This is a genomic window from Streptomyces sp. PA03-5A (assembly GCF_033792725.1).
GTDB lineage: Bacteria > Actinomycetota > Actinomycetes > Streptomycetales > Streptomycetaceae > Actinacidiphila.
Genome location: NZ_JARAVL010000035.1, coordinates 1 through 57671 on the forward strand (window position 1 = coordinate 1; position 57671 = coordinate 57671).

The window sequence follows — 57671 nt, forward strand, 5'->3', positions numbered from 1 at the left end:
TCAGGGACAAGATCATCGGACACTCCGCAGACCCTGCCGATGAAGATCATTGACTGCCAGCCGACACGCCGATCTCATTCTGAAACGATCAGTTAGTAGTCGGCTCCGGAAGTCCTTCGGGGGTTGACTCCGGGATTGGTCGGGTGCCTGGTGTCCAGCCAGATGTCCGGGGTGGCGAGCTGGAGGCCGCAGGCACAGTCCAGGGCGTCCTCGGGGGTGCCGGCGAAGGTGCCGGTGGGCAGGAGGGTGTCCTCGTACTTGTCGGTGCTGGCGAGGTAAAGGGCGAGGTCCCAGGTGGTGGCGGATCGGCCGTAGCGCAGGCGCGTCAGTTTGATGCCGCCGCCGACGGCGAGTTCGCCGTCCACATGTTCCTCAGATCCTTGTTCCGATGCTGCGCGCGTTTTCGCCGTCGTATCCGTTGACACCGGTCAGCCGGAGACCTAGGTTGCGCCATACCGACCGGTTGGTACCCCGAGTGTCCCGCCCATGTCTCTGCATCCCTGGAAGGACTGGCACATGAAGGCAGCACGATTCGCGTGGCGGCGACTTGAGCCTCTCCATGGCATGGTCTACTTCGTTCCCGAGGCCAGGAACCGGTACACAGAACTGGGACTCCAGGGCAGGGCAGGATATTTCGCCTCCCGTGGTGCGGCTCTCGGCCGCGCCTCGGCGGAGCTGGTCATCGCGACCTTCTACAACTTCTGCCCGGATGTCGTACGGGGGGCGCTACCGGCCGCCTGGGACGCGGTCACCCCCGAGCAGATGTTGGCCGCCCGGCTCGCCGGCGCGGGCGAGGCCTTGCGCCGGGCCAAGATCCATGAGCTTCCGGGGCTGGACGAAATCATCGGCCTTGCGCGGCGGGCAGCCGAGGCGGCGTGCGAACACCCGCAGGGACGCCCGCTGTTCGCCGCTCATGCCGCCCTGCCCTGGCCGGACGAGCCGATCCTGCAGTTGTGGCACGCCCAGACGCTGTTGCGGGAGTTCCGTGGCGACGGCCATATAGCGGCGCTACTCACCGAGGGTGTAGGGCCCCTGGAGGCCCTGGTGCTGCACGGTGCCAGCGGCCTGGTTCCCGCCGCCGCGCTCAAGCTCAGCCGCGCCTGGCCGGAGGAGCAGTGGGCCGCCACCGAGGAACGCCTACACGAGCGTGGTCTCCTCGACGGGGATGTCCTCAGCATCGAAGGCAGTGCCCTGCGTCAGCACATCGAGAACCGCACCGATGCCCTGGCCCTGCCCGCCTACGGCGTCCTGGGCGAAGAGGGCTGTGAGCGTCTGGCCGAACTCGCCGACACTTTCGGCCGTGCCGTCACCGACGCTGGCCTTCTCGACCGCTCCGGCTTCCTGGCTGCGCTGCGCGCTTCCGCCTGAGCAACACCTCCGTTCGCCCAAGTCCTCCCTCGCCCAGAAGCTCACGGCACGTGCCCGCACGGCCTGGACTCAGCCGGTCGCCGTGCACGTCCGCCACCGAGGCCAGTCCGCCTATGTGGACGGCAAACTGGCCTACGGCGACAGCATCGAACTGATGCGCCTGCGCCACGGCCGATCCGCCACCACCTGGGGCTTCGCCCTCTACCTCGCCAACACCGACAAGTACGAGGACACCCTCCTGCCCACCAGCAGCTTCGCCGACGGCCCCGAAGGTGCCCTGGACTACGCTTGCGGCCTCTACCTCGCCACCCCGGACAGCTGACCAAACCCCGGACACGACACCGGCTTTGGAGTCAACCCCCGAAGGACTTCCGGCGCCGACCACTTAGCGTCCCTGCCCAGGCACGACGGGCAACCCGTTGTGCAGACCTCAGCCGAGATTCACTCGCCGCGGTCTATGCCGATCTCGTACGCGATCTCCCAGCGGACGTCAGGCACCACAAGGTCGGCCGTCTCCACAGGCCGACCGTCGCCGTCGTAGTACGTGCGCCCGATCCGCATCAGCAGGTCTCCGACGCTAATCCCCAGCAGGTTGGCCGCTTCCTGCGTAGCCCGCCCCGGCCCCGGCACCTCGACGGCGGTGTCGACGGCGACGCCGATGGTCCGCATGCGCATCTCCCGCGCCGGCAAGGGGACCCATCTCCGGCTGCACAATGGGCGTGCCGTCCGTGATGGCCGTCGGCTCCCACGACGTCGACAGTTGCACCGGCTGGCCGTCAGCCATGAACTCGTCCGTCGTGCGCACGCAGTGATCCCCGGGCTGAATGGGGAGGCGCTGCGCGACGTCCTCTGGAGCGGCCGCACCAGCCACAGCAGGTTTCTCCTCAGCACCCCCGCCGTCTGGCCACCCTCCGCTGGCATGGCGCCGAAAGGCATACGTAGGTCGTGCCGAAACGGCCGCAACTGGAAACGGTGTCGAGGTGCCCACTGGCCATTTTACGGCTCGAGAGCAGGACGCGAAGGGACTGAAGGTTGTCCTGTTCCCCCGTTCTCCGCGGCCGACGGCCGTCGGCCGCGGAGAAACGGCTCGGTCCGTGGGTAAGTCCTCCTCGGATCAGTCCCGGCTGGCCCCTTCGGGCCACACGATCTGTACGGGGACGCCGACACGGCGCGCGTAGGCGACGACGTCAGCGGTGCCGCCGTATCCACGGGCTGGCTGCCCGTCCCACACGGCGATCAGCTGGTCGGCGAGCCCCACGACGATCTCGCTGCCCGCCTGGTGAGCCTGCGAGGTGGACTCGCGCATCCCGGTGTGGTGGACGTCGGCGGCGCGGGCCATCAGCTCGTCGTACACCGGGTAGTGCCAGTCGGGCAGGCTCTCGCGGTACTCGGCGGCAGGGATGACCACTTCGAGGCGGCCGCCGTGCTGGAGAACGGCCTGCGCGAACCAGGCGTCGGGGCCGTCTGCGATGCAGCTGATCCCCACCAGGTCCTCCGCCGCGGTGGCGTCGACCAGCTTGGCGAGTTCGGCACGGACTTGGGCCTCGACCGCCGGCGACAGCCCCCGATGGCCCGTGATGCCCAGGCGCATGCTGGCTTCCCCCTTACAGGTAGGTGTCGTGCAGCAGGGTGTCGAAGTCGCGCACGATACCGGGCGGTGTCTGCGAGGTATAGGAGCGGCGGAAGGCACGGGCGCGCTCGACGACGCGCCCGGACTTGAGCCGCACTCCGTCGTGGACGGCCCGGGTCGCCAGCGCGAACGCGGAGTCGACGCGGCCGGTGGACAGGTGGCCGGTGGCGACGTCGAGGGTCAGAAGTGCGCGCTGCTTCTCGTGGCCGGACGACAGGGCGGTGGTGATCTCCTGCGAGGACAGGACCCAGCGGGACCGGCCGAGGCGCGCCCCGCACACGACGCGGCAGGAAGCCACCTTCCGCTCGTCGAAGGAGAACACCCACGGCCACGGCGGCGGGTCCTCGCGCGGCACGCGCGCGGTGTGCTGCTCACAGGAGCGCAGGGCGCGCTCGGTGGCGCGATCCTCGCCGGCGGTGGCGTGGGCGACGGCCTCAATGGAGGCGAGCCAGGCGGCAGCGATGGCCGGAAGGTCGGGGCCAAGCTGGCGGCGCGCTCGGGCGATCAGGCGCAAGCCCTCGGCGGTGTTGCCCGCTTCCACCTCGAATTGGGCGAGGCTGCCGGTCTGGTAGGCGCCGAGCAGGGAGTCCCCGGCGGTGCGGGCGGCCTTGATGGCCGAGCCGTACCAGGTGCGGGCGGAGCCGTGGTCGGCCATGTCCCAGGCGAGCCAGCCGACCAGGGAGGCGGCTTCGGAGCCGACGGCGGCCATGCGGGCCTTGTGGGAGGCGTCCGGGGCCTGGGAGGCGACGCGCTGGATGAGGCGCAGGTGGGCTTGTGCGGCGTCGGCGAGGTCGCGTGAGCCGACGGTGGCGTCCAGGCGGCGGAAGGCGGTTGTGGCGACACGTAGGGCGGCTGCCTGGCCGCTGTCCCATTCGGGGCGGGCCGGGATGTGGGCTATGGCTGGCGTCGCTGCAACTGCGGCGACCCCGGCGAGGAATTCTCGGCGTTCCACCGTGCTGTTCCCGTTCCGGTCGTAGTCGGCGAGACCGACCAGGTTCGGAGGGATGCCGAGGTGGCTGGCCGCGCTCGCCAGGAGGCTCATGTTGTAGGTGCCGACGCCGCGGTCTTCGAGGCGTGACATGGCCGACTGAGACAGGCCGCAGGCCTCCCCGAGCTGGCGCTGGGTCAGGCCTAAAGCCTTGCGAGTCAGTTTGATGACGCGGCCGTAGTCGCCGCCTCGTGCGGCGTCCCGGACTTGCTTGTTGCCGGCCCCGTCCATGCGTTCCCCTCCCACGCTACGTACCGTCGCTCAGCATCTACCCGCCTCGTATGCGATGGGTGCATATCGGCATGCGCTGCCTGCATCGGAGATGGCGGCGGCCGTGACGGGCCGCTTTTCTACAGTCAGTGTCCGACACGACGTCAGGTCGGCGCTGACCTCTTGGAAAACCCGACCGGGGCGATGGTGCCCTTTGAAGGGGGAGCGGAGCCGTGATGACGACGCACGGGACCTCGCAGCGGTGGCAGATGTGGTTCACGCCGTTTCCCAAGACGGTGTACATCGCCCGCAGACAGGTGGGGCGGGTTCTCGCCGGCTGGGATGTCCCCGAGAGTGCGATGGACACCGCGGTGCTGATCGCCAGCGAGCTGGTCACCAACGCGATCCGGCACTGCGACACCCGGCACCTGGTGCACGTCCACGTATCGGACGATGGCGCCCAGTTGCTGCTGGAGGTGTCCGACCCTAGCCGCCAGCATCCCCGCCCTGTGATCGCGTCGAGCGATGCCGAGAGCGGGCGGGGGCTGATGCTCGTACGGGCGGCCGCAGCCGACTTTGGGGTCCGTGACCGCGATCCGGTCGGCAAGACCGTGTGGGCGACTATCGCCCGGCAGCCCGCCCTGTGAAGCCCCGGCCCGGCGGAGTCCCCCGTCGCACTGCCGGGCCGGTTCCCCTCCCGTTCCTCGCGTCGATGTCGAAGGTGGTTCTCTGCAGTGACCGTTGAGGCTGGCGAGCAGCTCCCGTTCCATGTGGCGTTCGAGCCGGAGCGCGGCCAGCTCGTCGTGATGGTGACGGTCGGCGTCCCGCCGAGGCAGCAGCTGGGACCGTCTCGGCGATGAGGCGTCCCGCGTGCCCCTTCAGCTGCGGGTGCGGGAGGCCGGCGGGTGGTGCGCGAACGTCGGCGGTGCCACGACAGGCACGACATCGCGACCGGCACACGGCGCAGCATCCGAGCGGTGAATCGGAGTGCCCGCAGCGACCACGCCACGGCGCCGACCCCATGGTTCCTCCCCGTTCGTCGGGGAGGACTCCCCCGCCCCGACAGGGGCGCACGGCTCGTACCAGGCGGGCCGTGATCCCGCCGCGCGCGCTGGCGAGCCTGCCCGGATCATCACCCGGCGCGCGTGGCGGGCCCATCTAATCCACGACCTTGGAAGACACCGTGTTCCTTGATGTTCTTCGGCTTCCGACCGGAGCCTTGCTGCCGTCCGTCCGGCCTGACCTGCGCGCCGCCGGTGGGTGTGCCACGGACGAATCCGGACTCGGTCGCCTATTCGGCGGCATCCGTGTGCTGCGGCGACGGCCCGGGCCGCTGTCACCTCAGCGGCGGCGCGCACGCTGGGGTGCGGGAGCGGGGTCCGGGAGGGGCGCGAGATTGCGTGCCGCCGGCCTCCGCGCCCGGAAGCCCGCTGGAGGCCCGCGACCCGGCATCTGGGGAGGGGCGGGAGCTTATGCGGCGTGACACGAGCCCGGGTCCGCTGCGGCGGGCGTGGACGGTGGAGGTCCGGCTCATGGGTGCGGGGGCGGTCATGACGTGCGAGGAATGCGGCCGGCTCGGTGACCTGCCGGGGGCGGAGCCGGTGCGTGGCGCTGTCGTGGCGCATCTGGTGGCGCATGTCCGTGCCGCGCCGCTCGCGTCGCACCTGCGGACGTGCCAGTGCGGCCAGAACGGCTGCCGCTGGCATCCGCGGCACCGTGGCTGTGACGGCCTGGTCCAGCTGGTGCTGGTGCGCTGCGCGGGAGGCCGCCGGTGGCGTCTGTCCGACACCTGCCACGCCTGCGCCACGGCCACACCGCACGCCGCAACCGTCCCCGAACCCCAAGCCACACCCACCACGGGCCACGACCCAGCCCAGAGCTCGGAACCGGCACCTTGCGTGTCCCCCATCGTCGTGGACTACAGCGACGGCCCCGCAGAGGTGTGGGCGTGGGATGACAGTGCAGCAGCCCCGTAAAGCACCGGCACCGGCACCGGATGTGGCAGCGGCAGACGGCCGGCCGCAGGTGCCGCCGTCGGGTGCGGCTGTGGCTGTGCCGGCGAGATGCCAGGCCGGTTCAGCCGCACGGCACCTGGTGCCTGCAGCGACGTTGGTGGTGGCCATGGACGATCTACTGGAAGGGAAGACGTCGTGAACGAGCAGGATCTGCGTCGGCAGTTGCTGGACCACCTCACGGCCGACGGCAGTGTGCGCTCGCCGCAGTGGCGGGAGGCTGTCGCGGTCACCGGGCGGCATGAGTTCCTGCGCGGGGGCTTCTTCCGCCAGGTGCCCGGTTCGGCCCCCACCGCCTGGGAGCCGGTCATGCCCGACGACGAAGGCTGGCTGCCCGGCTGCTACAGCGACACCTCGCTGGTCACCCAGATCGCCGGCACCATCGTGCCCGGCGACATCCACGGCCGGATCCTGCGCCAGCCCACCAGTTCCAGCACCCTGCCCAGCCTGGTCGTGCGCATGCTGGAAGACCTCGAGGTCGAAGACGGCATGCGGGTGCTGGAAATCGGCACCGGCACCGGCTACTCCACCGCGCTGCTGTGCCACCGCCTCGGCGACCAGCACGTCACCTCCATCGAAATCGACCCGCCGGTGGCGGTCAGGGCCGCGAATGCGCTCGCCACCCTCGGCCACGCCCCCGACCTGATCACCGGCGACGGACTGGCCGGACACAAGGACAGCGCCCCCTACGACCGGATCATCGCCACCTGCAGCGTGCTGGCCATCCCCGAGCAGTGGATCGCCCAGACCCGCCCCGGCGGCCAGATCCTGGCCACCCTGTCCGGCTGGATGCACTCCAGCGAACTGGCGCGCCTGACCGTCCACGACGACGGCACCGCAACCGGACAACCCCTGGGCGGGCAGGTCTCCTTCATGCTCGCCCGCCCCCGCCAGCCCCCACCCCTGGGGATGCTCCCCGATCTCGACGCCGGCACCGAACGCGACACCATCACCGGCCCCGACGCCTTGGACGACTGGGCGGCCCGGTTCGTCGCCCAGACCGCGGCACCCGCCGCGCAACGCCTCGATCTCGGCAACCTAGGCCAGCTGTTCCTCGACACCGCCACCGGAACCTGGGCCCTGCTCCGCCGCGACCAGCACGGATGGCGGGTCCGCCAAGGCGGCCCCGACCGCATCTGGGACGCCGTCGAAGACCGCCTCGCACGCTGGCGCCACGACGGCTCGCCCACCCTGGACCAGTTCCGCATCACCATCACACCCGACGGGCACCACGACATCTCCTGGCCCGGCAACCGGTGACCTGACAGAGGGCGGCCCGGTTCCGCCGCGCACGTGAGGGCGCACCTGGTAGGGCGGGGGGCTGGGCGCACCGTGCTCGTGGCGCATCGGCTGCCGGGCCCGGGAGCACGTCCGGCGCGCCGCCACGCGCCAGGACCTGGCAAGGGACGCGTCCGAAGCCGGACAAGGACGGGTTGGGGGTGTCCTTGGCATCCGCCTCCCGGCGCAGGCCCCCTCCACGGTGACAGAGCCATCGGCGCGCATCGCGGTCGGGCTCTACGGCTCGGACGGGGCACCCCTGGTGGCCGGTCGGGTGGTGGCAGGGATGACGGGGCGGCAGATGACATCGGGGCGTACACCACGCGGGAGGTCGGCATAGTCCCAGGCAGTGCGGTAGGCGTCGGCCAGGAGTTCGGTGCTGCGCCGGATCGCGTCGGTGACGGTGTGTCCGCCAGCGAGCAGTACGGCCAGGTGGTCGTGGAGGTCGTCATCGACGGGGATGGTGAGCCATCCGCCCGGTGGCGCAGCGCCTAGCAATGGGCATGGCTGGCGTGGCTCGTCCTGGCGCGCGCCGGACTGCGCGGTGGCGGCGAGGTCGCGGCGCACGGTGTCCTTGCTGATGCCGAGGTGTGCGCCAATGGCGCGGGCGCTCATCCCTTGGTCGGCGAGATGGCGCACAGTGGCGCGGCGCTGAGACAGCGATGGTTTCGCGGTCTGGGTCACGGTTGCCTCCCGGTAGTCGGTTTCTGTTGCTGTCGAATCCTTGCGGCTGGTCGGGGGCGGGTCATGCGCGTTGCCCCGGGGGCGGGCGGGTGTCGGGCGCCGACGGGCCAGGTGGCCGGGCCGGTTGCCGCTGTGGCCGGGTCGTGGGGGCGGGCTGGTGCGGTGAGGGAAGGCCAGCGCGGGCGGCGGTGCCGCGCTGCCGCAGGGCGTCCAGGCGGGCTTGGATGCGGGATTGGGTGTAGCGGTCGAGGGCGTCGGTGAGGTGGTCCCATTCCCGGCCGTCATCGCCGGTGGGGCGGGGGCCGAGGACGTCCGGGCCGGCGTGGTCGCGGCGCCGCCGGTAGTCCGCGATGGCCGTGATGAGACGGGTGTAGGCGTGCTGTTCGCCGGCGTGGTCACGGTCGGGGGCGGTGATGTTCTCGATCCAGGGTTCCGGAGCGGGCCCGCCGGTGAGAGCGGCGGTCAGAGCACGACGCGCCAACACGGCCGCCTGGACAGCCTGGAAGGCCTGGGCGGCATGGGCGGCGCGAGGGGGGTAGGGGGCGGTCAGGCCGTCACCGCCGCCCGGGGCAGGGGGCGGCTGGGTGAGGTGCGGGGGCTGGGTGGGAGCCGGACCGGCCGGTGGGCTGACTGGCGGTACGGGGGGTGGGGGCGGCACCACCGGGGCTGCGACCTTGGGCGCCGGCGTAGGAACCTTGGATGGCCGGGCCGGCACCTTGGGCAGCGGGGTGGGGACGGGAGCGGCGGGTGGTCTGACGGAACGGGTGCGGGGGTCGGGCAGCAGCGCCGGGGTCGACACCCCTGGGGGTTGGGTGCGGGCAGGAAGCCGGGCGGGGGGCCAGAGCGCGGATGCGGGCGGTCATGGCGTCCCAGGCCGCGCCCTCGGCTGGGTCGTCGGGGCGGGGGCCGAGACCGGGAACGGTGGTGATGGCGTGGCGGGTGCGCCACAGTTCGGTCAGGGCGCAGGTCAGCGCCCAGGCCGTGCGGCGTTCGGGTGAGTCGGCCGGTGGGGGCGGGCCCAGCGGCTCGGCCCAGGCGGGGGGCGAACCGGCCAGGGTGCGGCCACGCTGGGCCAGGGCCCAGGTCAGGATGCGGTGGCGTTCGGCCAGGTGGCGGCGCCAGTGGCCAGGGGTGCCGGGATGGTCCTGCGCAGTGCGGTCGGCGACCCAGTCAGGCACGTCGGCCGGGTGCCAGGGCCGCTGCGTGCGCCGGCCCGGCAGCCCCACGCGGCGGCGGAGTTCGGCATGGAAGGCGTCGCTGAGCGCATCGGCCCCGGCAAGAACGGTCCGGGCGTGCCGCAGCCGCTGATCGGTGTCGAAAACGCGGACGCTGTGGTGGCGACGTATCGCGGCCAGCGAGGACTGCGACAGGTGCGGGGTGCGCTCACGTTGCCAGTCCTCGCGCGCCGCCTCCCGCGAGGGCAGGGCGCAGCGCAGGGCGTCCTCGGCGGTCAGCGCGGCAACGGTGTTCGAAGCAGCCGGCGACAGGTGGGTGCCGGTGCGTTCGGCATCCCGGCAGACGGCGCGGACAGCAGCCAGGTGGGTGTCCAGTTCGGTGCGGGTCAGCGGACCGTAGGGGCGGTGCGGCCAGGCCGCATGGGTACGGCCGCTGCCGGTGGTGACCGGGACCGGCAGCATGCCGGCGGCGGCTTCGGCGGCCTGCAGTTCACTGTGAGCGGCCGCACGCAAAGATGCGGCCCTGGCCATGAGCGCGTGCAGCCGGTACGACGGCACCACGGCCAGCCCAGCCGCAGCCGAGGAGGCGGAAACGGCCACTGGGCCGCCGAAGTGGCGGCTGGGGCCTGCCCGGCCGGGCCCGTCACACCCGCCTGCCCGGCCCGCGCGGCACGCGCCAGGCGGAGCAGGCGCCCGGCGAGGCCTGCGCCGCCCGCGGAGTCTCCACCATCCTCCGTGGAGTCCCGGACGTCATCGGTGACGTCCGGCCCGTCGTTGGTGGTGTTCGGGCCGTCGTTGGTGGTGTTCGGGCCGTCGTCGGTGGTGCTCGGGCCGGGTGTGATGGCCTGCGCGAGCAGGCCGGGCAGGTCGGATCCGGCGCGTTCGGCATCCAGCAGCGCGCGGGTCAGGGCGGGGAAGGTGTCCGCGGCCAGGACCACGGCGGCCCGGTCCGCTCCCAGGGCCTGCTCCAGCACGGCCGTCAGGCGGGCGGTGGTGGCCATGGCGGCGGCGTCCGCGTACTGCGCTGCCAGCGTGGCCGGGTCGATGGCCCGCTGCTGCAGTTCGGCGGTGGTCTCGGTCGCGGACACCTGCGTGCCGCGCCGGGCAGCGATGGTCTCCAGCACCCCCGCAACGTCCTGGCCGTCATAATCCAGGGCCAGGTAGAGGCGGTTGGTGTGCCGGCCGCGGGTCAGCTGGACGTAGACACCCTCACGAGCCGAGGCGGGCGTGGCCAGGGCGTGGGAGGTGTCGACGGTCATGCCCTGGGCGCGGTGGATGGTGGAGGCGTAGCCGAGCTCGCAGTACGCGGCCAGGTAGCCGGCCGGCAGCCGCAGACGGCCGCGATGGATGGTGTGACGGACGATCAGGGCTCCGTCGGGCTCGACGGTCTGGACGGTCCAGGTGTCGCCGTTCTTCACGAAATCGCGGGCGCCGCGCACGATCCGGTGGCGTTCGTTGCGGCGCGTGACGATGATGTCGCCGGCATGCGCGCGCAGCCCCCCGCGCAGGACGGCTGCGGGGCCGGCCGTAACAGTGCCGCGGGAAAGATGCCATGCCTGCGCCCGGGCGTTGAGCGCGGAAACGGTGGCGGTGTCGGCGGCCGTCATCACCGTGCTGCGCCCGGCCACGGTGTCTTTGGCCCACGCGTCGAGCACGGCCTGCTGCATCACGCCGGGGGTGCCGGCGGTGATCCGGCCCCGCTCCCGGTACCAGGCGAACACCTGCTCCGGGCGGTCGTCGTCACGTAAGACCAGCGACGCGTCGGCCTCACCGTCGGTGCGGAAGCGGTGCAGGCGGTCCAGTTCGACCACTCCCCCGCACGAGGCGATCAGGCGCAGCGCGCCGCCGGACTCGACCGCGGCCAGTTGGCGGGGGTCGCCCAGCAGCCGTACCACCGCCCCGGCCGTGGCGGCATCGGCCAGGACCCGGTCCAGCATGCGGGTGCCGGCCGCACCGGCCTCGTCGACCACGATCACATCGCCCGGCCCCAGACCGAAATCCTCCCCCACCAGGTGGGCCTGGGCGGCCAGCTCACGCCCGCGCAGCCAGGAATGCAGGGTGTGCGCGGACCGCTCGAGGTCGGTGCCCAATACGGCGGCGGCGCAGGCGGAAGGCGCCAGCGGGACCAGCCGGCCGCCCGTCGCGTCCACCGCGCGAGCCAGCAGCCGCATCGCGCTGGTCTTCCCCGACCCGGCCGGCCCGATACCCGCCAGCAGCAGCCTGTCCGAGGTCGCGAAAGCCGCGGCCAGCTCACGCTGCCCGGCATCCAGCCCGCCACCGTGCTCCTCGGCCACCCGGGCGAAAATCTCCCGGCCGACCGGCGCCACCACACCCCTGCCGGCTGCGGCCACCAGCCGCTCTTCGGCCGCCAGCAGCGAGGCGGTGGTGTAGGTCCGCGACCCGATCCCTCGGTAGGCGCTCTCGCCGTCCGCGCGGGTCAGCTCAGGCAGCCCGGGGTGAAGATCGGGCGGAGTCAACTCCACACACTCCGCCCCGGCCAGCGCCCGGTCGGCGATCGCATCAGCGACACCAGGCGGCGCGGTCGCCCCCGCCAGCGTCCGCATGAGATACCGGCGGGCCTCCGCCAGCACATGCCGGCGACGGAACGTCGTGCGGTACGCGGACACTTCCGCGAGCACCACCGCCGCCGCCCCCGTCACATCCACCTCCACTACACCGTCACCACCCGCCCCTACGACCTCCGCCCCCGTACCGGGAGCTTGTTCACCGGCGGCGCCGGAAGCCCCTTCCGGGTCGGCAGCCATCCCGGCGGCTGCCCCACCGGCGCCGCGCGCAGTGGCTGCCCCACCGGCGCCGCGCGCAGTGGCTGCCTCACCGGCGGTGCGGGCGGCGGTCTGCGCCGCCCGCACAACGCCGTCCACCGTCGCCTGGTCCGTGGCCGCGATCGCCCGCCGCCGCCAGCCGGCCAGCAGATCGTCCAGCGACCGCGCTGTTCGCTTGGCCTGTTTCGTGGAGACCCGCGCCCGCTCCTGCAGCCCCTTGCGGGCAGCCAGACCGGGCTGCCGGCCATGACGGTGCCGGTAGTCCGCCTCCAGTTCCTCAACCACCTCCCGTATCGCTGTCCCGCGTTGTGAGAACAGCTGCCGCAGCCGCACGTCGATGCCCACGACCTGCATCACCGGGCGCTGCCCGGCCGTCACTTCCACCGGCTCGGTCCGCAACCCCAACCGCCCACAGAGCAGCTCCAGGGCCCGCTGATTGAACAGCTCCGACGCTGAAACGACCTCCCGGTACAACAGGCGGGCATCGAGGTTCTGCCACTTCCCGTCAGGGCCCAGAACGCGGGGGCTGATCACGACATGCTCGTGCAGCATCGGATCCCCAGCCCGGGACTCGTAGTGCAGATACACCGTCGCCAGCACACCGGGCCTCGCCCGCAGCTGTGCCTTCCCGCCGGTCCCTCTCCGCACCGCCAGCGCATGGTCCTCGATCCACGCGACCGTCTCGGTCCTGGCCTGCTGCAGTACCTCCAGCACGACCTGGCGCACCTGCTCGTCGCCCAGCGCGAACAGCAGCGACAGCTCCTCGCTGGAAAACGTCAGGTCATACCCGGTACGCGCCTGGCGCTGCTTTCCGGTGCGAGAGGCCAGGAACCGGGCGAGTTCCTTCCCGTCATCCGGCGCCCGCCGGTACTCGGCGCGGAACGCCTGCGCTGCAACCTGCATCTTCAGGTTCTTCGTTTCGGCCCCGGTCAGCGGCCGGCACAACTGCTCACTCTCGTGCTGCAGCACCTGCTCGATCTGACGGTCCAGCGGGGTCCCTTCGGCAAGCTCCGGTAGCGCAGGGCCCAGCTTCGCCGCATCCCACGCCCGCTTCTTCGACGCGCCGGCCCGTGTTTCGCGCGTCAGGATCGCCTCGGCGTCCGGGTGCATCCCCAGCCCGAACAACGCCCGCATCTGCGGCTCGCTCACCTCACCGGCAAGCCCCAGCACCGCCGCACCCCGCCCATGCCACCGCCCCACCGGCACCCCGGGCGTGCTCGAGGACACCGCCACCCCACCACCGCACGCCCCATCGCACTTGGCGATATTGCGCCGGTAATAGGGGTAGTTCCCCGTGGAAATGCCCTTCACCGTCATGCCCACCCCGCCACGGCATCACAGCAAACACCCCCCGCTACGGCCCAGCCCGCCAGCCTCCCCCACCCCGGAAAACAATCACGTATGGCGTGCCGCACGACGGGACCGGCCTCACCCGCCGCCACCCCGACCGCCACAGTGCTAGAGGTGCGAACGACACCCACCCGCACCAGCCGGGGATCACCCCGCCACCCCAACCGTCGGCATCCATCACCACACAAGCCACCCCGCCGGCAAGCCCCTTACAGCGGCCAGCCCCGCCCCCGGGCACCACGCCCGACACGAGCGCATGCCCCACAACCACAGCAGGACCAGGCGCCAAACGCGAGCGGCCCATCGGTGGACGAACCCAGAAGCTGACCGGCTCCGCGAGGTCTTCCGCGGTGATTACGCGAGTCAGCCACAACTGGTCGAAGTGGCACTCGGCAAGCAGGCCTTCGCCCTCCTGCGGCAGTTGGAAGCCGCCTGCCTCGCTGCTGACGAGTTCGCCGAGGCGGGCGACGAGTCTTTTGTCCAACACCCGGATTCCAAAGTCCTCTTGAGCTTCCCCGGTCTCGGGGTCCAGCTCGGCGCCCGGGTGCTGGCCGAGATCGGCGATGACCGCCAGCGCTTCGCAGACGCACGTGGCATGAAGGCCTATGCGGGCTCTGCCCCCGTCACCTGCGCGTCCGGGAAGAAACACCACGTCGGGCGGCGCATGGTCAAAAACGACCGGCTTAACCATGCCGGCTACCTGTGGGCCTTCTCCGCTCTGCGGTCCTCACCCGGCGCGGACGCCCACTACCGGCGTCGACGTGAGCGAGGAGACTGGCACGCGGCCGCCCAGAGACACCTGTTCAACCGCATGATCGGCCAACTCTACCGGTGCCTTCAGGCAGGCGAACTGTTCGACGAACACATCGCCTTCCCCCGCGAACTGACCTCAGCGGCTTGACGACTTGGGATCGTGAGATGTCTACCTCGACCAGCGCTGGCAGGAGGGCTGCACCAACGCGTGGAAACTGTGGGAGGAGCTCTGCGAGCAGGGCTATCCACGCGGCTACAACAGCGTCCGCGACTACGTCAGCCGGGTACTGCGCGGCAAGCCCCAGCCGGTTGGGCCTCGGCCCCCATCCCCCCGTGCCGTCACGCGTTGGATCCTCACGCACCCCGACGCCCTGACCGAAAATGACCGGCTCCAGCTCAAGGCCGCGCTGGCGAACTGCCCTGAGCTGACAACCCTCGTCGAGCACGTGCGCTCTTTCGCCCACATGGTCACCCACCTGCAAGGCGACTATCTCCCGCAGTGGATCGAATCGGCCAGAGCCACAACCGACCTGATCAGTCTCAGCCGGTTCGCCCACCACCTTGAACGCGGCCTCGACGCCGTCACCGCCGGCCTCACACAACCCTGGAACTCGGGTGTCGTGGAGGGACACGTCAACCGCATCATTCTGTGGAATCAGCGATGTCAAGCCGTGTGCTTGTGCATCACGTCGAGGTAGTGCCGATCGCGGTGCGGAACATGGTTGTCCCGACCAGGCAGGCTGAAGGCAGCGCAGACCTCGGCGGGCTGGGTGATGATGCTCGACTGCTCGTCGAACGTGAGGACGGGGTTGACCTCGTGGTGGCAGCCTGCTGTGTCGAGGGCCGTGATCAGTTCCTCGCGGAGCACGGTGGCCTCGAATGACTCGGAATCAGGCAGGACGAGCGGCGGGAGTTTGGCGGTCGAACCAGGCCAGAGGTTGACCCGGATTCCGCTGACGGCGCGCTGAGTGACCACCATCTGCAGCCCGTTCCAGGAGTAGGGGTAGCCGTCGATATCGGGCCCCTTCATGAGGTGGGCAGGGTGCGGGCGCCCCGGGCCGAGAAGGTCCTCAGCCTCGGCCAGGGACATTCCGCAGTTCAGGGGCCCGATCCGGCCGGTTCGGGCGAAGTCGACGAGCATGTTCAGCAAGGTCACGGCAGTGACTGTGACACTCTCCCGGGCCTTTGCGCACTCCGATATCAGCCCGGTGCGGAGCCTGTCCCGCCCTGTCGGACGTCGATGATCGGCAGAAGTCGGGCTGTCGCCGGGATGTCCAGTTCCCGTGGTGTCGGGCCGGCCGGCGTGGGTGTGTCGCTCAGGCGGTCGAGTAGCCGGTCCAGGGCTGCCTGGCCGTCCTCGACGGCCGCCTGCTCGTCGTTGGTCAGCGGGATGGAGATGGCCATTTTCTGCAAGTTGCTTTTGGCTTCCAGGAGTTGGGATCGCGTGGATTCCTTGGGGCTGTAGAAGTCGCAGCGTGCGCAAGCCATGCGGTGCTGGCACTGCTCGAAGAAGGTGTAGCTGCAGTAGCCGTGTCCGAGGTCGTAGTGCTGCCAGGGTTCACCGGCCGCCGCGGCGCCGGAGGCGACCGCGTCGCGGTCGACCAGGACCTCGATGGTGCGCACGTTGCGTTCGAAGTAGCCGGCTTCGGAGTAGGCCTTAGACAGAGTGGTCGGCGTGATCTTCGCGTAGTACTGGGTGGATTGCGGCGAACGGTGTCCGAGCCAGGCCTGCAGCTCGAACAGGGTCATGGGTTCTTTGGCGTTGTAGAGCTGGCTGGCGATGGTGGACCGGGCGCGGTGGCTGGTGATGTTGCCGCGGACGTCGGCGGCCGGGACTCCGGCCTTGCGGCAGAGCATCGGGATGACGGTGTTGTTGATATAGCTGGTGGAGACGCGGCGGGCCCGGACGGCGAACAGCGGGTCCACCAGCTCGCCGGTGCGGCGGTCGGTGAACTTCGGCTGGTCGGGGCGGATTCTTTGCCAGGCGTCGACGGCCTGGCCGAGGATCGGGTCGACCGGCTTGGTGAAGGCGGTGCCGGTCTTGTGGGTGGGGACGTCGAGCAGGCAAACCGCGTCGCGGGCCAGGACCTGCTGCGAGTCACCGGCGATCGGTGCCCCGTCGTGTTGCCAGCGGATGCAGCCCACCTTCAGCCGGGCGATCTCGTTGCTGCGTTGTCCGGAGAACAGCCAGGTCAGCGTGACCGCGCGGACCAGTTCGAAGGGGTAGAAGTGTCCGGAGCGGGTCTGGGGGAGGTCGGCGGGTTCCAGGTTCAGGCCCGCCCACAACAGCTTCGCCCAGACCTCGTCGGCGATCACCCTGGGGTCGGGTCCGAGGAGGGCGCTGATGCTGCGGGGAACGGACAACGCGCGCTGGGGGTCGAAGCGGCGGTGCAGCCACTCCCATTCCTGGCAGTCCCGGAAGAACGTCCGCAGCGCGGTGATCTGCCCGGCCTTGCTTGGCGCTTCCAGGGGCTTGCCGAGACGGTCGCCCAGCCCGATCGTGCGCTGCGCGTAGTCGCCGACCTTCATCCGGTCCAGCGCGGCGATCCATGAAGCGCAGGTCTGCCGGGTCCAGTCGGCCGGATCGGCGGCGTCGGGCTGTTCGGCGGCGATCCACCGGCCGACCTTGAGCAGGTTCGAGCGGACGCCACCGCGAACGCGCGGGGTCAGCGTCGAGGTGGCGTGCCAACGGTCGGCCCACTGTTCCCAGACCGGCGCGCCGCCGCTGGCCCGGGCCGAGTGGCGGCCGATGCCAGGCTGTGGAGGATCACAGAATCCGAGCTCGGCGACCGCCCGCTGCATTGCGTGCAGGGTGTTCAGCCGACTGCCCTCCAGCAGCCCGTCGTGGCGGACCCGGTCGAACAGTGCGGTGTCCAGATCCTCAAGATGGGGGCTGCGGTTGAGCAGGAACAGCTGGCTGGCCACCATCGGCAGCAGGGTGTCCTCGTCCCGGCCAAGCCGGTAGCCCCAGGTGCCCAGGACCGTGCGAAGTCGTGCGATCTCGCCGTTGACGCGGTTGCGTCCGAAGATCCGCCAGGCCAGGGTGAGCCGCTGGAAGCTGCCGAGTCTGTGGAACTCGTTGAAGGAACCGAGCAGGTAGGCGTGCGCCGCGAGATAGGGGCGGACCTCGTCGCCTGCCCAGGCGGGCGCGTGCTGGCGGAACTCGGCCTGAGTGCGGCCGAGCAGGTGGACCCATTCCTCCTGGGTCCAGCCCCAGAAGGTCCTGCCGGTCTCCGCGCACCGTGTCAGCAGTACCGCGACCACGTCGAGCATGGCTCGTCGGCGATGCGGTGTGGGTGGGGAGTCCAGTGCGGCGTTGACCGCCTCCAGCGGACCCAGCAGCCGCGCGATCATGCGCCAGCCCGGCGCGGACGGGTCGTGGTACTGCAGTCGCCGCAGGTTGCGCAGGCCCATGTCGGCCACGGCTCTGGCCTCGGCGGGTCGCACTGCCAGCGCGGCGGTGTCGCGGGGCAGGGAGATCGGCCAGGACCAGCGTCCGGCCCCGTTCTCGGCGGTAGCCGGCAGCGGTGCGGTCATCGTGACACCCCAGCCGTCGTGCCGTCCGCGGAGGTGAGCATCTGTATTCGCCAGGCGTGGATGTGCTCCATGCCGCGGGCCAGCTTGTCGGCCAGGTCCCGGCCGGACAGGTGGATGTACTGGAGCGTGGAATCGGTGTCGCGGTGGCCAGCGAAGGTCGCGATCGCGTGCAACTCCCAACCCATCCTGGCCAGATCGGTCAAACACAGGTGCCGGGTGGTGTGGGTCGAGAACCTCGGGACACCGGCTGCCAGGGCAATCCGGCGGACCACCTTCGACCAGGTCCACAGGGTCAGCGGCTGCCCGTGGTTGCGCCGGGACTCCGACAGGAACAGCGGCCCCCTGGCCCGGCTGATCGTGGCCCGGTGGGCGAGGTAGGCCGACATCAGCACGCCCGTCGATGCCGAGTAGGGCACCACCCGCTCCAGCCGGTTCTTCGTCGCCTCCGCCCGCACCCTCAGCGTCCGGTGGGCCGGATCGAGGTCGTCGGTCCGCAGCGAACACAGCTCCTCCCGCCGCAGCGCGGAATCGTAGGCCAGGGCCAGCATCACCCGGTTGCGGACCGGCTCCTCCCGCGTGACCTGCAGGATCCCCAGCCACTCCTGTTCGCTGGGGATCCACGGCAGTTTCGTGAGCCGCGGCACCAGTCCGCGCTGCTGCCCGCCCCGCTGGCGGCCAGGGGTGTTGCGGCCCCGGCCCACCGGGTTCGACTCGCGCAGGCCCTCCTCCATGAGGAAGTCGTAGAACAGGCGGACCGGCACCAGGCGTTGCTGGATTGTGGCGTTCGCCAGCCCCGATCCCGAGTCGATCGCCACCACGTTCGCGCCCCGACGGTGAGGCCGTGACGTCAACTCCCGCACGTAGACGGCAATGTGGGCGCGATTCGCGGTGACCGGATCGACGTCCTGCCGCTCGCACATCACCAGGTATTCGGCCAATCCGCGGGCGTAGGCGTCGATCGTCCTCGGCGCCCGACCGAGATCAGTTCAGATCTGCAGCCACACCGCCGCCTGCTCGTGCCGGCCCAGCACCGGCCACTTCTCCGTCAGCACCGTCGTGCCGCTCAACACATCTCCCGAGTCCGTGGTTGCACCGGGGAGACATGATCACCCCGGACAGATTCCACGTAACTTTTAAGATGCTCAAGCGCCAGATGTTTGGCCGCGCAGGGTTCGAACTCCTTCGCAAACGAGTCATATTGGCGTGACCAGGCGTCAGTACATCATATAAAGCAAACAAAAGCCGCAGATCCACTACAAGGCCACGAAGTGCGAGTCGGCGCGTCACTGCTCATCGAGGGATGCCTGCCGGGCAAGGAAGTCCTCGAACGCCGCCCTCTGCTTCGGATTCATGAAGCCTTGGCGGACATTGCGGGCCTTCTCCTGGAGCCAGTGAGCCTCATGGGGGTCCAGTAGCTCGGCGACCACCACGCCTTTGCGAGCAACCGCCGTACGCCCTCCTACGCGACGACGAAAGAGCGTGAACGCGCCGAATTCCTTTGGATGGGCCAGTTCCGGCTCCTCTGCCACAGCCTGGTTCTCGTCTCCAGTTCCACTCGTCGGGTACGCGGCGGGGGCCCAGTGCTCCCAGAGCGCCAGCGTGGCCGCGGGCACCAGCACCGCGCGTTCCGACTCTTCACGCCCCTCCCACATGAACGTGACAGAGACGGGCTCGCCGACCGCCTCGGCCAACCCGAGCACCCTCTCCATCTCATCGTTGATCGGGTAACCCGCCACTACATCAATCTGTATGCCCATGGCGCCTGAGGCTACTGGCCACTTCTGACATGCCAAGCCCACAGCTCCTGCGGCTCGTCGACCACGGCCCACCACGTGTACCGTCCGAAACCGGTAATTTCACCGACTGAGCGCATGCCCGAAGACCGCGACGGAGAGTAACCGCTCCACACAATTTGGGCCAGAGCCCGTTCTCGTGGACAAAGCCAGCAATGAGAGAACGCACGGCCTCCTCGGCGAACACCAATGTTGGGCCGTCCACGAACACCTTGACTATTGCCCCACCGGGGTGGACTGCCACGACACGGTCGAGGAGATCGACCTCCATGCCGTCTGGACCCTCGATCGCCTCCACGGCATCGAAGCCTTGATCGAACAGGGCAAGAGCCCCCGTCCGGTGCAGGGGATCCATCTCCGGCTTTCCCGCAGGAACGGAGGTATCTACGGTCACGACGTACACCACGCCGCTAGCGTGCCAGGCAGACGCGTGCTGCGCGGCAGAGCTCCGAGAACTGCACGTAGCCAGGCGCGCGTTATGTGTGGAGGGCGTCACTGATGAAACCGCACTTCGGCGGTGGCGTACGACTCCATCAGGTGCAAAACACCGGTCTCGTACGTGGCGGCTGCAGCGCCGAGCACGACCTCGAAGGCCCGTGTGGCGGCGGTCCGCACCTCGTTCAGCGGCTCGTCGGGCCCGAGATCAAAACTGAGCCCACGGCTTGACACAAAGGGGAGCCATGAGCGGATGCCGGTGATAGACAGCTACCGGCGCAGTTGGCCGAGTCGACTGTGGGCCAACCTCCGATACGACAGAGTGCGTCATCAGGCGCCGGCATGGACGTGTGCGGCCCACACCGAGGGCAGGTTCGGATACTTCGTCCTGAGCTGCCTGACCGTGCGATGGACCGCCGCCGACGCGCGCAACGCACCGGATCGATCCGCGATCAACTCGCCGTAGATCTGCTGACTGAAGGCTGGCGCCACGGCGTCGTCGACGCGCCAGAGTGTGCCGACTACCTGGGAAAAACCGGCTATCTGAAAAGCCGCCAACGGGTGGATCGCCTCGTCGGACAGGCGCGCGGTGGTGCGGGCCGTGTCGCAGGCCGACAGGAAAGCGAACTCCGCGTTCCGCAGGCGCAGCCCGGAAATGTCCAACACCCGAAACGGCGTGTGATCGTGGTCGTGCAGCGCGAGGTGGCTGTCCGAAGGGTTGTCCGGGTCGCTGTACCCGTGGCAGGCGAAGTGCGCCCAGCCACTGGCCGGCAATGCGTCGAGAACTGCGTCACGAGTCGCGTCCGCGCCGACCAGGAGCGTGGCGCCGGGTATGAGAGCGGCCAGGTGGTCGGCTTCGGCCTGTGCGCCGGGCAGGTCCGGGGCGTCCGGGGTGTGCGGCATCGCGACCACCAGCAGCCGCGGCTCGTTCCGGTCGTCGCGGCGGCCCGCGCGGGCGTGCCCCAGGGCGCGGATCGTCGGCGTCGTCGAGGAGATGACGCGGTCGAGGAGCACAGGTCCGCCGTCGCGGTGGTGGCCCGCCGCGTGCAGCGGGAGCAGGCTGAGCGATCCGACCGGGGCCCACCAGATCCTTGGCCACGGACCATCCACCGCCGGTTCCGCCGTCAGCCCCAGTTCGCTCAGCACAGGGCCCACGACGGTGTCCCACAGCCACTCGAGCGTGTCATGGATCGCCTGCTCGGCGATCAGCCGCCCTTCCGTGAACGCGGTGTGCAGAGCGCGTACGCGGTGGCTCACGGTCTCTTCGCTCAGACCGTCCAGCGCGCGTGACCGGACCCCGTCCGCAGTGATGATCAGCGCGTCACACCGGTGCCGGCTGACGTTGATGTACACGATCGGGCCCTCGTGCGCCTGCGCGGTGAGGTCGGTGAGCAGCGGCGGTTGTAGGAACCGCTTCATCCCGGGCAGCGCACGGATCCGGTCGGTCACCGTGTCGAGCTCGTCGGCGAGGGCCACGCGGTCGCTCGTGGTGTCGGTTTCGAACTCCGCGGTGAGCGTCCGGAAGCGCTCGGCCAGCTCGGGTGCCTGCTCGCGCAGACCGGAAAGATCGCTGCGGCTGTCGAGTGCCTGGGCAGCGAGCACGCAGCGCCCGGATTCAAGCAGGGTCACCGCGCTCACCTCGTCGCCGACGGCCAGCGCGCACGCAGCCGCGTCGGCGGCAACCCCGGCGAACCGGCCGAGCCAGTACTGGGCGTCCTCGCGGCCCAGGCGGCGCCCGGCAAGCCGGGGCAGCAGCCGGACCGCGGCGGCGTACCCCTCAGCGGCCACGTCGAACTGCCCCGCCTCGGCTGACAGACCGCCCCACCGGTCCGCCGCTTCCGCCCGACTCGCCGTCGGCGATCCGGCAGACGCCGCGGCCTCCCGATAGCAGCCGAGTGCCTCGGCCAGCGCGTCGCCGTCGCCGAGGTGCCGGAAGCCGAGCGCCAGGACGTCGGCGACGCGGGTCAGTGAACTCGCCCGCCAATAGGCGTCCTGCTCGGGCCTCCGCGCCGCACTCCGGGCCAGGCCGACCGCCTCGGCGAGCACCTGCGGATCCGGCGGCTCCCGTCGCGCGACGGCGGGTGCGACGGGGTCCGTGCACCAGTCGCCGAGCGCAGCGGCCAAACTCGAGGTGTACCGGGGCCAGTGCGGGCTGTCCTCCGCAGTCGCGGCCACGGACGCGCGCCGCGCGGCGATGGCGTCCCGCAACGCGTTCCGGTCGCCGAACTTCTCGTACGCCATCTCCAGCACACCGCCGAGATTGGCCAGCCGCACTGCCCGGTCCGGGTCGCCGTCCGCCGTCACATCCGTGGCCGCGCGGTGCGCGTCGATCGCCTCGTCGAGCACGCTCGCCTCGCCCGTCCTGGCGAAACAGTCGGACAGCATGGCGCCAAGGTTGGAGAGCCGCTGGGCCTGCCCGGGGACGAGGCTCGCGCCGAGGCGGACGGACTCCCGCGCGCGGTCGACCGCCTCTGACAGAACCTGCAGTTCGCCGGTCACCCGGAACCGGGTGTGCAGCACGGCGGCGAGGATCTCGAGTAAATACGGGTGGCGGTCCTGCCCTGCGGTGACCTCGGCGGCACGGCGAGCAACGTCGATCGCGTCTACGACGTGAGCCAGCTCTCCGGTTGCATGGAACAACGCGTGCAGGTTGACGGCGAGGTTGCCCATGAACTGGACCCGCCGCGGATTCCCCGCGGATGTGCACGCGACCGCCTCCCGCTCGATCATGACGGCCTCCGCGAGCGCGACGCGGTCCCCGAACGCTTCACCGCGGGTGGCCAGCGCCGCAGCGAAGTGGTCCAGCCGCACGCCGCGGCGTGGGTGCCCGGCGGGGGTTGCCGCCGCCACCGAGCGTCCCAGCTCGATCGCCCGCTCGAGCAGGGCCGAGTCCCGGGTCAGCTCGAACTCGGCGGCGTAGCGGCCGCACGCTTCGGCTTCGGTGTCGGCACGTTCCCAGTCGGGGGTCCCTTTCGGGCCCTCGCCGGTGAGCGCGGCCCAGTCTCGTTCCGTGGTCGTCAGCTCGACGAGGTTCTGCGAGTGCCGCGGATCGGTGACCGGGGTGTGGGCCACCAGCGTCTGCCGGACCCGAAGCAGTTCGGACAGATCATCCCGCGCTCCGCGAGCCTGGTAGCGGTCGTCGAGAAGGTACGCGAGGTTCTTCAACCGGTCGAGCACGTCGGACGACCCGGCCGGCGTGAGCTCCACCGCTCGCCGCGCGGCGTCGACAGCCTCCTCCACGACACCGGTCTCCCCGGTCTCATGGGACCAGTCGCGCAGGACCACGGCGAGGAAGTGCAGACTCCTCGCGGTCAGCACGTCATCGGGGGAGCACTCGACGGCGGCCCGCGCGTGCTCCACTGCTTCCGCCAGGGAGGCGAGGTCCTTCGTCACAGTGAACGCCGTCCGCAGCGCGACAATGAGGTTACCCAGGTAGAACGCCTTCTCCGTGGACGGTTCCTCGTCAACGGCCGTCCGGCTCCACTCCAGCGCGTCGGCCAGGGTTCCGCGGTCCTGGTTCTGCCGGAACGCGGTATGCAGCAGCATGCCGATGTTGTTGGCGTAGCTGGCCGAGTCCTCCGGGCTTTCGTATGCCAGGAAGTAAGCCTCCGTGACAACGCGGACGGCTTCCTGCAGGAACTCGAAGTCGCCGGTCTGGTGGTAGCGGGACTGCAGCAGGCCCCCGAGATTGGACAGGACCAAGCGGCGCTCGGCCACGTCCTCCGCGGCCAGCACGGCACGGCCGAGGTCGATCGCCTTCTCGACCGACGCGGGGTCCGCGCTGTGCCGGGCCACGTGGAACGCCTCCCAGAACCGCTCGGCCAGGCCGTTCACGGGCCCGCCTCCCACCCGTCAGTCCTCGTTGCCGTTCGAGGTGCCAGCCGGGCCGCCAGGCGCCTCATCCGGCTCGGCGACCGTGCGTTTCGGGGTATAGCCGCGTTCCCCGGCCTCCTGCAGCAGTGCCAACTCTTCAGGCGAAAGATCGGGTTCCGGCGGGGGCACGGGTTCGTGCGCCATTATCGCTCCTCCTCCGGCACGGTCACCGGCTCTCCGGGTTCGACGAACTCCAGCACGTCAAAGTCATCCGCCCGCAGCCGCAGGCCCGCCGTCCCACGCACGCGCGCGCCGAACGCCCCGTCGGCACCCATCACGCGCGCCGATTCGAGGTACAGCTCGGCCGGGTGGGGGTACGAGGAAGCGTACGACCGGTTCCCGTACCAGCCGCCCGCCCAGTTGCCGTCCTTGAGCCGCACGCGCACGAAGCATGGTTCGCGGTCGCGGAATGCGTGGTCCCAGGCGCTGGGCGTGCGCAGGAACCGAGCCTTGCGCCGCTGCCGATCCACCAGGGAAACGGTGACCGCCGCCATGGCCGGCACGACGAGGAACAGCACCACGGCGACGAAGCCGACCACTCGCGGCCGGTCCACGAAGCCGTCCCAGCCGCCGCCGGCGCCTCGAGCCAGGCGAACCAGCGCTGGCCCCGCCACCACTGCGTACAGGGCGTCCAGCGCGATCGACGCGACGATCGCCCGCAACACCCGCTCACCCAGATCACGCTCACCCGGCACCGGACCACGGCGGCGTTCCCGGACGAACTGATAGGTGACCCCGGGCAGCACCAGAAGGACGAGCAGAGCGAGTTGCACGACGGTCGCAGGCGCCTGCACTCACCACCCCCATGTCTCAGGACTCCGCTCGATCAGGCTACTGGCTTGCGTCTCCGCGGTCGGCGGAACACCCCTTTCCGCGGCTACTGCGAGGCAGCGGGCCAGCCTCGGCGACGGCGGTCCGCATGAGCCTGTTGCTCTGCGGGACGGGGCTCTGTCCTACGGCCGCGCGGACGTAGCCGACGACGGCTGGGGCCGATGGGGTTCGCCGTAGGGAGGACGCGGCCGTCATCGGGTGTCCACCTGCTCATGGTCGGGACGGCCCAGAGGGCGCCATGAGTAGAACGGCAGGCTGCGGTCGCAGGGCTCTTGCTTGACCCAGCAGATCAGTGGGGCGCGTTTGCCGACGGCTTCGACGCCGTCGTCGGGGACGGCCGACACTGGAAAAGTCGGGTACGTGGCAGCGCCGGGGATCACCGCCTGCCGTCACGTCGGAGGGCTACCTGAAGGCGTGGAACGCGACGATCCCCTGCCACCACACCCGCCGATGCCCCTGCGGCCATTCCGCGCCGCTTTCCAGTACACACTGGCCCGCATACCCGCCGTCGCGAACCGTGGCTGCGGGCGATCTACGACCGCGGGTACTGACCTGCCCGGACGCCTACGCGTGCCAGACCGGGCGGGGCTCGCGGGCGTGATGTGCGGGGGCATCATCCCGTCACGCGCAGCGGATTTACGCCCGCGGTCGAAGGCTCAGAGCCACCCCCGCCGCGCCGCCGCCAGCCCCGTCTGGAAACGGGTGGACGCGCCAAGTTCGGTCATCAGGCGGTGGATGCGCCGCTGCGTGGTCCGGGCGCTCCAGCCCTGCGTGCGGGCGATCGCCGCGTCCGTGAGCCCCGAAGCCAGCAGGCTGATCAGGGCCAGGGTCTCGGCATCCGGCTGCCCCGGCTGCCCCGTTTCCGCCGAAGTCGTGGGCGCCGCCTCCCCCAGCGGGATCGCCCGCTCCCACTGCGCCTCGAAGAGCGACTGCAGGGCCACCAGCATCGGCGACGGATGGATCAGGTACGCCGCGGACTGGCCGCCCGGCGCCAGGCTGAACGGGATGATCGCCGCCCGGCTGTCGCTGATCACCAGCTTCAACGGCAACTCCGGCCGCATCCGGGCCTGTTCCCCGGCCCGCATGCTCGGCATGATGTCGTCCTGCAGCCTGCCGGGCCAAGCCACCGCCTCACGGTCGTAGATCACCCGGTGGGTCACCCCGGTCCGCTGCCGCTCCAGCTGGCCATCAAGGTTGCTGCCGGGCCGGTCGACGTACGGAGGGCGGTCGAAGGCGCACACCTCGCGGCGCGCCCCGGTCGTCAGCCGGTGCACCGCCTTGCTGATGTCCTCGCGGTCCGTGAGCAGTTCCGCGGCCATGTCCGGGTGGCTGATCCTGGCCGCCTCCCGGTGCGTCTCGACCAGCCGCTGCACCTGCGCCCGCGCCTCGCCGAGCTGCTGCTCCCGTTCGTGGATCAGCGCGCCGACCGCGACATCGGGAGCCGTGGCCGAGAATCTCGGCGGCCGACCCGCGCTGCGCACCGCCAGGCCGTCCCTGACCAGGCCGGACAGCAGCTTCCCCGCCGCGGGCGCGGCCAGGCCGCACGCGGCGGCGACCTCCGCCGCCGTGCACCGCGGCATTCCCACCAGCGCCGTATATACGCGCTCCGCGTCCGCCGTGAACCCCAGAACGTTAAAATCCATGCCCTCTCCCACACCTCCGTGGCACCAACCGGCCACCTGGCGGAGGTAGGCCACCTTTCCCACCTTGCGTCTCGTCCGCCGCACTTGACATCTTCCAGCAACGAGCGCGCTGCCCTGCGTTGAGGTGGGCGTCAGCGCGCCACGGTGTGTCCCCCCGCACACCCTCGCCCCGCTGAAAAGGTGTCCCATGTCGCGTGCCCATCCGCACGGAAGACGGCGGCTCGGTGCCGTGTCCGTCACATCCGTCGTGTTCCTGGCCCTCACCGCCGCGCTCCCGGCCTCCGCCGCTCCCGCTCCCGCTCCCGCTCCCGCTCCCGCTCCCGCTCCTACCAGCCGTACGCCTCTCGGCGACGCGTCGCCGCAGAAGGTGCCGCCCGCCCAGCGCGCCGGCGTCGTCCCGGGCCAGGTGCTGGTGACCCTCTCCCCGCAGACCGCCGTGACCGGCCGCAAGCTGCCGGGCAACAGGGCACAGGCCCATTCCCCCGGGACCAGCAGCGCCGCCGTGAACGAGAAGCTGAACGCGGTCGGGGCCACCTCGCTCCAGCCGCTCCTCCCTTCCCTGTCGGCCGTGGCCACCGAGTCGATGACCACATCGGCTCGCACGCGCCTGGGCGATGACGCCGCCGACCTGTCGCGCACCTACGTCGTACGGACCGGGAACCGCGACTCCGCCGCCGTCGCCCGCGCACTCCAGGGCACGCCGGGGATCACCCACGCCGAGCCGAACCGCTACGTGAACACGCTGAACACCGGCGGGCAGCCACTGCCCGCCACCGTGAAGGCGTCCGCGGAGCACGCACCACCGGCAGCGCCGAGTGCCTCCCCCATCCCCACCAACTTCGCCCTCACCGACTCCGCCCAGGCCTTCCTCAACGCCGGCGGCGTCAACGCGGTGGGCGCCTTCGGCATCCTCCAGGGCCGCTACGGGCAGCAGCCCGGCGCCGGCCGCACCATCACCAACGTCTCCATCGGCGACCTGACCGACCAGGCCATGGCCGACGCCGGTGACCCCTACGTGCAGGGCCACGGTCCGACCACCGTGCTCAAGGACGGTCAGCGCTACCTCGACCTCCCCTCGATGCCGCTGATCCCCGCCTACGTCGCGGCTCCCGACGGAACCCTCAGCGGTTCGGCGTCCACCAAGGACCAGGACCCCGGCCTCGGCGAAGTCCTCCTCGACTTCAGCGTCATGGCGCCCCTGGCCCACGACCGGCAGCGCCCCGACCGGACCGGAAGCGACTACACCGACCTGCTCGGTGTCGCCCCAGGCGCCGAATACCGCCTCGTCGTCCCGCAGCAGCCGACGATGGACCAGATCGCGACCGCGCTCCTGGCCGCCGCCCACCAGTCCCCCAAGCCGGACGTCATTACGGCCAGCCTCGGCTTCGGCACCGACGCCCAGGGCTTCCCGGGACGCTACCTCGAGGACGACCCGTACATCCGGTCCGTGGTCGCCTCGATCGTCCAGAAGGACCACGTCGTGGTGGTGATCTCCTCCAACGACGGAACCCGCCTGTACACCCCGGCCGCCGTCGGCCCCGACGGCGGCAGCACGCCCACCGACACCGCGAGGAACGACAAGAACGGCAAGGAAGCCACCGACATCGACGACGTGGCCTACTCCACCACCCCGTCGCGCGTCCCCGACAGCGGCGCGATAGCCGCCGGCGGCACCACCCTGGACGACACCCTCGCCTCCCGGACCGGGCCCGCCACCACCGCCGAGACCCGGATCAGCGGCTTCGGCACCTTCTCCTCCGGCTTCGGCGCCCGTATCGACCTCTCGGCGCCCAGCGACAACATCGTCGCCTTCACCCACACCGAGCGGGGCGACGCGCAGTCCGTCACCCCCGTCCTCAACGGCGGTACGTCCGCGTCCGCACCCGAGATCGCGGCGGCCGCCGCCGTGGTGCTCCAGGCCGCCGGTCTGGCCGGACACCACCTGACGCCCGCGCAGGTACGGGACGTGCTGAAGCGGACCGGCCGTGAGGTCGCCACCCCGGCGCAGATCGACCGCGAGCTCAACGTCGGCCGGCAGATCGACGTCACCGCCGCCGTCGAGGACGTCCTCGGGCACCACGGCAGCGCTACCGCAACCGTTCGGCTGTCGGTCGCCCACCGGGTCACCAACGCCAGCCTGGGCGGTCAGTTCCTGGAGACGACCGACCCCAACCGCATCGACCTCGGCGACATGGCCTCCGGCGGCAACGGCATGGGCCTGGTGGGCCCGGTCACCTTCGCCGGTGACGTCACCGGCCTCCCCAAGGGCGCCAGCCCCACGTACACGCTCACCGTGGGCGCGCGGACCTGGCGGTCCGCCACCCCGGCGATCCGGGTGACGCCGACGGAACTGCTGAACGCCGCCGGACTCCCCGTGGTCTCCGACTCCGACCGCACGATCACCGCCACCTACCGCGTACAGATCGGCGGCCGGACCCAGGCCACCGTGCGCCGCACCCTCACCGTCGGTCCCAGCGACGGCCGTTACGTGGAGAGCACCGCGCCCAAGACGCCCGCGGTGGTGAAGGCCGGCCATGCGGTCACCGTCACCTACGACCTGACCGGCGTCGCCAAGCTCAACGACCCGCAGCTCGTCGTGTCCACCGTCGGCCACTGGAACCCCGCCCTCGCGCCCCTGTTCAGCGCCGCGTGGCACCAGGCCCTGACGGCCACTTCCGGGACGGTCACCATCCCCGCCGACGCGTTCGGCGCCGGAGGTGGCCTCTACGGCATCGGCATCGCCCAGTCCGGCTTCGGGGGCAACCCCAGCCTGACCACCTACGGGGAGTTCGCGCCGGTCCGCGTCGATGGCGGAACCGCCGAGCAGCGCCCGCAGGCACCGCTGGTCACCGGGCAGGACGGCATCCCCGCGCACAGCACCCAGGTCACCCGTGCCAAGGCCGGCTTCGCCGTCCGGTACGACGTGCGCGACGTGCCGGGGGCGAAGTACGCGCAGGTGGAGTTCGCGGCGCCCGCCCCGACGCTCCACAACTCGCTGAACACCTTCACCAACGCCAACGGCACGGCCCTCGACGACAACGGCGTCGACGCGCCCTCCACAGCCCACCGTGTCCTGCCCGCCACCAAGGGTGGCATCGACCTCGACGCCCTGCGGCTGGGCCTGTCCTCCTCCACTGTCTACGGCGTGCGCGTCATGGCCCTCGACAGCAAGCACCAGGTCATCGGCCAGGCGTCTCCCGTCTCGACCATCGAGGTCGACGACGGCGTCGCCCCGGCCGGAAGCACGGTGCTGTCCTTCGCCGCCGCGGGCGACGACTCGGTCGCCGCACTGCGGACCGTCTCCGGTGCCACCGAGATCCGCCACTACTCCACCAGGACCGGCGTCTACGGCCCGGTCATCGCCTCGGACAGCGGCGACGGATCGGAGTACGAGGTCCTCGGCGTGGCCCCCGCCACGCACCGCGCCCTTGCGGTGCACCAGGCGGAGCCCGGCGGCGATGTGCAGGTGGAGACCTGGAACACCGCCACCGGCACCCTCGTCGGGCGGACCACGCTCGCGGCGGCCGACTACCGCTTCGTCGTCGGACGCGTCGACGCCGCCCGCGCCCGCGGCGCGCTGCTGCTGCGGGCGGTCTCCGACAACACCGACCTGGTGCTGCCCGTCGACCTCGCGAACGGCACCACGCAGGACCCCATCCCTGCCGACCTGCCGGGCGTCGCCAAGGGCTCGTACAGCCTGCTGGACGTCGACTCCTCCACCGGGGACGTCTATCTGGCCAAGGGTGCCCCCATCGCCCTCTGCCTGGGCGGCGTGCAGATCCCGCGCGTGGACACGCAGACCCGCAGCGTGACGCTCGTGGGGACCATGTCCGGTTGTAGCAACGGCTTCGGCTCCGACGGCGCGGGCACGCTCTACAACCTGTCGGCCACCGCGATCAGCACCAAGATCGTCCCGACCAGCGTCCTCGGCTCGCTCGACGTGGCGACCGGCGAGACGGACGACCCTGTGGCCGTGCGGCGCGGCCCCGCCACGGGGATGGCCGTGGACGGCGCGAACGGGCTCGCGGTGGCGGCGTTCACGGCGCCGGAGGGCACGAGCTACGCGGGCTCCGGCACCGCCGTCGTCGCGGACAACAACGCCACCGGTCAGATGCTCGTCATCGACGTGACGACCGGGGAGGTGGTGCGGACGCTGTCCGGTTTCCAGATCGGTGGACACGGCGGTCCCCTGGTCCACGGCGGTGTGATGAACTCCGTCCAGCTGGACCCGGCGACCCGCACGGGCTGGACGTACGGGGCCTACGACGGCCAGATCCGCCAGTTCTCCTACTGAGCGCACGGCGGTTCGGGGCGGGAAGCGGTCACCGCTTCCCGCCCCCGTGGCGCGCCTGTACCGAATCGCAACCATGGACACAAGCTCCTGTGCACCCTCCGCAGTGCTGCGGGAGTAGTGGAAGGCGAGCGGTGTACCGACCCAGGAGGAGACTCGAGTTGTCCGGAATCAGAAGTGCCTCGATAGCGGCCGCACTGCTGGGCTGCACCCTGTTGCTGACGGGGTGCTCCGATTCCTCCGGGCCCGGGTCCGACTCCGCCGCGGGCGGGACCGCTTCGCCCTCCGCGGAGTCCTCCGCCACCGCGGACGCCTCCGCCGAGCTTTCTCCTTCGGCCACTCCGTCGTCCTCCGGCGCCGTCACCTCGCCGTCGCACAGTTCCACCGCCCCGGCCAAGGCCCCGCAGGCGCCCGTCTCCGTCCCCGGCTGCCGCAATCTGGCCGTCAGCCGCGAGGTCAAGGCCGCCGTGACGCGGGGCTACGAACCCGCTTTCCCGCGCTTCGAGCACATCGCGCCGGTACCGCACCGGTTCTTCTACGGTCAGTGCGGCACCGTCCGCTACGCCGCGACCCCCTTCGATCCCACCTCCGGCGCAAGCGAGGGGGAGCTCGTGGGCCTGCAGGACGAGGGCAGCGCGATGAAGTACTTCCGCAGCACCTCCGGGAGCGAGTGGACCTACGTCGCCAGCGACGGCTTCCCCGCGGGCCCGCACGGCTGCGGCGACATCCCGCAGATCCCGCGGGCCCTGGCCACGGCCTGGAGGAACTGCGCCGTCGCGGAATGAGGTGCGCCGCCGCGCGGGTCGCGCGGAGCGGCGCTGGGGATCACCGACGCGCGCGCACGCCGCTCGACGCGTGCGCCGCGTCGGCATGATCGGGCCGACTCCGCTGCACAGAACCCGGCCCTGTCCCGTGGTGCGAGTGGCAACGGCCGGGGTCAGCGATGCGGACGGCGTTGCCGGCGCCGCCCGGTGTGGTGTCGAAGAGCAGCAGGGAGGGAAGCGCCTCGGCGCTGGTGTGCACGGTGCCGTCGATTTCGTCGCGGCTGGACCGACGCACACCCAACAACGTGACAACGCCGTCGAGCTGTGTACCGCGGTCTACGCGGTGCGGCGGGTGTCAGGACTCGAAGCTCCTGACACCCGCCGCAGTACCGTCCGGACGGTCCACGTCACCGGCTGCGGCGACTCACTTGCCGTGCTGCATGTACGCGCGGACCACGGTCTGCTGGACGCTGTTGCCGGCGGCGTCCGTCGCGGTCACCCGCAGCGTCACATACTTGTCGCCGTGCAGGTCGGACGGGCGCTCCACAGTGACGGTGAACTGCCCGTTGCTGCCGTTGGGCACCGCACGTGCCTTGGCGAAGTTCTTCCCGTCCTCGAACGAGGCCTCCACCTTCAGCTTCACCCCGCGCGGGGCGGCCATGCCGTCCTGCATGCGGGCTGTCAGGCCGAAGGTGTGCGTACGCGCCGAGCCCACCGAGTTCTGCATGTCGACCGGCACGTCGTAGTCCAGCTGGAGCAGCGGCAGCGGGGTCTCCCCGGCCGTGGTGCCCGAGTGGAAGGTCCACGACGTGAAGGTCTTGGTGCCGAACTCCCAGTCGTCCGAGTCGCGAGCCGTCGTCACGTCCAGCCGGTACTCGGCGTCGCCCGCCGGCACCTCGAACTTGCCCGCCGCTCCCCTGTCGGACTCGGCGATCTGCTCCCCGTCGCGGTACAGCACCGCCACGGCTGTGTCAGGCTCGTCGTCGGCCCCGGCAGCCCCGGCGGCGATGGGGCCGAAGTTGGAGAGCTCCGCGAACGACCAGTGACCGGTGCCGGAATCGTTGAACTCCGGGATGTCCACCGACAGGGTGTCACCGTGGCGCACCGACTTCCGGGACCACCCACGCGGGATCGACGGGCGGACCACCGCCCCGAACCACCGCTCCGTGGCGCGCTGGCCGTGCCGGTAGGTGTGCGGGGCATCCTGCGACCCGACCGTCCACGCCCAGCTGGGTATCAACCAGGGGACATCGTGGTGCACCACATGGTTCCACAGCGTGTCCTCGGCGCTGCTCACGTACTCGACGCGTTTCTGTCCCTGCGGAACGTAGCGGGCCCACTGGTTGAGGATGACGTCCTCGTAGGACCGCCACCCGAAACGCTGCTCGATCGCCCAGGACGAGGCGCCGGTGCGGGCGTAGGTGCTGCGCACCACGGCGCTGTTCCGCTCCGAGACGGTGTAGACCGTCTTCTCGGGGATGGAGCCCTTCCAGACCGGCAGCACGTCGTACAGGTACGGGCTGCGCACCGTGCCGGTGAACTTCACCGTCGTGGTGCCCTGCTTGATGCGCTCCAGCAGGGCCGTTCCGTTCGTCCAGTCGGTCCGCATGGCCGGCAGCTCCATCCGGTCACCGTCCGGCTGCCAGCGGCCCCACACGGCGTGCCCGACCGGCTCCCACGCGAACAGGACCGCCTTGGCCCCCGCGTCTGCCGCGAGTCGCATGAACTCGGAGTAGTCCTCGGGCCACTTGTACCGTGCGACGGCCAGCTTTCCACGGACATCGCTCAGGTCGGGCTGCTCCACCGATCCGGCGTCAACGGCGGTCAGCTGCGCACCCCGGTCCCCGAAGACCGGGGAGAACGCCTCGTAGAACGGGGCGAACCGCAGCGAGCTGCCGGAGACGTCCGCCTGCAGTTGCGGGGCCGTCATCTGCCAGCGCGAGTAGTACTCGAAGGTGCCGTCGGTGACCGGGGCCGTGGGGGTGACGTAGAGGTGAATGGCGTCGTAGTACTGGGAACCGAAGCTCATGCTGCGGCCGTCGATCTGGCGGTGGAACATGGTGCTGACGACGCCGTGCTCTTCGGCTGGACGCGGAGTACGGATCTTCACCTCGCTGAGCTTGGTGAAGTCCAGCGTCACCGTCGTGTCCTTGGTGACCTTCACCTCGGGGACGACGATCTCATCTGCCTCGTCGCCCGCATCGGACGCCTGGGTGAACAGGCCGGAGACGAGGTACGTGCCTTCCTCCACCATGGTGAATCCGGCGTCCGGGTCCGTGTAGCTCACGAGTCCGTCCGGACCCCAGATGTTCGCGAGACGACCATGCTGGACCTGGCCGTCGCGCAGGCGGTAGTCCACGGTCAGCCGGTGCTGGGGGGCGTGCACCGCGAGGGAGACCGTGGTGTGGGCGAGTACGGTGCCGTCGGCGGACTTGGCGGTGAGGTATCCGTAGTACTTGCCGCGGACCGCATGCGCCGCGTCGGTGTGCAGCGGGACCTCCGCTGTGGCGCCGGGGGCCAGTCGCACGCTGTCGGAGCCGAGGCCGACCACCCCGTCGGGGAGCGCACGACCGCCCTCGGTGGCCAGGCTGACGGCCAGGGAGAGCGTGAACGGACGGTCACCGGTGTTGGTGTAGTGAACGGTGGCCGTCTCGCCCCCGCTGCCGCCGGTGTGCAGCGGGGCGAGGGTGACCGAGCCGGTGGCGGTGACCGGGCCCGTGGCCGCGGCCAGGTCGATGCGGCCGCCCCCCTGCTCGGTGACCTTGGTGCCGGGCACCGTGTGCGCGGTGCTGGTCAGCGCGTCCTTGAGCTGCTGGGCGTTCCAGCCGGGGTGCTGCTGGGCCAGCAGCGCGGCGGCGCCGGCCACGTGCGGGGTGGCCATGGAGGTCCCGGACAGTGCGACGTAGTGGGTGTCGACCGGGTCGCCGAGGGTGGTGCCGGCCGCGCGGGCGGCGACGATGCCGACGCCGGGGGCGGTCACGTCGGGTTTGACCGCGTCGTCTCCCGAGCGCGGGCCGCGGCTGGAGAAGGGGGCGAGGGAGTCGTCGCGGTCGACGGCCCCCACGGTCAGCGCGGCGTCGGCCGCGCCCGGGGTATTGATGGTGGACTGGTCAGGGCCGGAGTTGCCCGCCGCAACGACGAAGAGCGTACCGGTTGAGGCTGTCAGGGAGTTGACGGCCTCACTCATCGGGTCGGTACCGTCGCTGTCCTCACCACCGAGGCTCATGTTGACGACCTTGGCGTGCTCGCCGACCGCCCACTCCATGCCGTCGATGACGCCCGACTCGTCGCCGAAGCCGTAGTCGCCCAGGACCTTGCCGATCAGCAGGTCGGCCTTGGGCGCCACGCCGCGGCGGCTGCCGCCGGACGCGGCGCCGGTGCCGCCGACGATGGATGCGACGTGTGTGCCGTGCCCGAAGTGGTCGCCGGTGTCCGGGGCATCGGAGAAGTTCCTGGCCTCCGCGATGCGGCCGGCGAGGTCGGGGTGGTTCGCGTCGACACCGCTGTCGAGCACGGCCACCTTGACGCCCTGGCCCTCGTAGCCGGCCTTCCAGGCGGTGGGGGCGTTGATCTGCGCGGTGCTGCGGTCCAGCACCGACTTCACCTTGCCGTCCAGCGAGATGCGCGGGGTGACCGCGGCACGCGCGGCGTCCGAGCCCCCGTCGGAGTTCAGGGTCTTCCAGAACTTCCCCAGGTCGTCGCCGTCGACCCGCACCGACCGGGCGTCGATGCTCTCCAGAGCGCGGGAGGGCGTCCTGGCCGCGTTGAACGCCACGAGCCGGTCGGCGGTGGCCGCGGCGGCCTTCGCCGCCTGCGCGGTGACCCTCGCCCCGGCCCGCGACGGCGCCGAGGAGACGATCAGCGGCAGCGCGGGGGTGTGGGCCTCGTCGTAGCCCTCGGCGATCAGCGCCGTGACGTTGAACAGCCGCCGGTCCAGGGTGCCGGTGGTGACGAGCGACTCGGCGTCCGACGGCATCACGGTCAACTGCTTGTCGTCGCCCTCCCGCGTCCGGAAGGCCATCCGCTCGCGGCCGGGTCCGGGCTGCACCGACGCCGTATGGCGTCCGTCGGGCAGCGTGGTCACGGTCACCCGGTCACCGGTAAGCAGCCGCACGGTCGCAGAGTGCGCCCTCGGCACGGCAGCAGGACGCACGGCGGCCCCGGCGTCTGCCGCCTGGGTCGCGAAGGCGGCCGGTACGGCGCCGACAACCAGCGCCAATCCTGTTGTTATCGCCGCCGTCAGGCGGATTCTGGACATCGGTGGGACAACCTCTCGTTTGGGTGGAGGTAAGAACTTTCGAATGAATTGACTGTCGAAGTAGCCAGCGTTACTGACTCGGGTGTCGCAACTACGACATGTCTCCATGGCGAGACAAGTGGCCTGTGCGCCGCCGCGCTGTCAGCGCGGCCGCGAACGCCCGTGGTGGTGGGCCGAACGCGCGGCTGCGGATCGACTGCTCCGGCTCAGACCACGCCGTCCCGCGAACGGGGTGCGCACGAGGTCCCCAGTGATCTGGCGTCAAGGAGCCGGAGCGAGCCCGGCGCGACGAGGTTCGCCATGGCAGGGTGGACCTCGTTGAGTGGGACTGCGGCCAAGAGGCTCTGATCCGACCGCGAGGAACGGCGGTCAGAAGGTGAGCTTCCAGCTGTTGATGTAACCGCTGTCGTGGCGGTACGCGTCCTGGACCTTCAGTTTCCAGGTGCCGTTGGCGGTCTCGCTGGAGGCGTTGACGGTGTAGGTGGCGACGACGTTGGCGGCCGAGTCGAAGCCGTCGGACCTCTTCAGCCGGTACAGAGTGCCGTCCGGGGCCACCAGGTCGATGGCCACGTCACCGCGGTAGGGGTGGACGATGTTGACGTCGATCTGCAACGTGCTCGGCGCATGGCCTGCGCGACCGGTGATGTTGACGGTGGAGTACACGGCGGCGCCGGCGTCCGGGATGGCCACGTCGGTGGTGTTCTGGAAGACGTTGCCGCCGACGGTGGAGACACCCCAGCCGAACGTCGCCGAACCGGTGAGGTTGAAGGAGTCCTTGACCGTGACTGTCACATTGCTGAGGCCCACGCTGGTCGGTGTGCCGGAGATCAGACCGGTGCTCGCGTTGATCGACAGGCCGGCCGGTAGACCGGTGGCCGAGTAGGTCAGCGCTCCGGGGTTGTTGGTGCCGGCCTCGATCTGCAGGCTCGAGGCGGTGTTGACGACCGTGTTCTGGTCGACCGGCTTGGTGACCGTGACGCGGCCTGCGACGCCGATGGCGGCCCAGGTGTCGGCGACCGTGTTGTAGGTGGCGCTGCCGGCGCCCCACAGGTCAGCGGCAGCCTGCAGGGTTCCGGCGCGGGCGCCCGAGTAGTCGGTGGTGGAGGTGAAACGCTCGGTCAGGGCCTTGTACCAGAGCTTGGCGGCGTTGTCCCGGCCGATGCCGGGGACCGGGCGGCCGTTGGCGGTGGGGCTGTTGTAGCCGACGCCGTTGATCACCTTCGCACCGCTGCCCTCGGACAGCAGGTAGAAGAAGTGGTTCGCCGGGCCGGACGAGTAATGGACGTCGAGGTTCTTGAGGCCGGCATACCAGTTGTCGACCGATGCGCCGTCCCGCGAGGGCTTGTCCATGTAGCGCAGCGGGCTGCCGTCACCCTGAACGTCGATCTTCTCGCCGATGAGGTAGTCGCCGACGTCGCCGGCGTTGTTCGCGTAGAACTCGACCGAAGTGCCGAAGATGTCGGAGGTCGCCTCGTTGAGGCCGCCGGACTCGCCGCTATAGATCAGACCCGCGGTGGCGGCAGTGACGCCGTGGCTCATCTCGTGGCCGGCGACGTCCAGCGTGGTCAGCGGGTGGCTGTTGTGGGGACCGTCACCGTAGGTCATGCAGAAGCAGTCGTTGTCCCAGAACGCGTTGAAGTAGTCGTCGCCGTAGTGGGTGCGTGAGTAGGCGGCGACTCCGTCGTTGCGGATGCCGTTGCGGCCCATCACGAGCTTGTAGAAGTCCCAGGTGACCTGGGCACCGTAGGCGGCGTCCACACCGGCGGTCTGGGCGTTGGACGGCAGGCCGTCGCCCCAGGTGTCCGTGGCGTTGGTGAACAGGGTGCCGGTGCCGTCGGTTCCGCGGTTCAGGTCGTACGTCGAGTGTCCGCCACGAATGTTGTCGGTCATGCTGTACGTCGAGCCGGACAGTGTGGTCCCGATGGTGACCTTGCCGCTGTACTGGCTGTTGCCGACGCCGGTCTCGATCCCCTGGTACTCGAAGAGCTTGGCACCGGTCCTCGCATCCGTGATGACATGCAGCCGGCTCGGAGTACCGTCGTCCTGCAGTCCGCCGACGACGGACTCCCAGGCCAGGGCCGGCGCGCCGGAAGCCGCCCAGACCACCTTGCGGGAGGTGGTGACGGCCGGGCTGGTGCCGCCCTCGGCCTTGGCGCGGCCGATCGCGAAGGTCTTGGCCGAATCGGCGGACCGGGTCGCGGTGGTGCTCGGCACGCTGATGGTCGCGTTGACGGCCTTGTCGACCCCCTTCGAGGTTCCGTCAGCCGCCGTGTGCACGACCAGGTCGCCGCCGAGGACCGGCAGGCCCGCGAAGGTGCGCTCGTAACGGGTGTGCACGGAGCCGTCGGCGTCCTTGAGGACCGACTTGGCGATCAACTGCTCCCGGGCTCCCAGGTGCAGCGACCGGGCAGTGGCTGCACGGTCCGCCTGGGCAGCCTTCAGGAGCTTCGCCTGCTCCGAGGTCGAGAGCTGGACAGGAAGCGCGCCCGCTCGGGGCTGGACCCGGACGGGGTTGGCGTGCGCCTGGGGCGTGCCGGCCGTCGCGCTGCCGGATGACGCGGCGACAGCGAGCAGCGCAGCACTGGCTATGAGTGCGCCGGCGGTGACTGTGCTGCGGCGTGATCGTCTCACTCGGACTCCTACTGCGGCGACCGCTCGATGGCGGCCGGTGACAATCCGAGCAGTGGGTCTTGGTGCTGCCCGGTCAGAACTGGCGGTTTGGTGGGGATATACGGGGTTGCTGCGTCGAGGGCGGTCACAGCGTGTTGAAACACCTTGTGACACCGTTGGGGTGCATCCCTCAGAAATAGGCCACCAGAGCGACACGTGTCACTGACCTCAGGTGTCGTAACCGCGACATGTCTCAACGCCGACATGCACCGTCTGCCACTGCCACCTTGCCGGCGCGGGGATTTGTCATGAATTTGAGCTCTGCTCGGTGGTCAGTGGTGGCGCTGAGTCCCTACCCGCGCTCATGAGGCACCACTGATGTCAACCCTCCTCGCGCGCACCGCGGCGCGGTGGGGGTGTCCACAACGGCCCGAGCAGCATTGGCGGCCGGCATGGCCGCACTGGGAACACTGACGCACCTAACCGACGATTCTCGCCGGCAAGCTGTATCGCCCTGTGAGGTCGGGGACGCGGCCGGCGGGTGGTTGCCCATGCAGCGTGGTGTGTCCGCGGGGTGATTGTAGGTGTGGAGTCACTGCGGGAACGCCTCTCGGCGTTCGGCTTCTGACTGGCAGGGGCGAGCGCAGGCCCACTCGTCCCGCCGGGAGGTGCCCCCGCAGCCGAGGTTGGGGCGGCCGTGGCGGGTGCGGGGCCGGGCGGGGTCGCGGTGTACGGAGCTGTTGCGGCCGCCCTGGTCCTGCCGTGGATCCTGCGTCCGCCGCCGTCGGGGATGCTGCGAGCCGGGGTCCGGCGAGGGCCGTGGAGGGGCCGGCTGGAGCGGTGGGCCCGGCGTTGGGCGGTGGTGGGTGAGACCTCGAAGCGTTCGGTGGCCCGGCGACGCGGCCAGCCGTCGGCCACGAGGCGGCGGGCCAGGCGCAGCTGTCCGGTCTCCGCTGGAGTGCGGTGGCGCCCGGCGACGAGGCCTGCCCGCTCGCCAGGCCACACCGTGGTCACGCCCCGGCCAGCAGCGCCCCCAGTGCCTCAGCCGTCTCCGGGTAACGGTCGAGCAGTGCCGCGCCCGCCAGCTCGGGTTCTGGCGTCGCCCAAGGGTCGTTGCAGCCCAGGAGGTGGGCCAGTGCGTCGGTGGTTGCCGGGTGGGCAGCGAGGAGGCTCACGCCGCGGGGGGACTGGTGGGCAGGGGTCAGGGCCGGCGGCGTCGGTTGGGCGGCGCGCCACGGGGGGACCCACTCGTCCAGGGCCGCGAGGCGGCCGGGGAAGATGCGGCCCGCTTCGCGGATGAGGAGGGGGGCCAGGTTCGTGCCGCCCGCGCGGAGGCTCATGATCAGGGTGGGGAGCCACGGGAGGAGGACCTGGTCGGGCAGGCGGGCGAAGGCGTTGGAGACGGCCTCCACCACGACGTCGGCGAGGCCCGGGACCGGTTCCAGGGCGTGGAGGAGGCCGCTGAGGTAGCGGGGGTAGGCGGGGACCACCAAGGGGTTGGCGAGCAGCGCGTCGCACTTGGCACGCAGTTCGGCGCGGGTCAGGGTTCCGAGGTGGACCTGGGCTGCCCACAGCAGGGCCGTCTTCGACGGGTCCTGTGGGTGGGACTGCGCGACGGCCAGTTCCAGCTGGGTGCGGTCGCAGCCCAGTGACAGGGCCAGGGTCTCCATGCTGAACAGGAAGCCCAGCATGGCCGCCACCTGGCGGACGGTGGCGTCGTCGTCGGTGAACGCGGTCGGCAGCAGGGTGCAGTAGTGCGCGTAGCCGGCCTTGGTGAAGGACTCGATCCACGACGGCAGCGCCGGTTCACTGGTGCGGTAGTAGGAGAGGAGACGGCGGACGCGGTGCAGCACCTCCGGGGCGCCGTCGACAGTGCGCTCGGCCGACAGTACTTCCAGGGCGCGGGTGCCGAGTTCGTCGGCGAGGCGGCGGCTGTTCAGGTAGAGGGTGGCGTCCTCGACGGCTTCCAGGACGGTCGCCGCGGTGGCCTTCGGGTCGTAGGCGCGGCGGCGCAGGCGTTGTTCCAGGACCTGCTCGATGCTGACGCCCTCGTACCCGAGCTCGATGAGGGCGCGCTGGTGGGTGCCGAGGGCCAGGTCCCAGGACTCCTGGATCGGGCGCTCGCCGAGCTTCCGCTCGCCCATGATGGGCCGGGCGGTGCCCTCGGGCATCAGGCGGCGGAGCATCCACAGGACGTCGGAGCACGGGCCGAGTTCCGGCCGGCCGGCGATGTCGAGCAGGGCGCGCTGCACGCCGCGTTGCTGGAGCTTGAGGCCCAGGGGTGCGAGCCGGTCGTGGACGTCGCGGGCGAGGGGCGGCAGGGCGTCGTAGCCGACCTGGCCGATGCGGTCGCCGCCCATCATGATCTCGACGATCCGGCGTACGTCGCGCCGGCCGGGCACCGCGTCCTTCTCGATGCAGGTGACGGCCGCGTCCTGGAAGTCGTACGGCGTGGGCTTGGCCCGGTCGCGCATCCCGGCCAGCAGGATCGACGTCTCGAACACGGCGATGGCGTCGGCGGTGGAGGCGAGGTAGCCGTTGCGGCGGGCGGCGCGCACGATCTCCACCGACCAGCCGAGCAGTTCGGCCTCGTCCAGTTGGTCCAGGGCGGGCGGGCGCTGCAGGAAGCCGGTCAGCTGGTCGGCGGCCACAGCCTGAGGGGCGGGTGCCGGGGTCTTGGCGGGCGGCGTCGTCTTTTTCGTGCCTGTTTGTCCCGTCAGGCGGTACGGCTTGACGCGGGTGCGCTTGAGGTTCTTCGTCCACTGCGTCGCGGCGATCGACACCGAGCCCGCGGCGAGGCCGAACTGCGCCTCGATCGCCGCGTGGCTGGACGGGATCAGGCCGTGCAGCCACTTGGTGGCGGTGCGCGGGGTGATCTCAAAGGTGTCGGCGCCGTCCACGCCGAACTCGGCGACGCGGCTGGCTGCGTGGAAGGCGCCGCAGACGTAGAGGCAGTCCGCCGGGTCGGTGGCGGTGGCGGACAGGTGCTCACGCATCCGGGTCCACATGTGGCGCTCGCGGTCCTCGTCCACGCGCACCCGGTGCGGGTCGCCGGGGGCGAGGCGCCGGAAGAGGCTGCCGATGAGGAACATGACCTGGCGGTAGGTGTCGTGGTCGGCGTCGCCGAGCGGCAGCTCCACGTACTGGTGCCACCACTCCGACCAGTGCCGCACCCGGCCGTGGCGCAGCAGGTGCTCCTCCAGTTCGGCGAAGCGCGGCCGCAGGTCGCCGATCTCGACGCCGACCGCGTCGCCGTGCAGCGCGGCCTCCTCCTCGGCGGGCGGCGCGTCCGGGTCGTCCGGTCCGGCTGGCTGCTCGGCACGGGCGTCCCACTGGAAGACGTGGTCGGAGGAGCGGTCGACCAGGACGAGCTCCACGCCCGGGGTGTCCAGCGCGTAGGCGATGGCCTGGTACTCCGCCGAGGCCTCGGTGATCGGGGCGACCACCGACAGCGGGGCCCAGTCGGCGGGGAAGCCGTCGGCCTCGCTCGCGTACGCCTGGACCGCGACCGGCAGCCGGCAGTTGCGCAGCTCGGTCAGCAGCGGTGTCATGTCCTCGCACAGCTCCAGGTACACGACCTTGGGCTGCTTCTCGCGCAGGCGGCGTGCCATGGCGACGGCCGAGGCGGGCGAGTGGTGGCAGACGGGGAAGACCTCCAGCGGCTCGCGCACCGCGCGGTCGACGTCGTCGACCATGCCGAGGAGGATGCCCTCCAGGGCGTCGGGCCCGTCGGCGAACGTCGTGGCGGCTTCGCGGAGCTGACTGCGCAGCGCCTCGAAGGTGCCCTCGTAGGTACCGCTCATGACAGCGTGGCGATCGCGTCGCGGCCGCCCTCCAGGAACTCGGGCCAGGCGCCGCCCTCGTCCTTGCTGCGCGGCTCGACGACCCCGTGCAGGTACTTGTTGAGAATCGCCAGGTCCTCGGGCTCGCGCCGGGCCAGCGAACCGACGAGAGAGGACGCGAGGGCGCGGGCGGTCAGGGCCCGCTCACCGAAGAAGTTGCTGTGCAGGATGGAGTCCTCCAGCACGCCGATCTGCTCGGCGGTGGAGAGGGCGGACTCCAGCTTCTCGTCGTCGCTGCCGGCCGCGGCCGCCGAGGCGCGCAGGTCGGCGAAGCTCTGCAGCAGCACGTCGAGCAGGGTCGGCGGCACGTCGAGCTCTATCTGGTGGCGACGCAGCAGCTCCTCGGTGCGGAAGCGGACGATCTCCGCCTCGCTCTTCTTGTTCGTCACGACGGGGATGCGGACGAAGTTGAAGCGGCGCTTGAGCGCGGAGGACAGGTCGTTTACCCCGCGGTCGCGGCTGTTGGCGGTGGCGATGATGGAGAAGCCGGGCTTGGCGAAGACGATGTTGTCGCTGTCGCCGTCCAGTTCAGGGACGGAGATGTACTTCTCGGAGAGGATGGAGATCAGGGCGTCCTGGACGTCGCTGGTGGAGCGGGTGAGCTCCTCGAAGCGGCCGATGGCGCCGGTCTCCATGGCGGTCATGATCGGCGAGGGGATCATCGACTCCCGTGACTGGCCCTTGGCGATGACCATGGACACGTTCCAGGAGTACTTGATGTGGTCCTCGGTGGTGCCGGCCGTGCCCTGGACGACGAGGGTGGAGTTGCGGGAGATCGCGGCGGAGAGCAGCTCGGCGAGCCAGCTCTTGCCGGTGCCGGGGTCGCCGATGAGCAGCAGGCCGCGGTCGGAGGCGAGGGTGACGATGGAGCGCTCGACGAAGCTGCGGTCGCCGAACCACTTCTGTGCGATCTCACGGTCCAGGCCGTCGGAGGGCTCGGAGCCCAGGATGAACAGGCGGACCATCTTGGGCGACAGGCGCCAGGAGAAGGGCTTGGGGTTGTCGTCGACCGACTCCAGCCAGTCCAGTTCCTCGGCGTACTTGGTCTCGGCGGGGGCGCGCAACAGGTCGGACATGAGGGGCCTTTCGGGCATGGTGGGGTGCTGCTCGGGTTGTCTTGGGTGCTTCGTGGTGCCTTGGACTGCCTGGGGGCGCTCAGGCGAGGAACGTCTTCAGCTCGTGGACGAGCTTGCGTATGTGACCGGAGAGCACCGGAGTGCCGAGGTCCTTGAACCGCTCCCGGAACCACGGGTTGACGCTGCCGCGGCCGGAGCTGGTCACCGAGCCGACGGGGATGAACTTGACCCCCGAGCGGTGGAGAGCGGCCATGCTCTCGAACAGCGGCTCCGTCCGCCATTCGTAGAAGTCGGAGATCCACACGACGACGGTGTTGCGGGGCTCGGCGACCTTCGGCTGCGCGAGCGCCATGGCGACCGTGCCGTCGGTGCCGCCGCCGAGCTGGGTGCGCAGCAGGGTCTCGAAGGGGTCGTGGACCCAGGGCGTGAGGTCGAGCGCCTGCGTGTCGTACGCGATGAGGTGGACGTCCACCTTCGGCAGCCCGGCGAAGATCGAGGCCAGGATGGTGCAGTTCACCATCGAGTCGACCATCGAACCCGACTGGTCCACGACGACGATCAGCCGCTGGGGTGTCGTCTTGCGGGCGGTGTGCCGGTAGTAGAGGCGGTCGACGTAGAGCCGCTGCTCCTCCGGGCTCCAGTTGGTGAGGTTCTTCCAGATCGTGCGGTCGAGGTCGAGGTTGCGGAACACCCGCTTGGGCGGGATGGAGCGGTCGATCGCGCCGACCGACGCCTTCTCGACCTGCGTGCGCAGCACTTCGGCGACCTCGTCGACGAAGCGGCGGATCAGGGACTTGGCGTTGGCCAGGGCGACGCCCGAGAGGTTGTTCTTGTCCCGCAGGAGCTGCTCGATCAGGGACATGCTCGGGGTCAGTTGTGCGGCGAGGTTGGGGTCGGCCAGGACTTCGCGCAGGTGCATCCGCTTGACGAGGTCGGCCTCGATGGATCCGAGTTCGGGGCCGATCGCCGGGATCAGCCGGCTGAGGTCGGGGGTGGTGCCCCCGCCGCCGGTGCCGGTCGGGCTGACGCCGGGTCCTGCCGCCCGTCCCCCGGCACCGCCACCTCCACGACCGCCCCGCAGCTCGCCGGGGCGGCAGCCGAGCGCGCGCTCCAGCCAGCCCGCGTCGGACTGCCAGCGCGCCAGCTGCCCGGCGGTGACCGTGCCGGAGCCGGAGGCGAAGACGTTGAGCAGCACCTTCGACACCAGTGCGGCGCGGCGGACTTCGGCGGCCCGGTCGCGTGCGCCGTCCTCGGGTTCGGGTTCGGGGGTCATCAGGCCGTCGAGTTCGGAGGCCAGCTCCGGGTGGCGCTGCACGATGGAGTCGACGGAGGTCTGCGGGTCCAGCAGCGCGGGCGGCAGGCCGATGTCCTCGACGACGGCGAGGCTCGCCGCTTCCAGGGTGGCCTGTTCCTCGGGGTCGAAGAGTCGGGCCAGCAGGCGCCAGTACAGGACCTGGCGGCGGTTGTCGTGCGGGTCGGCGACGGGCGGCCCGTCGGGGCCGTCGGTGTGCCCGGTGGTCTGTTCGGTCATTTCCGCAGCAGCCTTCCGGCGCGTTCCCGCAGCACGTCCACGGCGTCGGTGGCGGCCTTCTCGGCCTTGACGCCGTTCTTGTCGGTCGTGCCACCCGCCCAGGCCCCGGCGTGGACGGCGACGGCCTTCTTCCGCACCGTCGTCTCGACGGCCAGCGGCTGGACCCGGTACGTCCCCTCGTCCCAGCGGAGGAGAGCGATGCAGGCGCCCGATGCCGCGACCGCCTCGGGGGTGAGCGGCCCGGCGGCCGGAACGCGGTCGGTGTCGACGGCGAGGGACTGCCCGGCGACGGTGAACGTCACCACGCCGTCCTCGAGCCCGGCGGCGTAGCCCTCCACGAACACCGGTACGGCGATGCGCGCCGGGTGGCGGTCCAGGGGCGCGACGACCGGGTCGGCGGCGGTGGGCAGCACGACGCGGGCGGCGGCGAAGGCGTCGGCGGGCTTTCCCGCTTGGGCGTGCGCGTCGTTCCAGAGCAGATCGCCCTCGGCGGTGACCGGCATGCCGGCAAGGTCCATGGAGCGGCCCTCGCTGACGGCGGCCAGCAGCGACATGTGCGGGCGGAGCAGCTGCCAGAGCCCGGCGCCGACGACGGAGTCGGGCTTGGGCGCGGACACGCTCGCGCGCACCAGGCGGGGCGTCGTGCCGTCCGCGGGTTCGAGCACGGCGTGGACCTGGGCCTGTACGGCGGTCGCGTGCTCCTGGAGGTCGACGCCGAGGGGCAGCAGCCGGCCGGTCGCCGTCCCGGTGGCGGGCGCACCGGCCGCGCCGGGCAGCGTCAGCAGCATCCCGCGCGACCACAGGTCGGCCCAGCGGCGTACGGGGAACCGTTCCATGGTGGCCCCGGGGCACGAGGCGGCGAGTTCGGCGGCGAAGCCGTCGAGGAGTGTGGCCAGACGGCGCAGTGCCGGGTCGGGCAGCATCGCGGAGACGATCTGCGCGGCGCCGGACACAAGGTCGTGGTCGATGCCCTGCCAGCCGGAGCGGGCCAGGTCGGACAGCCAGGACCGGGCGGCGGCCAGCAGGTTCGGCGCCTGGCCGCCCTCGGGCTCCGGGGCGCCCTCCTCGGCGCGGGACCGGCCGGTCGCCTCCTGGATCCGGGCTGTCAGCGCGTCGTGGACGGAGCCGAGCAGCGCGGTGCGGGCGGCGGCGAGCACGACGAGGTGATCCTCGCTCGCGGCTCCGGCCGCCGCCTTCTCGGCCGCTTCGGCGACCCTCGTGGCCAGCGGGGTCCCCGCGACGGCGTGGACGAGTTCCGTGAGGCCGGCGGTCTGGGCGGGCTGCGGACGCAGCAGTCCGCTGACGAGCGTCGCGTCGAAGGCGTCTACGGCCGCCAGGGCCTCGTCGAGCCCGGGGAGGGCTTCCGCGAGCAGGTCGTGGCGCATCACGCCACCGCCCTGGTCGGCGGGAACCACTGCATCTCCGGCAGCGGGGCCGTGGTGGGGGCGAGCTCCAGGTAGGCGAGGTGGCGCAAGAAGCGGCTGAAGACCGGTGCCGCGGCCTGCTTGTCCCCCTGCGACGGGCGTGCGCTCGTCATGGCGGCGGTGATGCTCTGCGCGTCCGGCTCGCCGCCCGCGGTCTCCGCCTTGACGTAGCGGGCGACGCGCTCGGCGCCGTACTGCAGCACGGCCTCGACGATGAGGGCCCGTATGTGGTTGCAGAAGCCGCCGCGTGCGCCGCCGCAGGGCCGGTTGTTGTTGGTGCTGCAGGTGAACGCGTAGCTGCCCGCGGCGACCGACGAGACGTAGACCCGCTCGATGTCCGAGCCGCTGGACACCACGCCCTGCAGGCGTCCGTCGGCCAGTTCGACGAACGGTACCTTGGCGAGCTTGCGCGGCATCGCGGGTGCCGTCACCCGTGCCGTGCTCGACCTCTCCCAATCTGACAACGCGCCATCTCCTGTGCAGCATGGGGGTATTCCGCGCCACATCGGCGGGACGTCAATGAACATATCCGCGATCACTGACAACGCCGTCTGGCTCTGCACAGCCCCAGGTCAGGGGCACAGGGAAGGGCACGGGGCGACCTCCGAGAACACCGCTTCACGGCCCTCCCGGCGGTCGGTGTGCCGGAAGGACCACCGGGCGTCCCGGCGGACACCGCGTCACCGCGGTAAGGCGAGCCCACCGCGCTCCGGGAGCGGGGCGGCGAAGCGCCGGCCGCGGGCGCGCAGCGCGTCGACGGCGGTCACGGCCTCCGAAGGCGTGTGCGCAGGTTCGAATCCTGCCGGGGGCACTCGCCGGGTCGCTCGTTAGATTTACCCGCTGACCAGGGCGAATGCCGACACGAGAGGGCGGGAGCCAGTCTGACTGACTCCCGCCCTCCCTCGTTGTCTCTCGGTGTCCGCGCCCACCTCCGACACACCCCCAAGCCGAGCAGGCGAGCCGGGCGAACCGCACCTGAGCCCCGGGTAACACAGCCTCGTCACCGTCACGACCGCGTGCCGGTCGTGACGGCCGGCGCCCTCCACAACAAGCCACGACATCGTCGATGAGCAGGTCTCGCCTGCAGGAAGGGGTCACGGCCTGCTGCTCATCGGTTTCGCTGGGAGAGTGGGCGTACCAGAGCCTTCGCACCGGCGCTCGGCCCGCGCGAAGGCTCCGACGGTAAAACAGTCCCCAGTAGTACTGCGCGTGTCCTGAAGCTCAGTCGTCACTGTCGCCTCGGTATCGCGCCGGCTTGCTGGGGGCCTAAACCACATCCTGTCCAAGTCACTCCGCCGACTAGACGTCCTCATCGACTTTGCGGCTTTTTCGGTGTTATGGCCTAATAACCACTCATTCACAAAATGTGTCGCGAGTCAATAGGTTCTCGGTAAATTTCACAGGAGGCTCCACGCGATCATCTTTGACTGCGGCACCCGGCCCGCCCTGCGCCTACTTCGTGAAGCCGAGCGCAGTATCAGCCCGGCAGTGCGTGCACGCCGGCACCTGCTGCCGCAGCGCATCCAGCGCCTACCCGTTGGATCCGCTGACGGGGGGGGCTGATGCACGATCGCGTGACTTCGCGGTCCGACTGCTCGAAGCCCTCGACGGCGAGGCTCCCCATGTGCGGAGCCACGATGGCAAGCGCCTGAACCCCGTCTGATGGCCCTCCGTAGCATGTCCCGGTGACGAGCGAACCAGAGCACACCACGACTGCGGTGATGCGATCTCTGCCCAAGCCGGAAGCGATCCTCCGCGACACCGACTGGGCCAGTCTGGAGCACCTGTGGGGTCCAGCAGGCGACGTACCCGCTTCGCTGGCGGCCCTGCGCGGTACCGATCCCGTCGTCCACGCGCGCGTCATGGACAAGGACCTCGATTGCCTGCGCCACTCAAACGGCGTCTCCCCCGCCACGGTGCCCGCGGCGTTGTTCATTGCCGCGATCCTTCCCGAGCCAAGTACCGAGATTGAAGGGACCTACTACTCCTGGGACGACCCAGTCGGAGGGGAACGGCGCAGCCTGCTCCGTGTGGAACTGCTCGAATGGCTGGCGTCGCTGGTCTACGACACCGACGACGAGTTGTACGCCAAGCGACGGAGGCGGGGCGAGGTCTCACCGGAGATCGAGGCGGTACGGACTTTGCGGCCGCTGTTCTTCCAGGCAGTCACCCCCTTCCTGGACGACGCCAAGCCGGCCGTACGTCAGGCGGCCCTCATGACAGCCATCTTCCTTTCTGAACACCCCGCTCTGGCAAGCCACCGCCCTGACCTGGCCATCCGTGCCCGCGATCTGCTGACGACCTGCGAACGCCCCCGGTACTACCGGCTCTGCGCCATCGACGGCCTCAAGGCCTGGGGCGAGCCCTACGAAGACCTCATGCGACCTACCGACGTTCGTCCGCCCCGGCCGACAGAACAAGATGGATCGCCGTGGGGTGATGCGGTCTCCATCGACGACCAAGGTCCGGTTGCAGCGACGGCCCGCCCTCCTAGACCACCGGTCTCAACCCCAACGCCTTGCCGAGTTGGTGACGCCTGCCGGTCTGACGCCGTCAAGGGACACTGGGCCGCCACGGTGGCAGTGTGGCAAAGGGCAGGTGGCCATGCGTAGAGAACTGGTACCACTAGAACTAGCCGGAGGCTACTGGGTCATCGGAGATCCTTCGGGGGAACATCTGAAGCTGAAGCCAGAAGGGATATCCCATTGGTCTGATGGCACCGAGCAGCAACTCATCGCCTGGTCACGGCTTATGAACTTCAGTTTGGAGACTCAACCTGGCAAAACAGCAAGCTCAAAGGGCCTCGCGCGAACAGCCAAAATTCTGGCAGATCTGGCGGGAATAGCTGGCGCAGAAGGCCGCCGCCGGCGCGCAGGTACGGATACTGCTGGGCGACCCGGACTCGGAAGCGGTCCGCCAGCGCGGCGACGAGCAGGGCATCGGCGGGGACCTGGCCGCGCGAGCCCGGATCACGCGCCGTTACCTCGAACCGACCATGACCACCCCAGGCGTGGAGGTCAGGTCGCACGACACGATCCTCTACAACTCCATCTACCGCTTCGACGACGACGTCCTCGTCAACCCGCACGTCCTCGGAGCCCCCGCACTACATGCGCAGCTTTGACTCCGCATGGGAGCGCGGTACGACCGCCGTCCGATGACCGCCGACCTGCCCCTGTTCGCCGACGTGTTCCCAGAGCTGGCCGCCGACATCCTGCGCCTCCTTGAGCCGGATGGCGGGGTTCTCAGCGAACAGATCCCAACGCTGCGGTACTACGGCGTATGCACCTGCTCGGCCACGTGCCGCAACCTCCTGACGTCCCCCCAAGGCTCGCCCACCCCCTACATCTGCGAACTGGAGGAGGACGACGAAGTGGGGATCTGGCTCAGCCTCGACCCGACAGGAACCGTCATCGTCGACATCGAGGTCCTGGACGGAAGGGACCTCGGAGAAGCCGCACACCGCCCCTGACCACGAACGAGGCATGTGCGACGCTGGACGCATGGCCCGCGTCGATTACTTCAACGACCCGAACGCCCCGAAGGCAAACAGCATCGTCCCCTCAGTTACAGCAGTCGCCCTCAACGAGGCCGGGGAGATCCTGCTCATCCACAAGACCGACAACAACTTGTGGGCTCTGCCAGGTGGCGGCATCGACGTCGGGGAGTCCGCGCCGGCCGCAGCGGTGCGGGAGACGAAGGAAGAAACCGGGTTCGATGTCGCGGTGACCGGCTTGATCGGCATCTACACCAACCCGGCGCACGTCATGGCCTACGACGACGGCGAGGTACGGCAGCAGTTCTCCATCTGCTTCCACGCCCGCATCACCGGCGGCGCGCTCCGCACCAGCAGCGAGAGCAAAGAAGTGGCGTTCGTCCACCCGAGCAAGCTGGACGAGCTGAACATCCACCCATCGATGCGGATGCGGATCCACCACGGATTGGCCAGTCGCGCCGAGCCCTACATCGGCTGATCGACGAGACGGGCCTGCGTTCTCTCGACAGCCGCCCGCAGGTACGCGCGCGCGTTGCTGATCGCCGTGTGCACTTCGCTACCCGGCTCGTACCGGACCAGAATCTCGTCGATGCGCTGCTCGAAGTCGAAGGATTGACCCGCGGGACCCGTCGTCATGTCGGCGCAGATCAGCGCATCGAGCAACAGGGAGTCCTCCCGCTCATACGCGGCCAGCTCCGCCGACAACCCGCGCTGCTCCGCTTCATAGACGGCCCCGGAGTGATGGGCGACCAAGCGCACGAGCCGTCCAGGAGCGCCCAGAGCTTCCAGGTGCCGTGCACCGTCGACCGGGTGAAAGCCCGTGTCTCGTAGCTCCGGGGCGTAGCCAATGTCGTGCAGCCACGCGGCAGCCACGAGGAGATCACGCTCACCCGCCGGCACAGCCGCGGACACCTCGCGGGCACGCGCTGCAACGGCCTGCGTATGCAGCCATCGGTTCCCAAGCGGCGGCAACAACGACTCGGCCAGTTCGGCCGCTCCCTGGGGCGTGTCCAGCGCAGAAGGCATGAACCGCACGGTAGCTGAGCACCTTGGACACCCGACAGCCCTGGAGCTCCATGAGTTGATCAAGGTGCAGTAGAACCTCGCCCCTCTATGCTTCAGCAGGTGAGTACATCCCAGGTATCAGCGTCAACGACACCACTGCACTCGGTATCTGTGGCCGGAGCCGTGGTGCGCGAGGACGGCCGGCTCCTGGCGATCCGCCGTGCCGACAACAGGGCTTGGGAGCTCCCGGGCGGTGTCCTGGAACTGGACGATGCACCCGAGGACGGCGTCAGGCGCGAGGTCCGGGAAGAGACCGGCATCCACGTCGAGGTGGACAAGCTGACCGGGGTCTACAAGAACACCGCCCGCGGCATCGTTGCCCTGGTCTTCCGTTGCAAGCCCTCCGGCGGCACCGAGCGCACCTCGGACGAGTCCACGGCCGTCGACTGGCTCACGCCCGACGAGGTCGCAGAGCGCATGTCCGAGGTCTTCGCGGTCCGGCTTCTCGACGCACTGGACGGCAACGGGCCCCATGTCCGCAGTCACGACGGACGGCACTTGGCCGCCAACTCCCGTTAGGGACTTCCCTCATGCCGACCTCGATTGCTCTCTGGTTCGAGCACTTGCCCGGAAAGCACTGGCACAACGATCTTCGGTTGCACATCGGAGGTCACCGTCACACCTGCGACTCGTACTACCTGACGCTGAAGTCGCGGCACCTCGGCGCGAATCTGACACGCCTGCTAGAGCAGTGGATAGAGCAGGTCAACGAGCTCAAGGGCGCAGGCGGCACGGCCTACCTGCCCTACGACTTCTCGGACCAGTGCACAGCATGGCTTCGCGTCTCCTCCACAGACGGGCATGCCGCAGTCGTCCAGGCCGGCTGGAGCCTCATCGAGGCATGGGGCATCGACCCCTCGGACTACCGCGCGACAGCGCCAGACATCACGGACTTCAAGCCGATCGCGAACGCTCAGATCGAGTGCTCACTGGACGACCTCGCCACGCATATCGCGATCAACCGAGGCAGCCTCGCGACACTGAGACACTAGGGACTGTTCCGACCGGACGCCGGTGGCGACATCTCAGCTTGTCCGCAGGGTGAGCGCACGGACCAACCGGTCCACTGATCGCCCGGTCTTGGGCGTCAGTGCGATGATCAGCTCATCGACGCCGAGCAGGGCGTATTCATCGATGATGCGGGCCAGATCGTCGGGTGTGCCGGCGAACGCGCTGTCGTTGTCGTCCACTCCCGGGTGGTCGGGATCCGCTACGGACACGCCCACCGTTACGTGTAGCGAGCCCACTTCCCGGTCCTCGTCGGCCAGCGCCCTCTCCATCGCGGCAAGCCGTGCACGCAGCCGGTCGTCGGGCGCGCCATGCCAGGCGGTGTTCCAGGCCTGGGCGTGACGTGCGGTCAACCGCAGCAGGCGTGGGCCGTCTCCGGCGACAAGCAGTGGAATTCGTCGGTCGGGCGATGGCATCAGCAACGCGTTCCGCAAACGGTAGAACTGACCGGGCGTGGTGACGACGGCGCCACGCAGCAGCCCACCGACGATCTCCAAGGTCTCCTCGAAGCGCGCGAGACGGTGATCGTTCGGGAAGCCGTACGCCTCGTACTCCAGGCCAGGGAATCCGGCGCCGAGCCCCAGCACAAGGCGTCCACCGCTGATCCCGTCGACCGTTGCTGCCATCTTCGCCAGCAGCGCCGGATGCCGAAACGAACTGCAGGTCACCAGCGTGCCCACCGTCACCCGCCGGGTGGACGCGGCCAACGCGGACAGGATGGTCCATGCCTCCAACACGCCTTCTGGCGGGTTACCTGGCGGCTCGCTCACGAGATGGTCACAGATCCACACTGAATCCAGCCCCGCGGATTCTGCGTGCAGGGCCAGCGCGCACACGTCCGGCCAGCCTGGCATCCGACCCTGTCCGTCCGACTTGGACATCGGCAGCGTCACACCAATCCTCATGGGTGGACAGTCAACCAGGTTCGCAAGAGCGAGGCCTGGGCCGCGCAGGGAAAGTCGGCGTGACCGAACCGGCTTGTCACGCAGGGCTGTCTCGTTCAGCAATGCGTCGCTGCAGGTCGTAGGGCGTTGGTGGTGCGCATGCGTCACACCAACGTCGTTCCGGACCGGGGTCCCACCACCGGGACTCGATCACAACTCAAGACAGACCCTTGTCGGGTCTCGGTTGATGCTGGACGTTTTGGCGTCGGGTGATGCTTGACGTTTGGGCTAGATGATTTTTCGTTTGTTGCACTCCCCGGATTTGCGGACGACTACTCCCTTGGTGGTGGTGCGGGGGACGGTGGTGATCAGGTCGTTGCCGTGGAAGACCTGGATGACGGTGTCGTCGAGGTGGGCGGTGACGACCTGGCGGGCCCGGATGCGCCCGCCGCAGGTCACACACCAGCGCTTCCACCGCGGACGGGATCCGGTGCGGACACGACGCCGGGCGGTGCGAACGGTCCGCCAACCCTGAAAGGCCGGTCTGCTCGTACTTGCGCACCCAGGCATGCACGGACTGCCGGGAGACCCCGTAACGTGCCGCGACCTCGACCACCGGGGCGCCGGCGGCCACTTCCATGACCGCGTGATACCGCTGCTCGACCACGCTCAACTCCACCAGCACGGCCCCGGCCCTCCCGCGCGCGCCGAATCAGACGCGTACAGCAAAGCCGAGGCAAGCGGTGTCAAGCATCAGGTGAAGCCACACTGTCAACCATCAACCGAGACAGGACACTCAAGACAGACCCTAGCGCGGTAAGAGTTTCTCTACTTCATCAAGACACCCGGCGTCGCTCACGCTCCGCCGGGCGCGCGGCCCGCGTCCGGCCGCGCCCACGCTCCTGCCTCCGAGCATGGCCAGGGGGGCCTTACACTGGCCGCGGATCGGGCTGGCTCCTGCCTGCCCGCTGGTCTCCGCGCGTCAGCCCTGCGTCCCGACTGGGAGGTAGCCGTCCTGGGGGGCAGCAAAGCCGGGTGCGGTCGTCCGATCGCCACTGGCAAGATCGGGCCATGGGTTTGAACATTATGGTCGGTGTGCTCGTTGATGCCGAGGACGACTACGCCGAGATGGTCCGCGCTGACTTTGCTGTAATCGGCGAGCTACTGGAGCGTTCGGGGGCGCGACAGTGGACCGAGCCTGATCCGGTTGTGGCAGAGGACGCAGAGTTCGAGATGTGGGGCTACTCGGGCTTGCACACCGTTCGTCGTCTTGCCGTCCATCTTGCGGCGGCCGGATGTCTTCCCGAGCCGTTGGATCAAGCCCAGCGTGCGAGTGACGACCCGCTCCTGAACAAGTTCTATGAGGCCCTCCCAGGTGATCCTCCTGGACCGTTCGACCATCTGATCCATCATTCGGACTGCGAGGGCTACTACGTCCCCGTCGACTTCTCCCACGTCATCGTCGACAAGAAGGCGCCGGGCGGCTACCTCGGCTCCTCGGTGCGACTGCTGGCGGAAACCCGTCGGCTCGCTGAAGCCCTCGGTCTTCCTGAAGACCTCGATCCGCACTCCGAAGAGGTCTTCGAAGTCGCCGATGCCGAAGAGCCGGCCACCGAGGGATGGCAACGTTACGGCGTCGAATCGTATGTCTGCCTGCAACTTCTCCAGGCCGCGAAACTCTCGATCGCGACCGGAGCCGCCATCGCCTTTGTCTGAGCCGGGGATCGGGCGTGCCATAGCCGTGCCAGGTGAGGCAGTGCCGAACGGGGAGCCACGGGAAACAGCGGTGACGCGGCAGCGTTGCCGCAGCTCAGCGTCCGCCCAGGTGAGGCAGGGTCCGCAGCCTCAGTCTTCCAAACTGGGGACCATAATCTCCGTGTGACTAAGCCGACAGACATGAGCGAGCGTGAGTACTTCGGCCACCTCGCGAGGCGACCAGGCATGTTCGTTTCGCCGAAGTCCGTGCACTCGGTGATGGCCTTCATCGTGGGCTACGACCAGGCCGCGCGTCGGCATGGCGGGCGTGGCTTGGACGGATGGCGCGAATGGCTAGCGTCGCACTATCAGGTCGGAAGCAATCTGATATGGGAAGCCCAGATCTGGCAGATCGCCTTCCCGGGATGGAAGGGCGGGTGGGAGGTCACAACGGAACAGGAAGACCACGTCCTCCAGGTGCTCTTCGAACTGCTCGACAAGTTCCTGTCCGAACGGGAAGCGCGCCACAGCTGAGTGTCTAACTGCGCTACAACGGCCCCGTACTGGGGCGCACAACCACGGACGCTCGCGGACAGTTCACGCAGGTCGCTGGTGGTCCGGCCGCAGGTCACGCAGGCGCGCCCATTGCTTCGGGACGAAGAGGCCAGCTTCCCAAGGGCCGTCTGACGGCGACGTCGCTCCGCAGGAGTATGCTCCCCGAGCTGACAGGCTCCGCAGTTCCGAGTGAGAAGAGATCGACCGATGCATTCGGGCTTGCGCAGAGTCGGCGGCGCGCTCATGTGGCTTCTCAGCCTGGCATGGTTTGCCCGGAACTCGATGACTGGACACGGACTGTGGAGGATCTTGTCTGCCGTCGTCCTGCTGCTGGGATTGATCCTCGCGGCCCTTGCGCTCTGGGAGCGTATACACCCTCTGCCCAAGCGCCGGCGAGCGCGGGAGCGCGAGCACGATGGCAAGGGCTGACATCGACGGGCGACATCAACGTATCCGTACGGCGACGGATCGCACCGGATGCCGGACGACCTGATGTCGCTGATGACTGCGGGTTTCTGCAGGCGGAATGAGACCGCGATCGAACTCCTAGAGCGGATGTCGCCCGCGCGTCGAGCACCATCTCTGGGCCGTCTCTGGGCCGTGCGAGGACAACCGGTGGCACCCAATGATGACCAATGACGACCACTCCGGGACTGTGGCATAGGCCCGTGACCTGTGGAAATGCAGGTCAGCGTGATCGGTCGCAAGACCCAGGGCAAGAAGAAGTAAGGATCGAGATCACGCCCCGACCTGCGCTTATCGCGCCGATCGGGGGCGTTTTCGCGGCCTGGGCCCGGTCGGGGCCCTCAGCGCCTCGGGCGTCCACGCCCAGGCTGCTGCTGTCAGAGTGCTATCGCTGGAATCTGCCTGGCGTTCGCGCTCGCCGGCTCTGATTGGATGCCGCAATGCATGAGCTAGGCACTCACCCGGAATCCGGTCTGACGAAGAACATCTGGACCGACGCCGACTTCGACGAGATGGGGTGGCACGACGTCACCATCCACGGTATGTGCGTGCAGCCAGGGGCCTCCGATGACGCACTGCCGCGTCTGCTGCTCGACATTGACTACATCGTCCGCTGGGTGCATCCAGTAGGCCGCTCAAGGAGGAACAGTCAGACAGGCGCCATGATCAGCGGGCCGATCATCCGCTGGCCAACCTGCCTCGCCAGCCACCGCGCGCGCTCCGCCTCGAACTTTTTGACGTGCACGAACACCGTGTGCAGGACGCCAGGCTCGTCCAAGTACAGGTCATGGGCGTTGACGGTCAAAGTCACGTATGCCCCGCGGTCCCCGCACCGGCCCAGACCTACCTCAGGTGCCGCCGGCCATGCCGAGAAGTCCCAACGCGCGATGGCCGGCGCTCTGCCTGACGCGTCCAGCAAGACTTCTACTTCGCTCGTCGACCGGCACCAGTCGGTGAGGTACACCGGCAAGTGGTCGGCTGCCACCAATTCGCCCTTGCCTGAGCGGACCGCCCGGCCAATTCCATACGCGTACCACTCTGCACCGGGCGCAACGTTAAGGATGCTCGCCAGGTCCTCAGCTGAGTGAGCAATGGTTTCGAAGTCCACCGTCATCCCGCCGGTATCAGCGAGCTCAAGGAGGTCGTGGACCACACGGAGCGCTTCAGCAAGGTCTCCGGTCCGAAGAATCGGGGCAGCGTACGAGTTGGACACCCAGGCAGTGTGCCAGGCGAGGTTCGTGAGCGAAGATTTGGGCCCCGACCGTGCCCGAAGCGTGCCCGGCCGGGCGGTCAACTGCGGTCAATCAAGGCCCCGACGAGCCCCCAAGCGGCGCTATCGACGGCTTCTTTGGGCAGGTCAGAGACGGATCGGGGTCCCCGAGACTGGTGATTCCCAAGCTCAAGGCTCCGATTACCCGGGTAAGGCTTGTCCCGCAATTGATCTGCCACATAATCGTGTCGCTCTGTCAAAACCGCGTGGCATACTCCTCCCTTGATCACGGGGGCGCGCAGCCCCCGACCTGGGAGGGTATGGCTGTGCGCAGGATGATGTGGGCCGCCGTGGCGGTAGCGGTCATGGCGCTCGGAGCCGCGGGTTGCGGCACCAGCGACGCCGACACCGGGGTGTCCGCGGCCCCTGTGACGGCGTCGCCTCAGCCTCGACCTGCGAGCACCGGACCGCTCACGAAGGAGGTCGTGCGGGCGGACCTCGACACCTCGGCGGCGGACGCCGGCCTTCCGGCGAACGTACCGGAATACGCCGGTATGTACGAGGACGCCGAGGCGGGCACGCTACAAGTGTGCGGCATCGGTTTTAAGGGCCTCGGTACCAAGAGCACCCCGCTCGACGTCCCCCGCTGGGAGGCGGTGGTGCGTGAGCTGCGCGAACGCGGCTGGCGGCAGGCCCGGAAGCCGGAGAAGCGCAAGTACATCACCGGGGTGACCTACGAGGCCATCGTGGTCCTCAAACAGCGCGGCTGGACCATCGTCGTGGGCTACCTGAACCTCCATAACGACGGCGCGATCACCCTGACGGCGGACGAGGACGCGTGCATTAAAAAGCTCCCACGCGACGCAAGTCCGGTCGGCTGACCGGCCACTCCTCGCGTGGGAAGGCGAACCCCTGATCAGTACGGGACAGCCCGTAGCCTTGGCATGTGAGCGAATCGGCAGACATCCTTACTTGGCTCCAAGAGTGCTACTTCGCCCACTGTGATGGGGATTGGGAACACCAGTGGGGAATCAAGATCGAAACGCTCGAACCTAGGGTGGACTGTCCGGATCGAGATCAGTGGGAAGGTCCTCGAAGGCCGCAGCTACTCGAAACAGAGCATCGCGCGCAGTGACGATGTTTGGGTTGAGACA

Annotated in this window: 43 protein-coding genes and 3 pseudogenes; 17 read left to right on the top strand and 29 right to left on the bottom strand. The window is 69.9% G+C overall.

Annotated features, from left to right (window positions below; translation table 11 throughout):
* Nucleotides 1-92 precede the first annotated feature (92 nt).
* Nucleotides 93-365: a hypothetical protein gene (locus PV410_RS34125; RefSeq protein ID WP_500329736.1), complete on the bottom strand. Its 273-nt coding sequence runs from the start codon at nucleotides 363-365 to the stop codon at nucleotides 93-95.
* Nucleotides 366-516: 151 nt separating this feature from the next.
* On the opposite strand from PV410_RS34125, the gene PV410_RS34130 reads away from it, so the two are divergent.
* The gene (locus tag PV410_RS34130; RefSeq protein ID WP_500329737.1) at nucleotides 517-1368 is read left to right on the top strand and encodes an SCO6745 family protein; all 852 of its coding nucleotides are present in this window, start codon (nucleotides 517-519) and stop codon (nucleotides 1366-1368) included.
* A gap of 115 nt (nucleotides 1369-1483) precedes the next feature.
* On the top strand, nucleotides 1484-1690 hold the full coding sequence (locus tag PV410_RS34135; RefSeq protein WP_500329739.1) for a hypothetical protein: 207 nt from the start codon (nucleotides 1484-1486) through the stop codon (nucleotides 1688-1690).
* A 119-nt stretch (nucleotides 1691-1809) separates the two neighbouring features.
* Here the strand turns inward: PV410_RS34135 and PV410_RS34140 are convergent.
* From PV410_RS34140 to PV410_RS34150, 3 genes and pseudogenes are all read right to left on the bottom strand, one after another.
* Nucleotides 1810-2230, bottom strand: a pseudogene (locus tag PV410_RS34140) (UTRA domain-containing protein); the annotation flags it as partial.
* Nucleotides 2231-2482: 252 nt separating this feature from the next.
* Entirely contained in the window at nucleotides 2483-2959 is a 477-nt protein-coding gene (locus PV410_RS34145) for a hypothetical protein (protein ID WP_500329740.1), read from the bottom strand.
* A gap of 13 nt (nucleotides 2960-2972) precedes the next feature.
* A complete protein-coding gene (locus PV410_RS34150) occupies nucleotides 2973-4217 on the bottom strand; it encodes a helix-turn-helix domain-containing protein (RefSeq protein WP_500329741.1) in 1245 nt (414 codons plus the stop codon).
* Nucleotides 4218-4432: 215 nt separating this feature from the next.
* On the opposite strand from PV410_RS34150, the gene PV410_RS34155 reads away from it, so the two are divergent.
* Together PV410_RS34155 and tgmC are read left to right on the top strand one after the other, a co-directional pair.
* The gene (locus PV410_RS34155) at nucleotides 4433-4843 is read left to right on the top strand and encodes an ATP-binding protein (RefSeq protein ID WP_500329836.1); all 411 of its coding nucleotides are present in this window, start codon (nucleotides 4433-4435) and stop codon (nucleotides 4841-4843) included.
* A gap of 1503 nt (nucleotides 4844-6346) precedes the next feature.
* Nucleotides 6347-7468: an ATP-grasp peptide maturase system methyltransferase gene (tgmC, locus tag PV410_RS34160; protein ID WP_500329742.1), complete on the top strand. Its 1122-nt coding sequence runs from the start codon at nucleotides 6347-6349 to the stop codon at nucleotides 7466-7468.
* Between the two features lie 255 nt (nucleotides 7469-7723).
* Here the strand turns inward: tgmC and PV410_RS34165 are convergent, their stop codons facing one another.
* From PV410_RS34165 to mobF, 4 genes are all read right to left on the bottom strand, one after another.
* Nucleotides 7724-8170 (bottom strand): helix-turn-helix domain-containing protein, encoded by a 447-nt coding sequence (locus PV410_RS34165; protein WP_500329744.1) that lies wholly within the window; start codon nucleotides 8168-8170, stop codon nucleotides 7724-7726.
* A 61-nt stretch (nucleotides 8171-8231) separates the two neighbouring features.
* Nucleotides 8232-8651, bottom strand: a complete 420-nt coding sequence (locus PV410_RS34170) for a hypothetical protein (RefSeq protein WP_500329745.1) — start codon at nucleotides 8649-8651, stop codon at nucleotides 8232-8234.
* 73 nt (nucleotides 8652-8724) lie between these two features.
* Nucleotides 8725-9807 (bottom strand): hypothetical protein, encoded by a 1083-nt coding sequence (locus tag PV410_RS34175; protein ID WP_500329747.1) that lies wholly within the window; start codon nucleotides 9805-9807, stop codon nucleotides 8725-8727.
* Nucleotides 9732-13445 carry a MobF family relaxase gene (mobF, locus tag PV410_RS34180; protein ID WP_500329837.1) on the bottom strand — a complete coding sequence of 1238 codons (3714 nt, stop codon included), beginning with the start codon at nucleotides 13443-13445 and terminating at the stop codon, nucleotides 9732-9734. The genes PV410_RS34175 and mobF overlap by 76 nt, the downstream gene beginning before the upstream one ends.
* A 352-nt stretch (nucleotides 13446-13797) precedes the next feature.
* Between mobF and PV410_RS34185 the strand changes: the two are divergent.
* Nucleotides 13798-14379, top strand: a pseudogene (locus PV410_RS34185) (transposase); the annotation flags it as partial.
* Nucleotides 14380-14895: 516 nt separating this feature from the next.
* Here the strand turns inward: PV410_RS34185 and PV410_RS34190 are convergent.
* The 8 genes from PV410_RS34190 to PV410_RS34225 form a co-directional block, all read right to left on the bottom strand.
* Nucleotides 14896-15387: a hypothetical protein gene (locus tag PV410_RS34190; RefSeq protein WP_500329749.1), complete on the bottom strand. Its 492-nt coding sequence runs from the start codon at nucleotides 15385-15387 to the stop codon at nucleotides 14896-14898.
* Between the two features lie 44 nt (nucleotides 15388-15431).
* Nucleotides 15432-17768 carry a tyrosine-type recombinase/integrase gene (locus tag PV410_RS34195; RefSeq protein ID WP_500329751.1) on the bottom strand — a complete coding sequence of 779 codons (2337 nt, stop codon included), beginning with the start codon at nucleotides 17766-17768 and terminating at the stop codon, nucleotides 15432-15434.
* The gene (locus tag PV410_RS34200) at nucleotides 17765-18706 is read right to left on the bottom strand and encodes a tyrosine-type recombinase/integrase (RefSeq protein ID WP_500329753.1); all 942 of its coding nucleotides are present in this window, start codon (nucleotides 18704-18706) and stop codon (nucleotides 17765-17767) included. The genes PV410_RS34195 and PV410_RS34200 overlap by 4 nt, the downstream gene beginning before the upstream one ends.
* A 345-nt stretch (nucleotides 18707-19051) precedes the next feature.
* Complete coding sequence (locus tag PV410_RS34205; RefSeq protein ID WP_500329754.1) at nucleotides 19052-19525, bottom strand: hypothetical protein; 474 nt, start codon at nucleotides 19523-19525, stop codon at nucleotides 19052-19054.
* An 801-nt stretch (nucleotides 19526-20326) separates the two neighbouring features.
* Nucleotides 20327-23830 carry a CHAT domain-containing protein gene (locus PV410_RS34210; protein WP_500329755.1) on the bottom strand — a complete coding sequence of 1168 codons (3504 nt, stop codon included), beginning with the start codon at nucleotides 23828-23830 and terminating at the stop codon, nucleotides 20327-20329.
* Nucleotides 23831-23848: 18 nt separating this feature from the next.
* A complete protein-coding gene (locus tag PV410_RS34215; RefSeq protein WP_500329757.1) occupies nucleotides 23849-24013 on the bottom strand; it encodes a hypothetical protein in 165 nt (54 codons plus the stop codon).
* Nucleotides 24013-24642: a DUF6338 family protein gene (locus tag PV410_RS34220; RefSeq protein WP_500329758.1), complete on the bottom strand. Its 630-nt coding sequence runs from the start codon at nucleotides 24640-24642 to the stop codon at nucleotides 24013-24015. The genes PV410_RS34215 and PV410_RS34220 overlap by 1 nt, the downstream gene beginning before the upstream one ends.
* Before the next feature lie 714 nt (nucleotides 24643-25356).
* A complete protein-coding gene (locus PV410_RS34225; RefSeq protein WP_500329760.1) occupies nucleotides 25357-26343 on the bottom strand; it encodes a helix-turn-helix domain-containing protein in 987 nt (328 codons plus the stop codon).
* 229 nt (nucleotides 26344-26572) lie between these two features.
* Between PV410_RS34225 and PV410_RS34230 the strand changes: the two genes are divergently transcribed.
* Complete coding sequence (locus tag PV410_RS34230; protein WP_500329761.1) at nucleotides 26573-30637, top strand: S8 family serine peptidase; 4065 nt, start codon at nucleotides 26573-26575, stop codon at nucleotides 30635-30637.
* Nucleotides 30638-30795: 158 nt separating this feature from the next.
* Nucleotides 30796-31419, top strand: coding sequence for a hypothetical protein (locus tag PV410_RS34235; RefSeq protein ID WP_500329763.1), 624 nt, complete (start codon nucleotides 30796-30798; stop codon nucleotides 31417-31419).
* Nucleotides 31420-31822: 403 nt separating this feature from the next.
* Here the strand turns inward: PV410_RS34235 and PV410_RS34240 are convergent, their stop codons facing one another.
* From PV410_RS34240 to PV410_RS34275, 8 genes are all read right to left on the bottom strand, one after another.
* Nucleotides 31823-35512 (bottom strand): S8 family peptidase, encoded by a 3690-nt coding sequence (locus PV410_RS34240; RefSeq protein WP_500329764.1) that lies wholly within the window; start codon nucleotides 35510-35512, stop codon nucleotides 31823-31825.
* Between the two features lie 513 nt (nucleotides 35513-36025).
* A complete protein-coding gene (locus PV410_RS34245; protein ID WP_500329765.1) occupies nucleotides 36026-38287 on the bottom strand; it encodes a M4 family metallopeptidase in 2262 nt (753 codons plus the stop codon).
* Nucleotides 38288-39276: 989 nt separating this feature from the next.
* The gene (locus PV410_RS34250) at nucleotides 39277-42069 is read right to left on the bottom strand and encodes a DUF5682 family protein (protein WP_500329766.1); all 2793 of its coding nucleotides are present in this window, start codon (nucleotides 42067-42069) and stop codon (nucleotides 39277-39279) included.
* Nucleotides 42066-43184 carry an ATP-binding protein gene (locus PV410_RS34255; RefSeq protein ID WP_499514984.1) on the bottom strand — a complete coding sequence of 373 codons (1119 nt, stop codon included), beginning with the start codon at nucleotides 43182-43184 and terminating at the stop codon, nucleotides 42066-42068. The genes PV410_RS34250 and PV410_RS34255 overlap by 4 nt, the downstream gene beginning before the upstream one ends.
* Before the next feature lie 79 nt (nucleotides 43185-43263).
* Nucleotides 43264-44715 (bottom strand): vWA domain-containing protein, encoded by a 1452-nt coding sequence (locus PV410_RS34260; protein ID WP_500329767.1) that lies wholly within the window; start codon nucleotides 44713-44715, stop codon nucleotides 43264-43266.
* Nucleotides 44712-46130, bottom strand: coding sequence for a hypothetical protein (locus tag PV410_RS34265; RefSeq protein WP_500329769.1), 1419 nt, complete (start codon nucleotides 46128-46130; stop codon nucleotides 44712-44714). The genes PV410_RS34260 and PV410_RS34265 overlap by 4 nt, the downstream gene beginning before the upstream one ends.
* Nucleotides 46100-46645 carry a hypothetical protein gene (locus PV410_RS34270; protein WP_500329838.1) on the bottom strand — a complete coding sequence of 182 codons (546 nt, stop codon included), beginning with the start codon at nucleotides 46643-46645 and terminating at the stop codon, nucleotides 46100-46102. Before PV410_RS34270 ends, PV410_RS34265 begins: the two co-directional genes overlap by 31 nt.
* Nucleotides 46646-47591: 946 nt before the next feature.
* Nucleotides 47592-47666 carry a DUF6233 domain-containing protein gene (locus PV410_RS34275; RefSeq protein WP_500329840.1) on the bottom strand — a complete coding sequence of 25 codons (75 nt, stop codon included), beginning with the start codon at nucleotides 47664-47666 and terminating at the stop codon, nucleotides 47592-47594.
* Between the two features lie 158 nt (nucleotides 47667-47824).
* On the opposite strand from PV410_RS34275, the gene PV410_RS34280 reads away from it, so the two are divergent.
* The 4 genes from PV410_RS34280 to PV410_RS34295 all read left to right on the top strand — a co-directional run bounded on the left by PV410_RS34280 (nucleotide 47825) and on the right by PV410_RS34295 (nucleotide 50113).
* The gene (locus tag PV410_RS34280; protein ID WP_500329770.1) at nucleotides 47825-48751 is read left to right on the top strand and encodes a hypothetical protein; all 927 of its coding nucleotides are present in this window, start codon (nucleotides 47825-47827) and stop codon (nucleotides 48749-48751) included.
* 383 nt (nucleotides 48752-49134) lie between these two features.
* A complete protein-coding gene (locus PV410_RS34285) occupies nucleotides 49135-49263 on the top strand; it encodes a hypothetical protein (RefSeq protein ID WP_500329772.1) in 129 nt (42 codons plus the stop codon).
* Between the two features lie 33 nt (nucleotides 49264-49296).
* Nucleotides 49297-49611, top strand: a complete 315-nt coding sequence (locus tag PV410_RS34290; RefSeq protein WP_500329774.1) for a hypothetical protein — start codon at nucleotides 49297-49299, stop codon at nucleotides 49609-49611.
* Between the two features lie 31 nt (nucleotides 49612-49642).
* Nucleotides 49643-50113, top strand: coding sequence for an NUDIX hydrolase (locus PV410_RS34295; protein WP_500329776.1), 471 nt, complete (start codon nucleotides 49643-49645; stop codon nucleotides 50111-50113).
* On the opposite strand, the gene PV410_RS34300 is transcribed toward PV410_RS34295, so the two are convergent.
* Nucleotides 50101-50661 carry an HD domain-containing protein gene (locus tag PV410_RS34300; protein WP_500329777.1) on the bottom strand — a complete coding sequence of 187 codons (561 nt, stop codon included), beginning with the start codon at nucleotides 50659-50661 and terminating at the stop codon, nucleotides 50101-50103. The genes PV410_RS34295 and PV410_RS34300 overlap by 13 nt on opposite strands.
* 87 nt (nucleotides 50662-50748) lie before the next feature.
* Between PV410_RS34300 and PV410_RS34305 the strand changes: the two genes are divergently transcribed.
* Both PV410_RS34305 and PV410_RS34310 read left to right on the top strand, forming a co-directional pair.
* On the top strand, nucleotides 50749-51219 hold the full coding sequence (locus PV410_RS34305; protein ID WP_500329778.1) for an NUDIX hydrolase: 471 nt from the start codon (nucleotides 50749-50751) through the stop codon (nucleotides 51217-51219).
* 11 nt (nucleotides 51220-51230) lie between these two features.
* Nucleotides 51231-51692 (top strand): hypothetical protein, encoded by a 462-nt coding sequence (locus PV410_RS34310; RefSeq protein ID WP_499511630.1) that lies wholly within the window; start codon nucleotides 51231-51233, stop codon nucleotides 51690-51692.
* Between the two features lie 33 nt (nucleotides 51693-51725).
* Here PV410_RS34310 and PV410_RS34315 read toward each other — a convergent pair whose 3' ends face one another.
* The 3 genes and pseudogenes from PV410_RS34315 to PV410_RS34325 form a co-directional block, all read right to left on the bottom strand.
* Nucleotides 51726-52613, bottom strand: coding sequence for an LLM class flavin-dependent oxidoreductase (locus PV410_RS34315; protein ID WP_500329780.1), 888 nt, complete (start codon nucleotides 52611-52613; stop codon nucleotides 51726-51728).
* A 267-nt stretch (nucleotides 52614-52880) separates the two neighbouring features.
* Entirely contained in the window at nucleotides 52881-53051 is a 171-nt protein-coding gene (locus tag PV410_RS34320) for a hypothetical protein (protein WP_500329843.1), read from the bottom strand.
* Nucleotides 53029-53265, bottom strand: a pseudogene (locus PV410_RS34325) (helix-turn-helix domain-containing protein); the annotation flags it as partial. The pseudogene PV410_RS34325 and the gene PV410_RS34320, both read right to left, overlap by 23 nt.
* Nucleotides 53266-53663: 398 nt before the next feature.
* Here PV410_RS34325 and PV410_RS34330 point away from each other — a divergent pair.
* Together PV410_RS34330 and PV410_RS34335 are read left to right on the top strand one after the other, a co-directional pair.
* Nucleotides 53664-54308, top strand: coding sequence for a putative DNA-mimic protein (locus PV410_RS34330; protein ID WP_500329782.1), 645 nt, complete (start codon nucleotides 53664-53666; stop codon nucleotides 54306-54308).
* Between the two features lie 180 nt (nucleotides 54309-54488).
* The gene (locus PV410_RS34335) at nucleotides 54489-54821 is read left to right on the top strand and encodes a hypothetical protein (protein ID WP_500329783.1); all 333 of its coding nucleotides are present in this window, start codon (nucleotides 54489-54491) and stop codon (nucleotides 54819-54821) included.
* A gap of 1135 nt (nucleotides 54822-55956) precedes the next feature.
* On the opposite strand, the gene PV410_RS34340 is transcribed toward PV410_RS34335, so the two are convergent.
* On the bottom strand, nucleotides 55957-56520 hold the full coding sequence (locus PV410_RS34340) for a hypothetical protein (protein ID WP_500329785.1): 564 nt from the start codon (nucleotides 56518-56520) through the stop codon (nucleotides 55957-55959).
* A 317-nt stretch (nucleotides 56521-56837) separates the two neighbouring features.
* On the opposite strand from PV410_RS34340, the gene PV410_RS34345 reads away from it, so the two are divergent.
* Nucleotides 56838-57398, top strand: coding sequence for a hypothetical protein (locus tag PV410_RS34345; RefSeq protein WP_500329787.1), 561 nt, complete (start codon nucleotides 56838-56840; stop codon nucleotides 57396-57398).
* Between the two features lie 65 nt (nucleotides 57399-57463).
* Nucleotides 57464-57652, top strand: coding sequence for an Imm53 family immunity protein (locus tag PV410_RS34350; protein ID WP_500329789.1), 189 nt, complete (start codon nucleotides 57464-57466; stop codon nucleotides 57650-57652).
* The last annotated feature ends 19 nt before the right edge of the window (nucleotides 57653-57671 follow it).

Bases quoted from the DNA above. Each gene is read 5' to 3' on its own strand.
- PV410_RS34130 (WP_500329737.1), top strand. From the start codon at position 517: ATGAAGGCAGCACGATTCGCGTGGCGGCGACTTGAGCCTCTCCATGGC.
- PV410_RS34145 (WP_500329740.1), bottom strand. From the start codon at position 2,959: ATGCGCCTGGGCATCACGGGCCATCGGGGGCTGTCGCCGGCGGTCGAG.
- PV410_RS34150 (WP_500329741.1), bottom strand. From the start codon at position 4,217: ATGGACGGGGCCGGCAACAAGCAAGTCCGGGACGCCGCACGAGGCGGC.
- PV410_RS34155 (WP_500329836.1), top strand. From the start codon at position 4,433: ATGACGACGCACGGGACCTCGCAGCGGTGGCAGATGTGGTTCACGCCG.
- PV410_RS34175 (WP_500329747.1), bottom strand. From the start codon at position 9,807: ATGCTGCCGGTCCCGGTCACCACCGGCAGCGGCCGTACCCATGCGGCC.
- mobF (WP_500329837.1), bottom strand. From the start codon at position 13,445: ATGACGGTGAAGGGCATTTCCACGGGGAACTACCCCTATTACCGGCGC.
- PV410_RS34195 (WP_500329751.1), bottom strand. From the start codon at position 17,768: ATGACCGCACCGCTGCCGGCTACCGCCGAGAACGGGGCCGGACGCTGG.
- PV410_RS34205 (WP_500329754.1), bottom strand. From the start codon at position 19,525: ATGGGCATACAGATTGATGTAGTGGCGGGTTACCCGATCAACGATGAG.
- PV410_RS34215 (WP_500329757.1), bottom strand. From the start codon at position 24,013: ATGGCGCACGAACCCGTGCCCCCGCCGGAACCCGATCTTTCGCCTGAA.
- PV410_RS34225 (WP_500329760.1), bottom strand. From the start codon at position 26,343: ATGGATTTTAACGTTCTGGGGTTCACGGCGGACGCGGAGCGCGTATAT.
- PV410_RS34250 (WP_500329766.1), bottom strand. From the start codon at position 42,069: ATGAGCGGTACCTACGAGGGCACCTTCGAGGCGCTGCGCAGTCAGCTC.
- PV410_RS34255 (WP_499514984.1), bottom strand. From the start codon at position 43,184: ATGTCCGACCTGTTGCGCGCCCCCGCCGAGACCAAGTACGCCGAGGAA.
- PV410_RS34260 (WP_500329767.1), bottom strand. From the start codon at position 44,715: ATGACCGAACAGACCACCGGGCACACCGACGGCCCCGACGGGCCGCCC.
- PV410_RS34270 (WP_500329838.1), bottom strand. From the start codon at position 46,645: ATGTGGCGCGGAATACCCCCATGCTGCACAGGAGATGGCGCGTTGTCA.
- PV410_RS34285 (WP_500329772.1), top strand. From the start codon at position 49,135: ATGACCACCCCAGGCGTGGAGGTCAGGTCGCACGACACGATCCTCTAC.
- PV410_RS34290 (WP_500329774.1), top strand. From the start codon at position 49,297: ATGACCGCCGACCTGCCCCTGTTCGCCGACGTGTTCCCAGAGCTGGCC.
- PV410_RS34295 (WP_500329776.1), top strand. From the start codon at position 49,643: ATGGCCCGCGTCGATTACTTCAACGACCCGAACGCCCCGAAGGCAAAC.
- PV410_RS34300 (WP_500329777.1), bottom strand. From the start codon at position 50,661: ATGCCTTCTGCGCTGGACACGCCCCAGGGAGCGGCCGAACTGGCCGAG.
- PV410_RS34305 (WP_500329778.1), top strand. From the start codon at position 50,749: ATGCTTCAGCAGGTGAGTACATCCCAGGTATCAGCGTCAACGACACCA.
- PV410_RS34310 (WP_499511630.1), top strand. From the start codon at position 51,231: ATGCCGACCTCGATTGCTCTCTGGTTCGAGCACTTGCCCGGAAAGCAC.
- PV410_RS34315 (WP_500329780.1), bottom strand. From the start codon at position 52,613: ATGAGGATTGGTGTGACGCTGCCGATGTCCAAGTCGGACGGACAGGGT.
- PV410_RS34330 (WP_500329782.1), top strand. From the start codon at position 53,664: ATGGGTTTGAACATTATGGTCGGTGTGCTCGTTGATGCCGAGGACGAC.
- PV410_RS34335 (WP_500329783.1), top strand. From the start codon at position 54,489: ATGAGCGAGCGTGAGTACTTCGGCCACCTCGCGAGGCGACCAGGCATG.
- PV410_RS34345 (WP_500329787.1), top strand. From the start codon at position 56,838: ATGGCTGTGCGCAGGATGATGTGGGCCGCCGTGGCGGTAGCGGTCATG.